56 protein-coding genes, 1 pseudogene and 1 other annotated feature (2 of these 58 cut by a window edge) are annotated in these 57,671 nt (G+C 34.2%); of the genes and pseudogenes, 53 read left to right on the top strand and 4 right to left on the bottom strand.

The features are described 5' to 3' along the window. From sigG to COI44_RS05485, 33 genes are all read left to right on the top strand, one after another. On the top strand, positions 1-172 hold the final stretch of the coding sequence (sigG, locus tag COI44_RS05640; protein ID WP_056471070.1) for an RNA polymerase sporulation sigma factor SigG. 608 nt of this gene lie to the left of the window's left edge; only the last 172 of its 780 coding nucleotides appear in the window; the start codon falls outside the window, past its left edge; it ends in the stop codon at positions 170-172. 604 nt (positions 173-776) lie between these two features. Next, positions 777-1,058, top strand: a complete 282-nt coding sequence (locus COI44_RS05635) for a YlmC/YmxH family sporulation protein (RefSeq protein WP_098427042.1) — start codon at positions 777-779, stop codon at positions 1,056-1,058. Positions 1,059-1,315: 257 nt separating this feature from the next. Then, a complete protein-coding gene (pgeF, locus tag COI44_RS05630; RefSeq protein WP_098427041.1) occupies positions 1,316-2,140 on the top strand; it encodes a peptidoglycan editing factor PgeF in 825 nt (274 codons plus the stop codon). A 4-nt stretch (positions 2,141-2,144) separates the two neighbouring features. Next, positions 2,145-2,819, top strand: a complete 675-nt coding sequence (locus tag COI44_RS05625) for a YggS family pyridoxal phosphate-dependent enzyme (protein ID WP_098427040.1) — start codon at positions 2,145-2,147, stop codon at positions 2,817-2,819. A 5-nt stretch (positions 2,820-2,824) separates the two neighbouring features. Beyond that, a complete protein-coding gene (locus tag COI44_RS05620) occupies positions 2,825-3,322 on the top strand; it encodes a cell division protein SepF (RefSeq protein WP_098427039.1) in 498 nt (165 codons plus the stop codon). A 4-nt stretch (positions 3,323-3,326) separates the two neighbouring features. Then, positions 3,327-3,587 carry a YggT family protein gene (locus COI44_RS05615; protein ID WP_098427038.1) on the top strand — a complete coding sequence of 87 codons (261 nt, stop codon included), beginning with the start codon at positions 3,327-3,329 and terminating at the stop codon, positions 3,585-3,587. A 68-nt stretch (positions 3,588-3,655) separates the two neighbouring features. Continuing rightward, a complete protein-coding gene (locus COI44_RS05610; RefSeq protein WP_098427037.1) occupies positions 3,656-4,429 on the top strand; it encodes a YlmH family RNA-binding protein in 774 nt (257 codons plus the stop codon). An 89-nt stretch (positions 4,430-4,518) separates the two neighbouring features. Next, positions 4,519-5,007, top strand: coding sequence for a DivIVA domain-containing protein (locus COI44_RS05605; RefSeq protein ID WP_069035609.1), 489 nt, complete (start codon positions 4,519-4,521; stop codon positions 5,005-5,007). A gap of 498 nt (positions 5,008-5,505) precedes the next feature. Further along, positions 5,506-5,729, top strand: a binding site (T-box leader). 201 nt (positions 5,730-5,930) lie between these two features. Beyond that, positions 5,931-8,687: an isoleucine--tRNA ligase gene (gene ileS, locus COI44_RS05600; RefSeq protein WP_098427036.1), complete on the top strand. Its 2,757-nt coding sequence runs from the start codon at positions 5,931-5,933 to the stop codon at positions 8,685-8,687. A gap of 162 nt (positions 8,688-8,849) precedes the next feature. Beyond that, on the top strand, positions 8,850-9,215 hold the full coding sequence (locus tag COI44_RS05595; protein WP_098427035.1) for a hypothetical protein: 366 nt from the start codon (positions 8,850-8,852) through the stop codon (positions 9,213-9,215). 115 nt (positions 9,216-9,330) lie between these two features. Beyond that, positions 9,331-10,011 (top strand): CAP domain-containing protein, encoded by a 681-nt coding sequence (locus COI44_RS05590; protein WP_098427034.1) that lies wholly within the window; start codon positions 9,331-9,333, stop codon positions 10,009-10,011. Between the two features lie 257 nt (positions 10,012-10,268). Next, the gene (locus COI44_RS05585; RefSeq protein WP_098427033.1) at positions 10,269-10,592 is read left to right on the top strand and encodes a TraR/DksA family transcriptional regulator; all 324 of its coding nucleotides are present in this window, start codon (positions 10,269-10,271) and stop codon (positions 10,590-10,592) included. Positions 10,593-10,663: 71 nt separating this feature from the next. Beyond that, the gene (lspA, locus tag COI44_RS05580) at positions 10,664-11,122 is read left to right on the top strand and encodes a signal peptidase II (protein ID WP_069035614.1); all 459 of its coding nucleotides are present in this window, start codon (positions 10,664-10,666) and stop codon (positions 11,120-11,122) included. After that, positions 11,119-12,027: an RluA family pseudouridine synthase gene (locus COI44_RS05575; RefSeq protein WP_098427032.1), complete on the top strand. Its 909-nt coding sequence runs from the start codon at positions 11,119-11,121 to the stop codon at positions 12,025-12,027. Before lspA ends, COI44_RS05575 begins: the two co-directional genes overlap by 4 nt. A gap of 186 nt (positions 12,028-12,213) precedes the next feature. Next, positions 12,214-12,756, top strand: coding sequence for a bifunctional pyr operon transcriptional regulator/uracil phosphoribosyltransferase PyrR (gene pyrR / locus COI44_RS05570; RefSeq protein ID WP_098427031.1), 543 nt, complete (start codon positions 12,214-12,216; stop codon positions 12,754-12,756). A 138-nt stretch (positions 12,757-12,894) separates the two neighbouring features. Continuing rightward, positions 12,895-14,193, top strand: a complete 1,299-nt coding sequence (locus COI44_RS05565) for a solute carrier family 23 protein (RefSeq protein WP_179887025.1) — start codon at positions 12,895-12,897, stop codon at positions 14,191-14,193. 79 nt (positions 14,194-14,272) lie between these two features. After that, positions 14,273-15,184, top strand: coding sequence for an aspartate carbamoyltransferase catalytic subunit (locus COI44_RS05560; protein ID WP_098427029.1), 912 nt, complete (start codon positions 14,273-14,275; stop codon positions 15,182-15,184). Continuing rightward, entirely contained in the window at positions 15,168-16,454 is a 1,287-nt protein-coding gene (locus COI44_RS05555; RefSeq protein ID WP_098427028.1) for a dihydroorotase, read from the top strand. The genes COI44_RS05560 and COI44_RS05555 overlap by 17 nt, the downstream gene beginning before the upstream one ends. Beyond that, positions 16,451-17,551 (top strand): carbamoyl phosphate synthase small subunit, encoded by a 1,101-nt coding sequence (locus tag COI44_RS05550; protein WP_098427027.1) that lies wholly within the window; start codon positions 16,451-16,453, stop codon positions 17,549-17,551. Before COI44_RS05555 ends, COI44_RS05550 begins: the two co-directional genes overlap by 4 nt. Next, complete coding sequence (gene carB / locus COI44_RS05545) at positions 17,536-20,748, top strand: carbamoyl-phosphate synthase large subunit (RefSeq protein WP_098427026.1); 3,213 nt, start codon at positions 17,536-17,538, stop codon at positions 20,746-20,748. Before COI44_RS05550 ends, carB begins: the two co-directional genes overlap by 16 nt. Then, positions 20,745-21,515: a dihydroorotate dehydrogenase electron transfer subunit gene (locus COI44_RS05540; protein WP_056471012.1), complete on the top strand. Its 771-nt coding sequence runs from the start codon at positions 20,745-20,747 to the stop codon at positions 21,513-21,515. The genes carB and COI44_RS05540 overlap by 4 nt, the downstream gene beginning before the upstream one ends. After that, positions 21,512-22,453 (top strand): dihydroorotate dehydrogenase, encoded by a 942-nt coding sequence (locus COI44_RS05535; RefSeq protein ID WP_098427025.1) that lies wholly within the window; start codon positions 21,512-21,514, stop codon positions 22,451-22,453. The genes COI44_RS05540 and COI44_RS05535 overlap by 4 nt, the downstream gene beginning before the upstream one ends. After that, a complete protein-coding gene (gene pyrF, locus COI44_RS05530) occupies positions 22,425-23,138 on the top strand; it encodes an orotidine-5'-phosphate decarboxylase (protein ID WP_098427024.1) in 714 nt (237 codons plus the stop codon). Before COI44_RS05535 ends, pyrF begins: the two co-directional genes overlap by 29 nt. Continuing rightward, complete coding sequence (pyrE, locus tag COI44_RS05525; RefSeq protein ID WP_088013014.1) at positions 23,135-23,773, top strand: orotate phosphoribosyltransferase; 639 nt, start codon at positions 23,135-23,137, stop codon at positions 23,771-23,773. Before pyrF ends, pyrE begins: the two co-directional genes overlap by 4 nt. A gap of 94 nt (positions 23,774-23,867) precedes the next feature. Continuing rightward, positions 23,868-24,131, top strand: a complete 264-nt coding sequence (locus tag COI44_RS05520; protein ID WP_142329230.1) for a hypothetical protein — start codon at positions 23,868-23,870, stop codon at positions 24,129-24,131. Positions 24,132-24,624: 493 nt separating this feature from the next. Further along, a complete protein-coding gene (locus COI44_RS05515; protein ID WP_098427022.1) occupies positions 24,625-25,170 on the top strand; it encodes a DUF1572 family protein in 546 nt (181 codons plus the stop codon). A gap of 386 nt (positions 25,171-25,556) precedes the next feature. Further along, positions 25,557-25,862, top strand: coding sequence for a hypothetical protein (locus COI44_RS24510; protein ID WP_286163780.1), 306 nt, complete (start codon positions 25,557-25,559; stop codon positions 25,860-25,862). Continuing rightward, entirely contained in the window at positions 25,811-26,281 is a 471-nt protein-coding gene (locus COI44_RS24505; RefSeq protein WP_286163778.1) for a YiiX/YebB-like N1pC/P60 family cysteine hydrolase, read from the top strand. Before COI44_RS24510 ends, COI44_RS24505 begins: the two co-directional genes overlap by 52 nt. A gap of 65 nt (positions 26,282-26,346) precedes the next feature. Then, entirely contained in the window at positions 26,347-26,529 is a 183-nt protein-coding gene (locus COI44_RS05505) for a hypothetical protein (protein WP_098427021.1), read from the top strand. After that, positions 26,526-26,891, top strand: a complete 366-nt coding sequence (locus COI44_RS05500; protein WP_098427020.1) for a hypothetical protein — start codon at positions 26,526-26,528, stop codon at positions 26,889-26,891. Before COI44_RS05505 ends, COI44_RS05500 begins: the two co-directional genes overlap by 4 nt. Before the next feature lie 338 nt (positions 26,892-27,229). Then, positions 27,230-28,969, top strand: coding sequence for an ABC transporter ATP-binding protein (locus COI44_RS05495; protein WP_098427019.1), 1,740 nt, complete (start codon positions 27,230-27,232; stop codon positions 28,967-28,969). Further along, complete coding sequence (locus tag COI44_RS05490) at positions 28,966-30,741, top strand: ABC transporter ATP-binding protein (protein ID WP_098427018.1); 1,776 nt, start codon at positions 28,966-28,968, stop codon at positions 30,739-30,741. The genes COI44_RS05495 and COI44_RS05490 overlap by 4 nt, the downstream gene beginning before the upstream one ends. Positions 30,742-30,764: 23 nt before the next feature. Then, entirely contained in the window at positions 30,765-31,199 is a 435-nt protein-coding gene (locus COI44_RS05485) for a GNAT family N-acetyltransferase (protein WP_098427017.1), read from the top strand. A 113-nt stretch (positions 31,200-31,312) separates the two neighbouring features. Here COI44_RS05485 and COI44_RS05480 read toward each other — a convergent pair whose 3' ends face one another. Then, a complete protein-coding gene (locus COI44_RS05480; RefSeq protein WP_098427016.1) occupies positions 31,313-31,945 on the bottom strand; it encodes an NUDIX hydrolase in 633 nt (210 codons plus the stop codon). A gap of 182 nt (positions 31,946-32,127) precedes the next feature. Then, positions 32,128-32,409, bottom strand: a pseudogene (locus tag COI44_RS05475) (MFS transporter); the annotation flags it as partial. Between the two features lie 257 nt (positions 32,410-32,666). Here COI44_RS05475 and murI point away from each other — a divergent pair. Further along, positions 32,667-33,440 (top strand): glutamate racemase, encoded by a 774-nt coding sequence (gene murI / locus COI44_RS05470; protein WP_098427015.1) that lies wholly within the window; start codon positions 32,667-32,669, stop codon positions 33,438-33,440. A 437-nt stretch (positions 33,441-33,877) separates the two neighbouring features. Here murI and COI44_RS05465 read toward each other — a convergent pair whose 3' ends face one another. After that, positions 33,878-35,578 (bottom strand): Rqc2 family fibronectin-binding protein, encoded by a 1,701-nt coding sequence (locus COI44_RS05465; RefSeq protein ID WP_098427014.1) that lies wholly within the window; start codon positions 35,576-35,578, stop codon positions 33,878-33,880. 701 nt (positions 35,579-36,279) lie between these two features. Between COI44_RS05465 and COI44_RS05460 the strand changes: the two genes are divergently transcribed. From COI44_RS05460 to spoVM, 16 genes are all read left to right on the top strand, one after another. Continuing rightward, on the top strand, positions 36,280-38,952 hold the full coding sequence (locus COI44_RS05460; RefSeq protein WP_098427013.1) for a calcium-translocating P-type ATPase, SERCA-type: 2,673 nt from the start codon (positions 36,280-36,282) through the stop codon (positions 38,950-38,952). 147 nt (positions 38,953-39,099) lie between these two features. Further along, on the top strand, positions 39,100-39,969 hold the full coding sequence (locus COI44_RS05455; RefSeq protein ID WP_098427012.1) for a YicC/YloC family endoribonuclease: 870 nt from the start codon (positions 39,100-39,102) through the stop codon (positions 39,967-39,969). Between the two features lie 155 nt (positions 39,970-40,124). Next, positions 40,125-40,742, top strand: a complete 618-nt coding sequence (gene gmk / locus COI44_RS05450; protein ID WP_069034530.1) for a guanylate kinase — start codon at positions 40,125-40,127, stop codon at positions 40,740-40,742. 3 nt (positions 40,743-40,745) lie between these two features. Next, positions 40,746-40,958, top strand: a complete 213-nt coding sequence (gene rpoZ / locus COI44_RS05445) for a DNA-directed RNA polymerase subunit omega (protein WP_098427011.1) — start codon at positions 40,746-40,748, stop codon at positions 40,956-40,958. 361 nt (positions 40,959-41,319) lie between these two features. After that, positions 41,320-42,525 carry a bifunctional phosphopantothenoylcysteine decarboxylase/phosphopantothenate--cysteine ligase CoaBC gene (coaBC, locus tag COI44_RS05440; protein ID WP_098427010.1) on the top strand — a complete coding sequence of 402 codons (1,206 nt, stop codon included), beginning with the start codon at positions 41,320-41,322 and terminating at the stop codon, positions 42,523-42,525. After that, positions 42,522-44,921, top strand: coding sequence for a primosomal protein N' (gene priA / locus COI44_RS05435; RefSeq protein WP_098427009.1), 2,400 nt, complete (start codon positions 42,522-42,524; stop codon positions 44,919-44,921). The genes coaBC and priA overlap by 4 nt, the downstream gene beginning before the upstream one ends. A 289-nt stretch (positions 44,922-45,210) precedes the next feature. Next, the gene (def, locus tag COI44_RS05430; protein WP_098427008.1) at positions 45,211-45,684 is read left to right on the top strand and encodes a peptide deformylase; all 474 of its coding nucleotides are present in this window, start codon (positions 45,211-45,213) and stop codon (positions 45,682-45,684) included. Positions 45,685-45,692: 8 nt separating this feature from the next. Next, positions 45,693-46,646, top strand: coding sequence for a methionyl-tRNA formyltransferase (gene fmt, locus COI44_RS05425; protein ID WP_098427007.1), 954 nt, complete (start codon positions 45,693-45,695; stop codon positions 46,644-46,646). Next, positions 46,639-47,985: a 16S rRNA (cytosine(967)-C(5))-methyltransferase RsmB gene (gene rsmB / locus COI44_RS05420; RefSeq protein WP_098427006.1), complete on the top strand. Its 1,347-nt coding sequence runs from the start codon at positions 46,639-46,641 to the stop codon at positions 47,983-47,985. Before fmt ends, rsmB begins: the two co-directional genes overlap by 8 nt. Positions 47,986-47,987: 2 nt before the next feature. Beyond that, positions 47,988-49,079 (top strand): dual-specificity RNA methyltransferase RlmN, encoded by a 1,092-nt coding sequence (gene rlmN / locus COI44_RS05415; RefSeq protein ID WP_176522508.1) that lies wholly within the window; start codon positions 47,988-47,990, stop codon positions 49,077-49,079. A gap of 4 nt (positions 49,080-49,083) precedes the next feature. Further along, positions 49,084-49,836 carry a Stp1/IreP family PP2C-type Ser/Thr phosphatase gene (locus COI44_RS05410; protein WP_098427005.1) on the top strand — a complete coding sequence of 251 codons (753 nt, stop codon included), beginning with the start codon at positions 49,084-49,086 and terminating at the stop codon, positions 49,834-49,836. An 8-nt stretch (positions 49,837-49,844) separates the two neighbouring features. Further along, a complete protein-coding gene (gene pknB, locus COI44_RS05405; protein WP_098427114.1) occupies positions 49,845-51,839 on the top strand; it encodes a Stk1 family PASTA domain-containing Ser/Thr kinase in 1,995 nt (664 codons plus the stop codon). Positions 51,840-51,859: 20 nt separating this feature from the next. After that, positions 51,860-52,741 (top strand): ribosome small subunit-dependent GTPase A, encoded by an 882-nt coding sequence (rsgA, locus tag COI44_RS05400; RefSeq protein ID WP_098427004.1) that lies wholly within the window; start codon positions 51,860-51,862, stop codon positions 52,739-52,741. A gap of 2 nt (positions 52,742-52,743) precedes the next feature. Then, positions 52,744-53,388, top strand: a complete 645-nt coding sequence (rpe, locus tag COI44_RS05395) for a ribulose-phosphate 3-epimerase (RefSeq protein WP_098427003.1) — start codon at positions 52,744-52,746, stop codon at positions 53,386-53,388. 92 nt (positions 53,389-53,480) lie between these two features. After that, positions 53,481-54,122 carry a thiamine diphosphokinase gene (locus COI44_RS05390; protein ID WP_179887019.1) on the top strand — a complete coding sequence of 214 codons (642 nt, stop codon included), beginning with the start codon at positions 53,481-53,483 and terminating at the stop codon, positions 54,120-54,122. 94 nt (positions 54,123-54,216) lie between these two features. After that, entirely contained in the window at positions 54,217-54,300 is an 84-nt protein-coding gene (gene spoVM, locus COI44_RS05385) for a stage V sporulation protein SpoVM (protein WP_056470930.1), read from the top strand. A gap of 97 nt (positions 54,301-54,397) precedes the next feature. On the opposite strand, the gene rpmB is transcribed toward spoVM, so the two are convergent. After that, the gene (rpmB, locus tag COI44_RS05380) at positions 54,398-54,586 is read right to left on the bottom strand and encodes a 50S ribosomal protein L28 (RefSeq protein ID WP_025568947.1); all 189 of its coding nucleotides are present in this window, start codon (positions 54,584-54,586) and stop codon (positions 54,398-54,400) included. A gap of 345 nt (positions 54,587-54,931) precedes the next feature. On the opposite strand from rpmB, the gene COI44_RS05375 reads away from it, so the two are divergent. The 3 genes from COI44_RS05375 to sdaAB all read left to right on the top strand — a co-directional run. Further along, on the top strand, positions 54,932-55,294 hold the full coding sequence (locus tag COI44_RS05375) for an Asp23/Gls24 family envelope stress response protein (RefSeq protein ID WP_088012978.1): 363 nt from the start codon (positions 54,932-54,934) through the stop codon (positions 55,292-55,294). 23 nt (positions 55,295-55,317) lie between these two features. Beyond that, on the top strand, positions 55,318-57,006 hold the full coding sequence (locus COI44_RS05370; RefSeq protein ID WP_098427001.1) for a DAK2 domain-containing protein: 1,689 nt from the start codon (positions 55,318-55,320) through the stop codon (positions 57,004-57,006). Between the two features lie 228 nt (positions 57,007-57,234). Next, positions 57,235-57,671: the 5' portion of an L-serine ammonia-lyase, iron-sulfur-dependent subunit beta gene (sdaAB, locus tag COI44_RS05365; RefSeq protein WP_098427000.1), read on the top strand. 226 nt of this gene lie beyond the right edge of the window; only the first 437 of its 663 coding nucleotides appear in the window; the start codon lies at positions 57,235-57,237; its stop codon lies off the right edge, out of view.

Below are 57,671 nucleotides of genomic sequence, written 5' to 3'. Positions count from 1 at the left end.
ACGTGAAGGAATGAAACGACTAAACGATCGAGAAAAAATGATCATAAGCAAAAGATTTTTCCAAGGAAAAACACAAATGGAAGTCGCCGAAGAAATCGGAATCTCCCAAGCACAAGTATCCAGACTAGAAAAATCAGCAATAAAACAAATGAATAAAAATATACAGGGATAACGAAAAGCGGAGGCGACTGTTCAGCTCCGACAAGCATAAGACGAAGACCGAGGAAAGTTGCTTTTTACTTTCATCGGGCTTCGTCTTATGACCTCGAGGAGCTAGGAGCCGGAGCTAGCCATCATACAATTCTTTCCCTGAATAAAGAGTAACTACTCAAAAGGAAGGTTGCTTTTTAACCTTTAGCGGAAATTGGCTTATGACCTCGAGGAGCTAGGAGCCGGAGCAAGACATGATACAATTCTTTCCCTGAATAAAGAGCAATTACCCAAAAGGAAGGTTGCTTTTTAACCTTTAGCGGAAATTGGCTTATGACCTTGAGGGGCTAGAAATCGTATAGGGAGCCTGACTTCTATCAAGCTTCAATTCCTGTATACTGAATTGCTTATTATAATGAATAAAATAAAAAAACAAACAATTATATAAACTAAATAATCCAATAACTACTACATAGTTAGTTAAACTGGAAGAATGAACATACGATATTAATGTGTTAGACAATGGATGAGCATCGAACAACCTTGTCTAACACATTTTTATTTGAATTTTATCATGATGTTTGGCCCTTACTTCATATATTTTATAAAAAGGATGGTGAAGTTAAATGGCCAGAATTTCAGATTTTCAAGTTAAAGATGTTGTAAATGTTGCCGATGGAAAGAAATTAGGTAATATTGTTGATTTAGATATTGATCAATCAAATGGAAAAATCACTTCGATTATTTTAACAAAGCCAGGGAAAGGCTTAAATTTTTTTAGTAAAGAAGAGGAAATGACGATTTATTGGAATGATATTGTGAAAATAGGTGAAGATGTTATTTTGGTAAAATATCGTTCATCTGTGGATTTGGATGAAAACCAAGCAAGCTCAGTTAAATACACATAAAAAAACTCGTTGACTGACGCGTTTCTAGGCGATGAATGGGGCGCAGTTGCACTTTTAGTTTATTCTTAAAATTGGTTACCACGTCGAATACGATTCCTAGTAGCTAATTTTATTTTTGAAAGTGAAAAAAATAAGTGTGTTTTGTCAAAAATAATCAAAAATGTGAAATCTATGGTAAAATATAGGAAACCATCAACTGGTTTACATATATTTACTAAATTAGTTTACTAAATTAGTTTCTGTGAGGTCTTATAAATATGAAAGAGAGCTTCATTCAATCGACTGAAAGTACTTTTATGATTCAACCTTGGGAAGACTCATACAAACATTTAGTTGCAGGATTTACAACAAAAAATGATGGAGTTAGCCAAGGTTGTTTCACTTCTTTTAATCTTGGATTACATGTAAATGACTCGAAGGATATTGTCGTAGAAAATAGAGAACTTCTTGCGAGTAAATTAGAGTTTTCAAAGACGAAATGGGTTTGTTCAGAACAAGTTCATGGGAATAATGTCGTGAAAGTAACAAAAAAAGATTGTGGCAAAGGTGTTACAGATTACGAAACTAGCATCGAGACAACAGATGGTTTTTATACGAATGAGGAAAATATATTATTAACTTCTTGTTATGCAGATTGTGTTCCATTGTATTTCCTTGAACCAACGAGTAAATTTATTGGTTTAGCTCATGCAGGTTGGAAAGGTACTGTTCAAAACATTGGCGGACGTTTAATCGAAAAATTGATTAAAGAAGAAAACTTACAACTAAAAAATATCCAAGTTGCAATCGGGCCATCAATTGGCGATTGTTGTTATGAAGTGGATGATTTTGTGATGAATAAGCTAAATGATGCTTTTGAACACAAGATTCCTAAAAATATTTTAACCACTTTACAAAACGGGAAATTCAAATTGAATTTAAAAGAAGCAAACAAACAATTACTCATTAGATCGGGAATTAGTGAAGAAAATATAATAATGACAAATTATTGTACAAGTTGTAACCCGAGCATATTTTTTTCTCACCGTAGAGATGGTGGGAAAACAGGTAGAATGATGAGTTTTATTGGTTGGAGGAATTAGCATCATGACAGTAAAACAAAATTATGAACGTATTAGTGAACAAATTAATGCAGCCAAAGTCAGAGCAAATCGAAATGATGAAGTAACTTTAATAGCAGTAACTAAACAAGTATCTACAGAAGTGGCTAAAGAAGTTTTAGCTGAAGGTATACTTCAATTAGGCGAAAACCGTTTTGAAGGTTTAAAGGAAAAACAAGATCATATAAAAAGTGATGTTGTTTGGCATTTTATTGGTTCACTTCAAACTAGAAAAGTAAAAGACGTCATACATAGAATAGATTACTTACATTCTTTAGATCGACTATCCTTAGCAGATGAGATACAAAAAAGAGCAGCAGAACCATTAAAATGTTTCCTACAGGTCAATGTATCTGGAGAAGACTCAAAGCATGGCATACATCCAAATGATGTAATTGAATTTGCTAGACAGCTTTCAGAATTTGATAAAGTACAAGTTGTTGGGTTAATGACAATGGCACCCTTCACGGAGGATGTAACGATCATACGAAATAGTTTCAAAGGATTAAAGGAACTACAAGAAAAAGTAAAAGATCTACAGATTGCAAATATTCCATGTTCTGAATTATCAATGGGTATGTCTAATGATTTTGAGATCGCAATAGAAGAAGGTGCTACATTCATAAGAATTGGTACTGAATTAGTAGGAAAGGGAAGGTAGAGAAGATGAGTATTATTGGGAAAGTAAGAAACTTTTTTGCAATGGAAGATGAGTATGAAGATGATTATGAATACGAAGAGCAACAACAGCAACAACATCAGCAACAAAAACAATATCAACAACAGCAACAACAATTTTCTAAACATGTAAATGAAGAAATTAACCATGAGCGAAATGCATCAAAGCAAAAATTAGTAAGTATACCAGGAGGAGCTTCTTTGTCGTCAAAAGTTGTATTAGCGCAGCCGCGTGAATATGCAGAAGCACAGGATGTTGCAGACCATTTAAAATCAAAAAAAGCAGTTGTAATCAATTTACAACAAATGCAAATCGATCAAGCTAAACGCTTTGTTGATTTCTTAAGTGGTACAGTTTATGCAATAAGTGGAGATATAAAAAAAATTGGTACAAATACGTTTATTTGTACACCTGATAATATTGATATTTCTGGAACGATTACAGATATGTTATTTGAGGAAGACAATTCCATTAAAAGGTGGTAATTAAATGGATATACTTTTTTTAATTTTATACAAATTAATCCAGTACTATAGATACGTTATCGTAATTCATATCATTTTATCTTGGTTCCCTCAAATTAGACAATCAGGCTTCGGTCGCTTAATTGGTAGGCTATCAGAACCATATTTAGAGCCGTTCCGTCGAATTGTTCCATCAATTGGTATGTTTGATTTTTCACCAATTATTGCATTATTTGCTTTAGAATTTGCTGGATATGGAATAGCAAGTCTTTCTCATTACTTTTAAAAAGAGAATCTAACCGGTTCTCTTTTTTAATTAATATTGATAGTTTGATGAAAAAGAGGATTACATCAATGAGTATTTATGATCATTTTCGAAAAGAAGAGCATGTTTTCGTAGACAAGGTTATTAGTTGGAAGGAACAAGCAATTGAACGCTATTCTATAAAGTTGACGGATTTTCTTGATTTAAGAGAACAAATGATTATGCAATCAATTATCGGTAATCAAGGGGAGTGTTTTGTCGCTTTCTTTGGTGGTCGTGAGGATTGTGAACGAAAGCGTGCAATTATTTATCCAAGTTTTTATACACCAGTTGAAGAGGACTATTCCTTGGTTGCATTTGACTTAGTTTATGCAACTAAATTTCACACTTTATCTCATCGGCAAGTATTGGGAACATTAATGTCTTTAGGAATCACAAGAGGAAAATTTGGTGATATTCTACTTAAAAATGATATGATCCAAGTAATTGTTGCTGATGAAATAGCAAGTTTTGTAGAAAGTAACTTTAATTCTGTAGGAAAATCGCCAATTAAATTAAAGAGAATTTCGTTTAAAGAATTGATTGAATCAGATGATGTTTGGCAAACTAATAATGGGACTGTATCATCACTAAGATTAGATGTCTTATTGAGTGAATTCTATAATATATCGAGACAAAAAGCTCAAAGCTTAATTAAAGCTGAACACGTTAAGGTAAATCAGCGAGTTATTGATGCTACTTCGTTTTTATGTGAAGAAGGAGATTTATTCTCTGTCAAAGGTTTTGGAAGAGGAATGTTAATGTCAATTGATGGCTTATCAAAGAAAGAAAAATGGCGGATAAACTACGGTGTTAAAAAATAGTCAGAAATTGTAGAAGGAAAAACGTAGAAACTGTCGAAAATTTAGTATAACCTATTAATAAAGAACATACATACATGGAGGTGGCTTAATTGCCTTTAACACCACTTGATATTCATAATAAAGAATTTGGTAAAAGTTTTCGTGGCTATGACGAAGATGATGTTAATGAGTTTTTAGATCAAGTCATTAAAGATTATGAATTAGTTATTCGTGAGAAGAAACAATTAGAAGAACAAATTCTTGATATGAAAGAAAGATTAAAGCATTTTTCTACTATAGAAGAAACTTTAAATAAGTCAATTTTAATTGCGCAAGAAGCTGCTGAAGATGTAAAAGGTAGTGCCCAAAAAGAAGCTAAATTGATCATTAAAGAAGCGGAGAAAAATGCTGATCGAATTATTAATGAAGCTTTAATTAAATCTAGAAAAGTTACAATGGAATTCGAAGAGCTTAAGAAGCAATCAAAAGTTTTCCGAACTCGTTTAAGAATGGCTATTGAAACACAATTAGAAATGTTAGGTCATGAAGATTGGGATCATATTTTAGATGATAAAGAAACAGAAGAAATCGCAAACTAGTCGTATAAGCCTTGACGATTTGTAAAGTTTTACATATAATTTATCATTATCCGACAGAAGACACCTTCCTAAGGTTACGTGAAGGTGTGATAACACCAGTAATAGGTGGGAGATGAATGACGGTTGGCGTTAGCCAAAATGCTTTCTTTTTTTGCTACTATTCTGTACAATAGATAATGTAAATACCGTAGAAAAAGAATGAATTCAAGTGTAGTGCTTGTTGCGTAAATAGAACTCGTCTGGTGGTTGTCATTCGCCTATACCATTCAAGAGTCGCAAAATAGAACAACTGTAATACCCCTCAGTAAAAATCAGGCTGAGTACGTTTCACCTAGCGTTAGGTGAAACCAAACCGTAGGAACTACGGGGTTAGCTTGGTAAATAAAAGTAACCTCTGCTGGTAAAGAATCACTAGTAAGTATGCTTTGTTCCCAAGAATCTCCTACTTCAAACAACCTGTAAGGGTGTTAAGTGGTGAGTAGTTCAATAGATATTAATAGTAAATCGGTGACAGGGAAGAGTACTTCTATAAAACTAGGTAGCGAGTCAAGGATAGTGTAAGCTTGATATAGAAAATAGAAGGAAAATCACCCTAGAGTGCTTTTCTGAAAATGAGTAAGAAAAGACGTTTCATTCACGTTATGAATGCTAAGTGGACAATGATTTAATGAAATTTTTTGTCAATTAGGGTGGTACCACGGGAAACCTTTCTCGTCCCTTTTTTGGGATGAGGAAGGTTTTTTGCGTCTTATACGATTTATTTATTATACATAATAGACAACTCCACTAATAAAAGGCTTGTAAGATGGATACAATGCGTTAATGTGGAATTTAAAAAATGTAAAGTAAGCTAGGATAGAGTAGTTGACTTGCCTAAAACGGCTAGCTTTAGATCAATTAAGTTTAATAATGGAGGAAAGCAAATGGAGTACAAAGATACGTTACTTATGCCAAAAACTGAATTTCCAATGAGAGGGAATTTACCTCAACGTGAGCCACAAATTCAAGAAGAGTGGAACAAAAAAGATATTTATGCAACTGTTCAAAAACATAACGAAGGAAAACCGTCATTTATCTTACATGATGGACCACCTTATGCAAATGGTGACCTTCATATGGGACATGCACTTAATAAAGTATTAAAGGATTTCATTGTACGTTTTTATAATATGAATGGATACCGTTCTCCTTACGTTCCAGGTTGGGATACTCACGGTTTACCGATTGAACAAGCATTAGCAAATAAAAAAGTAAATCGTAAAGAAATGTCAGTAGCAGAATTCCGTAAACTATGTGAAGAATATGCTTACGAGCAAGTAGAGCGTCAAAAAGAACAATTTAAACGTTTAGGAATTTTAGGTGATTGGGACCGACCATATATCACACTTGAAAAAGAATATGAAGCTGAACAAATTAAAGTATTCGGTAAAATGGCTACTAAGGGATTAATTTATAAAGGTCTTAAACCAGTATATTGGTCTCCATCAAGTGAATCTGCACTTGCAGAAGCGGAAATCGAATACCAAGATAAGCGTTCAGCTTCAATCTATGTTGCATTTGCAGTAGAAAATGGGAAAAATGTTCTTAACGGTGGAGAGAAATTCATTATTTGGACGACTACTCCATGGACGATCCCAGCGAACCTTGCTGTATGTTTACATCCTGACTTAAGCTATGATGTTGTATCTGTAAATGGTGACAAGTTCGTAGTTGCTAGTGAGTTAAGAGAATCTGTAGCAACAGAACTAGGTTGGGAAGAAGCAGTAGTTGAAAAGACTTTTAATGGTTCTGAACTTGAAGGAATCATTTGTAAGCATCCATTATATGATCGCCAGTCAGTCGTTATTTTAGGTGATCATGTAACAACTGATGCGGGTACAGGTTGTGTTCATACTGCACCAGGTCATGGTGAAGATGACTTCCGTGTAGGTCAACAATATGGTTTAGAAGTACTTTGTCCAGTTGATGAAAAAGGTGTTCTAACGAAAGAAGCTCCTGGATTTGAAGGTTTATTCTATGATGAAGCTAATAAAGAAATTACTAAAGCATTAGAAGAAAAAGGTGCTTTATTAAAACTTCAATTTATTACACACTCTTATCCACATGACTGGAGAACGAAAAAGCCAATTATCTTCCGAGCAACTGCACAATGGTTTGCTTCAATTGAAGCAATTCGTGAGCAATTAATGCAAGCTGTTCAAGATACTAATTGGTTCCCAGCTTGGGGTGAAACTCGTCTATTTAACATGGTTCGTGATCGTGGAGATTGGTGTATTTCTCGTCAACGTGTATGGGGAGTTCCGATCCCAGTATTTTATGCTGAAGACGGAGAAGCAATTATTACTGAAGAAACAATTGAACATGTTTCGAACTTATTTAAAGAGCATGGTTCAAATATTTGGTTTGAAAAAGAAGCGAAAGAATTATTACCAGAAGGCTTTACACATCCAGGTTCACCAAATGGTAACTTCACTAAAGAGAAAGATATCATGGATGTATGGTTTGATAGTGGTTCATCACATCAAGCAGTATTAAACACTCGTGAGGAATTATCTTTCCCAGCTGATATTTACTTAGAAGGCTCTGACCAATATCGTGGTTGGTTTAACTCTTCATTAAGTACAAGCGTTGCTGTAACAGGTCAAGCTCCTTATAAAGCTGTAGTAAGCCATGGTTTCGTTTTAGATGGTGAAGGTCGCAAGATGAGTAAATCAATCGGAAACATCGTCCTACCATCAAAAATTATGAATCAGTATGGTTCAGATATTTTACGTCTATGGGTAGCTTCTGTAGATTATCAATCAGATGTTCGTATTTCTGACGCATTAATGAAACAAGTTGCCGAAGTATACCGTAAAATCCGTAATACGTTCCGTTTCTTACTAGGAAACTTAGATGGATTTAACGCAGAACAAGATGCTTTAAAATATGAAGAGCTACGCGAATTAGATCAATACATGCTAGTTAAATTAAACAATGTGGTTAAAACTGTTCGTGAATCATACGAGAAATATGAATTTGCAAATGTTTACCACACAATTCAAAACTTCTGTACTACTGAATTAAGTTCTTTCTATTTTGATTTATCAAAAGATGTTTTATATATCGAGCCAAAAACGAATAAAGATCGTTTAGCAATTCAAACAGTATTACATGAGTCATTACAAGCACTAACTCGTTTAGTTGCTCCAATTTTACCTCATACAGCTGAAGAAGTTTGGTCACATATGGCAGGAACTTCAGTTGATAGTATTTTCTTAACTGAAATGCCAGCTGTTAAAGACTTCGGCGATACTCAGAGCTTAGAAGCTAAGTGGGAAAAATTCATGGATTTACGTGATGACGTATTAAAAGCACTTGAGGTTGCACGTAATGCAAAAGTAATCGGTAAATCTCTAACTGCATCAGTGAAAATCTATCCTAATGCAGAAGTAGCAGAGCTATTAAATTCGATTAATGAAGACTTCAAACAATTATTAATTGTTTCTCAAGTAGAAATTACAAATAGCGACGAACAAGCTCCTGAAACAGCTCAAAAATTTGATACATTAAGTATTGAAGTAAATCCTGCGACAGGTGAAACTTGTGAACGATGCTGGGTAGTTACTGAAGAAGTTGGAAAAGATGAAGAGCACCCTACACTTTGCTTACGTTGTGCAAGTGTTGTAAAAGGTATCTAATCAATAAGTGGTTAAACACTGAATAAAAGAGTGGAAAGTTAAACTTTCCACTCTTTAATTTTAGATTTGTTTTAATATTTTTCAAAAATTGTAAAAAAGTATGTATTGGTGTATGTTATGTATAACAGTACTAAAAATAAGATATAAGGAGTTTCTTAAGTAATGAATTATGAAAATAATCCAAATTGGGATAAATTAACTGATTTAATGAAGAAGAGAGTGGATTTAAGGGAAAAGGGATACAGTTACCAAGAAATAGCTGACTTAGAAAAGAAAAGCCGTTCAAGTATCCAACAAAGTATCAAGCGCTCATATTATCTTTTAGGAATAAAGGAACCAGATATTAAAGGAATCCTAAAAAAAGAAATCGATCAGTCTGTTCATATTGAAGGAATTAGGAATGAAATACTTGAGGAAATGAAAAAACAAGGAATTAGGGAATTTGTAAAAGAGTTTATAAAAAGAGATGATGTAAGAGAGATACTAAAAGAAGAATATAGAAAAGAATTCGAAGATGAAAAAGGATGATCGTTAGTAAAATCTTCCTTTTTTTATTTTTGGGTTGTATGTATGTATGTGTTGGTGTAAGATTGTTCTTGTAAGCGATAACAACAACTAAAAACAAACATTGGGGGAATACAATTTGAATAAAAACATCAAAAAAGTAACTCAAACAGTTTTAGGAATTGCGATCGCAGCACCAATGGTTTTAGGATTAGGATCATATGCTGGAGCAACTTCAGGTGCGGTAACTGCTACTAAAGTAGCTGTAAAAGACAGAGCAAGCAATAGCGCTAAAACTGTTGGATATCTAGCTAAAAATCAAAAAATTAACTACTCAGGTTACAATAGTTTTTATGTAAAGGTTAGCTATAAAGGTAAGACAAGATATATTCTGAAAAAATACGTAAAATATGTTCCGCCAACTAAACCAACAACAACACCATCAAATCCAACAACACCATCAAATCCGACTACACCAGCTAGCTCAAATGCCTCGATTCAACAACAAATTTTAGACTTAGTAAATGTTGAGCGTGGTAAAAGCGGATTAAAGCCATTAACATTATCTAGCTATTTAAACGGAACAGCTCAAGCTTGGTCACAAACAATGAGTAATGCGAACAATATGTATCATTCAACTTTAAGCTTTAATGGTGGATACAAAGGTGAAAACATCGCACATGGTCAAATAACTGCAAATGAAGTAATGACTGATTGGGTGAATTCACCGGGTCATAGAGCGAACATTATGAGCCCTAACTTTAAACAACTTGGAGTAGGTAAAGTGGGAACTTATTGGACGCAACAATTTACAGACTAATAATACTACAAAATGTTATTGGAATTTTTGGAAAACCCGTAGCCTACGCGGGTTTTCTTTTTTTGTGAGATTTAAGCTATGATTTATATTCTTTTTTATAAAAAGAATCTTTCCTTGAGAGCAATAAATACGAATACACCACAATTATGAATGGAAATATCTTTAGCCATTTCCTTTAAAGGAAAAAGTTTCACCTATTATCGACTTCAGTTTGAGGGAAAAGTATTGTTACATAAAAAAATTGGGAGTGAAGAAAGATGAGGAGCAATGAAATTTTCTATATTAAACAAGAGCTCGAACTAATTAAAAATGAATTGCTACATCGTTTATTTTCTGAACCAATAAGTTCTTCTGATATTGAGCAGCATCATTCAATTTTTGAGGATACAAATAAACATCAGATTCTCGTTGAAGACATGCAAAATGATTTATATGATATTGAGATTGCCTTGCAAAAAATTGACCATGGAATATTTGGTTATTGTGAAGTAACAGGGCAAGCTATTCCAATTGAAAAATTAAAAGTGCTTCCAACAGGTCGAACGTTAGAGGATTTTAGTTTTGTAAGAAATCATTACTAATACTATTCATTGTATAAACGTTTCCCCTATGCTAAAATTTGATGAGATATCTAATAAGGTAGGGGATAAATATGGCATATATTATTGCGGTAATTGTCATTTTAATTGATCAACTGACAAAACTTGCAGTATTAAAAAAGATGTATTTAGGAGAAAATATTGAAATTATTAAAAATATTTTTTACATAACATCACATCGCAATCAAGGAGCGGCTTGGGGAATGCTTCAAGGCAAAATGGGCTTCTTTTATTTAATTACATTAGTCTTTGTAGTAGCTGTGATTTACTTCATTCAAAAGCACGCAAAAGGAGATCGCTTCCTTGGTTTATCCTTAGGATTGGTTTTAGGTGGTGCAATAGGTAATTTTATTGATCGATTCTTCCGTAAAGAAGTAGTTGATTTTATTCATGTTTATATTTTTAATTATGATTTCCCTGTGTTTAATATCGCAGATTCAGCACTTTGTGTAGGCGTTATTTTATTATTTATTATTACTTTATTGGAAGATAAAAGAGGAGTTAAGAAATGACAGTTTTTGCTTTTACAGTTCAAGAGGATCAACATTTAGAAAGAATCGATACGTTTATTGCAACTCAAAATGATGAGTGGTCAAGGTCTCAAGTACAAACATGGTTAAAAGAAGATTTTGTATTAGTGAACGGTGAAAAAATTAAACGTAATTATAAAGTAAAACAGGGCGATGAAATATCAGTTTCAGTACCTGATCCAAAGCCATTAGAAGTTAAGCCTGAGAATATTCCACTGGATGTTTATTATGAGGATGCAGATGTTATTGTCGTAAATAAACCACGTGGAATGGTAGTTCACCCTGCATTAGGTCATGAAACGGGTACTTTAGTGAACGCTTTAATGTATCATTGTAAAGATTTATCTGGCATTAATGGTGTATTAAGACCTGGTATTGTACATCGAATCGATAAGGATACTTCAGGTTTATTAATGGTTGCAAAAAATGATGTAGCTCATGAGAAGCTTGCAGAGCAATTACGTCTAAAAACCACTGTACGTAAGTATATTGCAATTGTACATGGGGTAATTCCGCATGAGGAAGGCACAATTGATGCGCCAATCGGACGTGATAAAAGTGATCGTCAAAGTATGACGGTTACTGAAGAAAATAGTAAAGAAGCAGTTACTCATTTTAGAGTATTAGACCGTTTTGATGAGTTTACTTTAGTTGAATGTCAGCTTGAAACAGGCCGTACTCACCAAATTCGTGTTCATATGAAATACATAGGATACCCGTTAGCTGGTGATCCTAAGTATGGACCACGTAAAACATTAGATATAGATGGTCAAGCACTACATGCAGCTGTATTAGGATTTAATCATCCAAGAACAAATGAGTATATAGAGTTTTCAGCACCTGTACCAGAAGTACTAGAAAATATTATTGAACAATTACGCAGATAACTGTTGACAATGATTGTAACATAGGTCATAATGAGGACAGTTGAATGAACCTTTAACACAACCCCGTGAGGTTGAGAAGGAAGCGGAAAAATGAAAAGGGATAATTGTATCCTTTTGAGCTACCCTCTTGTCCATCGGGCAAGAGGGTTTTTTGCTTCTACACGATAAAAGTAGGAGGTAAGGTAAATGACTGAAAAAGCAATCATCTTAGACGAACTAGCGATCAGACGTGGTTTAACAAGAATTGCACATGAAATGTTAGAAAATAACAAAGGTATTGAAAATGTTGTTTTAGTTGGCATTAAAACAAGGGGTGTTTATCTAGCAAAACGTATTGCTGAAAGAATTAAACAGATTGAAGGTAAAGAGGTAATCATGGGAGATTTAGATATTACTCTTTATCGAGATGATTTATCGACAAAAACAGAAAACAAAGAACCATTAGTGAAGGGTTCAAATGTTCCTGTTGACCTAACAAACAAAAAAGTAATTTTAGTTGATGATGTGCTTTACACAGGTAGAACAGTTCGTGCCGCAATGGACGCTGTTATGGACCTAGGTAGACCGGCACAAATACAATTAGCAGTTTTAGTAGATCGAGGACATCGTGAGCTTCCAGTAAGAGCAGACTATGTTGGTAAAAATATTCCAACTTCGAGTAATGAAAAAGTAGTCGTAGCATTAAAGGAAACAGATGACCACGATAGAGTAAGTATATTTGAAAAATAGAAGTCCCTTTTAAATTTGGTCCAGAGAGGCTAACAAAGGGTCTAGTTAGTTGCTGCCTTATTTGAAGCAACGCACTTGGACTCTTTGTGTACAATCACAAAGAGTTTTTTTATTGGGAAAATTGGAGGAAACAACATGATAAAACAAAAACCTGTCCTAGAGATAAATGAAAAACCGAATATAGGTCAATGGATTTTCCTAAGTTTACAACACTTATTCGCAATGTTTGGATCGACAGTATTAGCTCCAATCTTAATCGGTATAAACCCTTCGATCGCATTAATTTCAAGTGGGATTGGAACCATCGTGTTCATACTAATCACTAGAGGTAAAGTACCATCTTACCTTGGATCATCATTCGCCTTCATCGCTCCGATGATCTACGCGAAAACAAATTTAGAACCTGGTGCAGCGTTCGTTGGAGTTTTCATCACAGGAATTATTTATGCGGTAATCGCACTAATCATTAACAAAGTAGGCGTGAAATGGTTATTCAGGGTATTACCACCAATCGTAGTTGGGCCGGTAATTATCGTAATCGGATTAAGCTTATCAACTGTAGCGGTTGGAATGGCAATGAATGGACCAGACGGCAAATACAGTTCCACATCAATCGCAATCGCATTAATTACACTAGCAATCACAATCATAACAGCATTATTTACAAGAGGTTTCTTATCAGTCATACCAATCTTAGTAGGAATTATCGGTGGATATATTACGTCAATCTTCTTTGGAGTAGTAAATTTTACAGAAATTAAAAAAATAGATTGGATAGCACCACCTGATTTCTCAGTCCCATTTGTTCACTACACACCACATGTCACATTCCAATTGCTAATCATCTTTGTACCTGTAGCAATCGTGACAATCTCAGAACATATCGGACACCAAGTTGTACTAGGAAGTGTCGTAGAGAAAGATTTAATAAAAGATCCTGGATTAGATAAGTCATTATTCGGAGATGCAGTTTCAACAATGATAGCAGGCTTAATTGGTGGACCTACAACAACAACATACGGTGAAAACATCGGTGTTCTAGCAATCACAAGAGCTTATAGCGTATACGTATTCATAGGTGCTGCAATTTTGGCTATATCATTCGGATTCATCGGAAAAATTTCAGCGGTGATTAGCTCAATCCCGACACCTGTAATGGGTGGTATCTCAATCCTACTATTCGGAATCATCGCTTCAAGCGGATTACGAGTACTAGTAGAAAACAAGACTGATTTTGCTAAACAACGTAACTTGGTTATCGCTTCAGTCATTCTAGTACTAGGAATTGGTGGAGCAGCAGTACACATTGGTAAACAATTCGCATTAGAAGGAATGGCTTTATCAGCTTTAATCGGAGTTGTACTAAATTTAGTCCTACCAGAAAACATTGGTGGCGATCGTACAACTGAAAATAAGGACGAGAGCTTAGCTTCATAATTGAAATTTAAATGGGGCATTCTTACATTGATGAGACTCCAAAAATAAAACAGATGAAATTCATTTAGGAGGATGACGGATGAATCATTTATTAACCATGTCTGATTTAACAATCGAAGAAATTCAAGATTTGCTAGAACAAGCACAAAGCTTTGCAAATGGAGAAATAAGTAGCCTAAAACGTCAGACATTTGTTGCAAATTTGTTTTTTGAGAATAGTACGAGAACTCGCTTTAGCTTTGAGGTTGCTCAAAAGAAACTTGGACTTGAAGTTATAAACCTAGCTGTTGAAAGCTCAAGCATTCAAAAAGGTGAAACTTTATATGATACAGTTAAAACCCTTCAAGCAATTGGTGTTGAAGCAGTCGTAATCCGTCATACACAAGACGAGTATTTTCAAGAAATAAAAGATGCAGGAATGCCAATCCTGAATGCCGGCGATGGATGTGGAAATCACCCAACTCAATGCCTACTTGACATACTAACGATCAAACAAGAATTTGGAAGCTTTGAAGGATTAAAAGTAGCAATTGTTGGAGATTTAAGACACTCAAGAGTTGCACGCTCTAATGCTGAAGCACTAACTAGATTAGGTGCAGAAGTATACTTCGCAAGTCCTGATGAATGGAAAGATGATAAAAATACTTATGGAACATATAAAAAATTAGATGAATTAGTCGAAGAAGTTGATGTCATGATGCTATTAAGAGTTCAGCATGAAAGACATGACGAAGAGACAAATCACATAATGGAAAATTACTTACAAAAGCATGGCCTAACAGTCGAAAGAGCAGCAAAAATGAAATCTACAAGCATTATCATGCATCCAGCACCATTTAATCGAGATGTTGAAATTGCAAGTGAATTAGTTGAATGTAAGCAATCAAGAATCTTCAAGCAAATGGAAAACGGAGTATTTGTACGAATGGCTGTGTTAAAAAGAGCCTTACCAACAGTATGGGGAGAGATGAAAAATGAAGTACTTGTTTAAAAACGGTGTCATCTTACAAGAAAATGGTGAACTTCTAAATCGAGACGTATTAGTAGTTAATGGAAAAATCTCAGTAATCGCTGCAACAATCGTTGATGAAGATGCAAAGCAAATTGAATTAGACGGCAAACTGCTTTCACCAGGTTTAATTGATGTTCACGTACATCTTCGTGAGCCGGGCGGTGAACATAAAGAGACAATCGAAACAGGTACGAAGGCAGCGGCAAGAGGAGGATTTACCACAATTGCTGCAATGCCAAATACTCGACCAGTCCCAGATACAATCGAGCACCTAAGCGCATTAAACAAAAAAATAGAAGAAACAGCAGTCGTAAACGTATTACCCTATGCATCAATTACAATCCGACAAGCTGGTGAAGAGCAAACAGACTTTGAAGGCTTAAAAGAAAATGGAGCTTTTGCTTTCACAGATGATGGTGTAGGAGTTCAATCAGCTGAAATGATGTACAAAGCAATGCAAAAAGCAGCTGAACTAAATGTATCAATCGTTGCACACTGTGAAGAAAACACGCTGATTCAAAAAGGTTGTGTCCACGAAGGTAAGTTTTCAAAAGAAAATGGTTTAAATGGAATTCCTTCAATTTGTGAAAGTGTTCAAATTGCTCGAGATGTACTATTAGCTGAAGCTACAGGTTGTCACTATCATGTTTGCCATATCAGTACAAAAGAATCAGTAAGAGTGGTACGCGATGCAAAACGTGCTGGGATTAATGTAACGGCTGAGGTTTCTCCACACCATTTAATTCTTTGTGAAGATGATATCCCAGGCTTAGACACAAATTTCAAAATGAATCCTCCATTAAGAAGTGCAGTCGATCGTGAAGCATTAATCGAAGGATTACTTGATGGAACAATCGACATGATTGCAACAGATCATGCACCTCATACAGAAGAGGAAAAAGCTCAGGGAATGCAATTAGCACCGTTTGGAATTGTAGGGTTAGAAACTGCTTTTCCATTATTAAACACTCATTTTGTCCAAACAGGTAAAATGACTTTACAACAAGTAATAAACTTTTTAACAACTAAACCTGCTGAAGTTTTTAACTTAAACAGAGGGAAAATTGAAATTGGAGCGGTAGCAGACTTAACTGTAATCGACTTAGATTTAGAAGAGGAAATCGATTCAACAACATTCCTTTCAAAAGGTAAAAACACTCCATTTAATGGTTGGAACTGTAAAGGTTGGCCAGTAATGACAATGGTAAATGGCAAATTAGTATATGAAAGAGAGGAACTAACAGTATGATGCGTCAATTAATATTAGAGGACGGAACAGTTTTTGTAGGAGAAGGATTTGGTAGCGAAGTTGAAACAACAGGAGAAATCGTATTTACAACAGGTATGACAGGATATCAAGAGGTATTAACTGACCCATCTTACTGTGGACAAATCGTAACATTCACTTTCCCATTAGTAGGGAACTATGGTATCAACTTAGAGGATTTTGAAAGCATCGTACCAGCAGTACATGGATTAATTGTAAAAGAATATGCTGAGCATCCATCAAATTTCCGAAACAAAATGAGCTTGGATCAATATTGCAAAGATAAAGGAATTCCAGGTTTAGCAGGAATCGATACACGTATGTTAGTGAAAAAGCTTCGTGAAGTTGGGACGATGAAAGGTAAATTCTGCAGCATGGAAGCAAATGTTGATGAAGTAGTTGCAGAACTAACAAATACACCACTATTCACAAACCATGTTGAACGAGTTTCAACACAAAAACCTTATAGAAGTCCAGGGAGAGGACACCGAGTAGTATTAGTAGATTTCGGAATGAAGCACGGTATCTTAAGAGAATTAACAAACCGTAAATGTGACGTTACAGTCGTACCATATAATATTTCAGCAAAAGAAATTTTCTTACTTGCTCCAGATGGAATTATGTTAAGTAATGGACCTGGAGATCCAAAGGATGTTCAAGTAGCAATCGAAATGATTAAAGAAGTAGTAGGCAAAGTACCATTATTCGGAATTTGTTTAGGACACCAATTATTTGCTCTAGCAAATGGTGGAAATACTTCAAAACTAAAATTCGGTCACCGTGGTGCGAATCATCCAGTTAAACACTTAGAAACAGGAAAAGTAGCAATCACTTCACAAAACCATGGATATGCAGTAGAAATGGATTCGATTGAAGGTACTGAATTAGAAGTAACACATGTTGCACTAAATGATGGAACTGTAGAAGGACTTAAACATAAGACATACCCAGCATTCACAGTACAATATCACCCAGAAGCTTCACCTGGACCAGAAGATGCAAACTATTTATTTGACGAATTTATGAGCATGATGGAAGCACAGAAACGAGAGGGGAACTTACAATGCCAAAACGCGTAGACATTAAAACAATCTTAGTAATCGGATCAGGACCAATCGTAATCGGTCAAGCAGCAGAATTTGACTATGCTGGAACACAGGCTTGTCAGGCATTGAAAGAAGAAGGATACAAAGTAATTCTTGTAAACTCAAACCCTGCAACAATTATGACGGATGTACAAACAGCAGATAAAGTATACATCGAACCACTAACAGTAGATTTCGTTAGTCGCATCATTCGTAAAGAACGCCCAGATGCACTTCTACCAACACTAGGAGGTCAAACAGGACTTAACCTAGCGGTAGCATTAGATAACTCTGGTGTATTAAAAGAGTGTGGAGTAAAAATTTTAGGAACAACTTTAGAAGCGATTAACCGTGCAGAAGATCGCGACCTATTCAGAACATTAATGAACGACTTAAGCGAGCCAGTACCAGAAAGTGAAATCATTCATACTTTAGAAGAAGCATACGACTTCGTAGAAGAAATTGGCTACCCAGTTATCGTAAGACCTGCCTTTACTCTTGGAGGAACAGGCGGAGGAATTTGTAATAATGAAGAAGATTTAAAAGAAATCGTAGCAAGCGGATTAAAAAATAGCCCAGTAACACAATGTCTATTAGAGAAAAGTATTGCTGGTTTTAAAGAAATCGAGTATGAAGTAATGCGTGATGCAAATGACCATGCGATTGTAGTATGTAACATGGAAAACATCGATCCAGTTGGTGTTCATACAGGAGATTCAATCGTAATCGCTCCTTCTCAAACGTTAAGCGATCGCGAATATCAAATGCTACGAAATGTATCATTAAAAATCATCCGTGCTTTAGGAATTGAAGGTGGATGTAACGTACAGCTTGCACTAGATCCAGATAGCTTCCAATACTATGTAATCGAAGTAAATCCACGTGTATCACGTTCAAGTGCGCTTGCTTCAAAAGCAACAGGCTATCCGATTGCAAAATTAGCGGCAAAAATCGCAGTAGGCTTAACATTGGATGAAATGATTAACCCAGTTACAAAGAAAACTTATGCTTGCTTCGAGCCAGCATTAGACTATATCGTATCAAAAATTCCACGCTGGCCATTTGATAAATTTGAAACAGCAAACCGTCAGTTAGGAACTCAAATGAAAGCAACTGGAGAAGTAATGGCAATCGGTAGAACTCTTGAAGAGTCATTATTAAAAGCAGTGCGCTCTCTAGAATTAGGAATTAGTCACATCGAGCTTAACGCAGTAAAAGAACTTTCTAAAGACGAAATGATTACTCGCATGGCAAAAGCTGACGATGAAAGACTATACATTGTCGCTGAAGCAATGAGAACAGGTATGACATTAGAAGAAATACACGATATTACTAAAATTGATTTCTTCTTCCTACACAAAATTGAAAATATCATAAAAATGGAAAAACAAATTAAAGAAAACCATTTTGAACTAGATGTACTTTTAAAAGCTAAGAAAATGGGCTTCAGTGATGATTACATGGCATCACAATGGAATGCAACAAATAGAGAAATATACGAATTTAGAAAACAAAATCAAATCATTCCAGTATATAAAATGGTTGATACATGTGCAGCTGAATTTGAATCTTCAACACCATACTTCTATGGAACATATGAAATCGAAAATGAATCAATTGTAACGGATAAGAAGAGTGTAGTAGTACTTGGATCTGGTCCAATTCGAATCGGTCAAGGGATTGAGTTTGACTATGCAACAGTACACTGTGTAAGAGCAATTAAAGAGGCAGGATACGAAGCGATCATTATAAACAACAACCCAGAAACAGTTTCAACTGATTTCAGTATCTCAGACAAACTATATTTCGAGCCATTAACAATCGAAGACGTAATGCACATTATCGATTTAGAAAAACCGATGGGAGTAGTTGTTCAATTCGGTGGTCAAACAGCAATCAACCTAGCAGGCAAATTAGTAGAACGTGGTGTGAAAATTCTTGGAACTTCACTAGAGGATTTAGATCGTGCTGAAGACAGAGACAAGTTTGAAGAAGCACTTCAACAATTAGGAGTACCACAACCTCTAGGTAAAACTGCAATGACACCTGAAGAAGCAGCAAATATCGCTGATGAAATTGGTTATCCGGTATTAGTAAGACCATCATATGTACTTGGTGGACGTGCAATGGAGATTGTATACCACCGTGAAGAAATTCTTCACTACATGCAAAATGCAGTTAAAATCAATCCAGAACATCCAGTATTAGTCGACCGCTACTTAACTGGTAAAGAAATTGAAGTAGATGCAATCTCTGACGGAATCGATGTATACATCCCTGGTATTATGGAACATATCGAACGTGCTGGAGTTCACTCAGGAGATTCAATCGCAGTATACCCTACACAAAATGTATCAGCAGCTGCGAAGGAAAAATTAATCGACTATACAATTAAACTTGCAAAAGGCTTAAATATCAAAGGATTACTTAACATCCAGTTTGTTGTAACAGATAAAGATGAAGTATTCGTACTAGAAGTAAACCCAAGATCAAGCCGTACAGTACCATTCTTAAGTAAAATTACAAATGTACCAATGGCAAATATCGCAACAAAAGTTATCTTAGGTCAAACATTAGCTTCATTCGGATATGCAACAGGCTACCATCCAGAAGAAAATGAAGTATATGTAAAAGCACCAGTGTTCTCATTCGCTAAACTACGCTCAGTAGATATAACATTAGGCCCAGAAATGAAATCAACTGGAGAAGTAATGGGTAAAGATGTAAGTCTTCAAAAAGCATTATACAAAGCACTAATTGCTGCGGGAATGCAAATCCCAACACACGGTTCAGTAATCATTACAGTAGCTGATAAAGATAAAGAAGAAGTAGTAAATATCGCAAAACGCTTCCATGAAATTGGATTTACAGTATTCGGTACAGAAGGAACTAAAAATCATTTAGAAAACCACGGTGTACCTGTAAAAGCGGTAAACAAAATTAACGAGCATGAAGACAATATGCTAGATATGATCAAGCGTGGAGATGCACAGTTTGTTATCAATACGTTAACAAAAGGTAAAAAACCAGCTCGTGATGGATTCAGAATTCGTCGTGAATCAGTTGAAAACGGAGTAGTTTGCTTAACTTCACTAGATACAGCAACTGCAATATTATCAGTAATTGAAAGCTTAACATTCTCAACTTCTGCACTACCAAACAAAGAAATGAAGGCTGGCGTATTAGTATGATAAAAAAAGAACTCATGACAATTGTCTCAAACAGAGAAATTGCCCATCAAATTGTCGAAATGACATTAAAAGGTGAACTAGTTCAGGAGATGCACTCTCCTGGGCAGTTCGTCCATATAAAAGTGACTGGTGGACTAACGCCACTATTAAGAAGACCAATCAGTATATGTTCGATCGACAAAGAGAAAAGTGAGTTCACGATGATATTCCGCGCAGAAGGTGAAGGAACGAAGCTTTTAAAAGAAGCAAGCGTTGGACAACAAGTTGATGTATTAGGTCCTCTAGGTCAAGGTTATGATGTTGAAACTCTTTCAGAAGGAGATACAGCACTACTAGTTGGTGGTGGAATTGGAGTACCTCCGATGTATGAACTTTCGAAGCAATTTAAAGCTCGCGGTGTAAATGTAATTCATGTATTAGGATTTGCATCAAGTAACGTAGCTTTTTATGAAAAAGAATTTTCGGAATTAGGACCAACCTTTATGGCAACAGTAGATGGAACTCTAGGTACGAAAGGATTCGTAACAGATGTAATTCGTGAAAAAGAGCTTCAATTTGATCAATACTTTGCATGTGGTCCAACTGTAATGTTAAAAGCTTTACAACAGCAATATAAGGGTATGAAGGATGGCTATATATCACTTGAAGAACGAATGGGCTGTGGAATCGGAGCTTGTTTCGCATGTGTATGCCATACTGAAGACGGGTCATATCGTAAAATTTGTAGCGATGGACCAGTATTTCAAGCTGAGGAGGTAGTATTATGATTTCATTACAAACAAAACTTCCTGGCTTAGATTTGAAAAATCCTATTATGCCAGCTTCTGGTTGCTTCGGATTTGGTAGAGAGTTTGCAAATCTTTACGATCTAAGTATTCTTGGAGCTATTATGATAAAAGCAACAACTGTTGAAACACGATACGGAAATGAAACACCTCGTGTAGCTGAAACAGGGGCGGGGATGTTAAATGCGATTGGACTTCAAAATCCTGGTTTAGAAAAAGTAATTAACGGTGAATTAAAATGGTTATCAAATTATGATGTACCAATCGTTGCAAATATTGCTGGATCAACTATCGAAGACTATGTAACAGTCGCAAAAGAAATTTCAAAAGTAAGTAATGTAAAAGCACTAGAATTAAACATTTCTTGTCCAAACGTAAAATGTGGTGGGATTGCATTTGGAACGGATGCTGCAACAGCGGCTGAAGTAACTAAGAAAGTTAAAGAAGTAAGCGAAGTTCCGCTATACGTAAAATTATCGCCGAATGTAACGAATATTGTTGAAATCGCAACAGCAATTGAAAATGCAGGAGCAGATGGTTTAACAATGATCAATACATTACTAGGGATGAGACTAGATTTAAGAACTGGTAAACCAATTCTAGCTAATAAAACTGGTGGATTATCAGGTCCTGCAATAAAACCAGTAGCCATTCGTATGATTCATGATGTGAGCCAAGTAGTAAACATTCCAATCATCGGAATGGGCGGGGTTATGAATGCAGAAGATGCACTAGAATTTTTCCTAGCAGGAGCAAGTGCAATCGGTGTAGGTACGGCAAACTTCGTTGATCCATTTGCTTGTCCAACAATCATCGATGAACTGCCTGAAGTGCTACACAAATATGGTTATCAGTCAATTGAAGAATGTATTGGAAGGAGCTGGAAACAACATGTCATCACAAGTGGTCATCGCGCTTGATTTTTCATCAAAAGATGAAGTAATGAATTTTGTAAAAAAATTTCAAAAGTCTCTATATGTAAAGGTAGGGATGGAACTATTTTACAAAGAGGGTCCAGCGATCATAAAGGAATTAAAAGAATTAGGACATCAAATCTTCCTAGATTTGAAACTTCATGATATTCCAAATACAGTAAAACATGCAATGAAAAATATCGCATCTCTAGAAGTAGACATGGTTAATGTTCATGCAGCTGGTGGAACGAAAATGATGAAGGCAGCATTAGAAGGGCTAGAAGAAGGCACTCCAGCTGGTAAAAAAAGACCTTTACTAATTGCAGTAACTCAACTGACAAGCACTTCAGAAGAACAAGTAATCAATGAACAAGGAATTTCTTCTTTACAGGATTCGATTAAACTATATGCTGCTATAACAGAAGAAAGCGGTCTTGACGGTGTAGTTTGCTCTCCACTTGATGTAGAGTTAGTTCAAGCAGCAGTTGAAGGTGAGAACTTCCTTACTGTAACACCTGGTATTCGCCTAGCAGATAATAGTGTAGATGATCAAGTACGTGTAACAACTCCAGCGAAAGCTAGACAATTTGGAAGTAGCTATATTGTAGTAGGACGCAGTATTACAAAAAGCGAAAATCCAGTAGAAGCATATGAAGAAGTAATTGCACAATGGGAGGGCGTAACAATATGAAAAAGAATATCGCAGCAAACTTATTAAGCATTGGGGCAGTAAGCCTTCAACCTGAAACTCCATTTACTTGGGCATCAGGAATCAAATCTCCAATCTATTGTGATAATCGCCTAACTCTTGGCTATCCAGAAATTCGTAAAAACATTGCAAAAGGCTTAGTAGAACTAATCCAAACTAAATTTGGTAACGTAGATGTAATCGCTGGAACTGCAACTGCTGGAATTCCACACGCAGCATGGACAAGTGATTTAATGGAATTACCAATGGTTTATGTACGTAGCTCTGCAAAAGGCCACGGCAAAGGAAACCAAATCGAAGGTCCAATTAAAACTGGACAAAAAGTAGTAGTAGTAGAAGATCTAATCTCAACTGGCGGCAGCGTAATTACATGCGTTGAAGCTTTACGCGAAGCGGGCTGCGAAGTACTAGGAGTAGTCTCAATCTTCACATACAATCTTCCAGCAGCAGTAGAGAAATTCGATGCAAACGACGTAACTTACTATTCTCTAACTGACTATGACACACTAGTTGAAGTAGCAAAAGAACAAGGCTCAATCGAAGCAGAACATGTAGCAAAACTAACGGCATGGAGAAAAAATCCACAAGATGCTAGTTGGATGACTGTTGAAGTTTAATACTTAGAATAGGAAAGATGACTTTTTGGAGTCATCTTTTTTTTGTGGGGTGAGTTACTGCAAATAAATCGTCCGAAAGTGCAAATAAAAAAAGATGACTGCAATTAAATCGATCTGGAGTGCAAATAAAAAGATGACTGCAAATAAATCGTCCGAAAGTGCAAATAAAAAAAAGATGACTGCAAATAAATCGATCTGGAGTGCAAATAAAAAGTGGACTGCAAATAAATCGTCCGATATTACAAATAAAATCGTCGAAACTACAATTAAAATAGCCAGAAGTGCAAATAAAAAAAGTGAACTGCAAATAAAAAAGCCAAATGTGCAATTAAAAATATCAATTCTGCAAATAAAATAATCAAAACAGCAATTAAAAAATTCAAAAGTTCAAATAAGTCTTAGAATTAATTTGATTTAAAAGAAAGTGAGAGGGAAAATAAGTAAATCCCAACAAAACAATGAGGTAATGACATGAAAAAAGAGGATCGCAAATAAAATTTGATAATAGCAATTAAAAAACGGAAATCGCAATTAAAAATAGAGAACAGCAATTAAATTTAAGTAATCACAATTAAAAATAGTAAAATCGCAAAAAACCATAAAAGTCACACTCAACCGACTGCTCCACAATAGAAAATTCAAATAAAATAAGCTTCCAAGCGTTAAATCACCTAAAATGATCAGGATTCACGTAAAAAATCATCAAAATGAAAAACTTTCACCTGAAAATCTTACTAATTTAGTGTTCTTTCACACCCTAAACCGAAACAAATTATTTAATAAATAATTAATAAGTTTTTAAACTATTCATAAAATTGATTGAAAGAAACTTTAAAATTGGAGGGTCAAGTATGTCAATCGCAAAACAATTTCTTTCGAATAGTTTAAAGGAATTCAAAGGGATAAAAAATCTTGGTGATCGTTCGATGGATCAGCTAAATAATGAGGAGTTGCACTTACAACCATCTAGTGAATCAAATAGTATTTCCATAATTGTAAAGCATTTAAGTGGTAATATGATTTCTAGATGGACGGATTTTCTTACGACGGATGGTGAAAAATCATGGCGAAATCGTGATGTTGAGTTTGAGGGGATTTACCAATCCAAAGATAAGTTATTAGCTGATTGGAATAAAGGATGGAATGTTGTTTTTAACACACTAGAGAGTCTACAAGAAGAAGATGTACTAAAAACAATTAAAATTCGTGGTGAAGATCATACTGTTTTACAAGCAATACATAGACAAATTAGTCATTACGGAAATCATATTGGTCAAATTGTTTATATAGCTAAATTAATAAAAAATGAGGAATTTAAGAGTTTGAGTATCCCAAAAGGAAAATCTCAAGAATTCTTAGAATACAAACTGAATGAAACAAATAAATCTACGACTTAGGTTGTAGATTTTTTTACGCATAAAGAAAGTTAAAATTTGCAGCGGTGAAGCAAGCTCCGCGAAGTAGCCAATTTTAGTAAAATTATAATTGCAACTACACCCTCTGTCTTTGCCTAAAAACTCTCAAATTCGCGAGTTTTCTTTAAAAATTACTAGCTTTATCTTTCACTTCACTCTGTACTATGACGGATTGAAGTATGTTTATCCAAATTTCAAGAAGTTAAAAAGTGTCACAAAAGAGACTAAAATTTAGTAAATATTAGTAAATTTTTCCTTATTTAATATTCTTGTATAGAATTGTGATGAATGATTCGACAGTAAAAATAAACAACACATATCACTCTCTATTTCAAATACAGAAAATATTTGTAAAAGGAGATGTTTAAATGAAAAAATTAATCGGAGTAAGTGTCTTATCTGCAAGTTTAGTCTTAACTGCAACCCCTATTAGCTATGCTGGTACAAACGATTTACCTTATGTAAAAGAAATTTTAGTATTACAACCGAATGTTTCAGAAAAAGAATTATTAAAGGATGTAGAATCCATTTCTAAAAACACTGGTGATACGAAAGAAGCTATATTAAAACAACTTTTTAGTGAACTGAAACAAGACGAAGCTCAGGGATTGTCAGAAAAAAATTGCAAGCTAGAGGTGGTGGTGGTGATACTGTTCCTGTTGGTACAGGAGTAAAAGGCCAGATTTACTATACGGCATCAGAAACTGCTTACTTAAATCATGGACATGTAGGAATGTATTATAATGCTGAAACTGTAGTCGAATCTGTTCCAAAAAAGGGAGTTCGTACATTAGATTACGAAAATAGAAAAGTAGACAAAGGTGATGCACAAGTCAGATCCGTTAACACTACAACTGCAAAACGTAATGCAGCTGCCGATTGGGCACGCAGTCGAGTAGGTAAAGATGACTACTCTTACAATTTTGCAACTAACCGTAAAACAGATCATACTGGTGATAAAAACTGTGCAAAGTTAGTCTGGTCTGCCTATAAGTTAAAATCAGGCTTAGATTTAGATATAGACAAAGGATCAGGTGTATATCCGAGGGATATTCGTGATGCAAAAGATACAACGCTAGTTCGTAAAATATAAATTTTATAAGGCGATAAGTTGCACAGTTTGACTTATTGCCTTTTATTATAGCCTAGGAGAAAAAAATGAAAAAAAAGAATAAATATATCATACTATTTCTAACTTGCTTACTAGTTATTTATAGTTGTTATTTTGTTGTTAATAAGATTAGAGTTTCTCCATTTATTGTAAAAGAGGAGACCATTCGAAAGAGTAACTTTTTAGATGATAAACAAGTAGTCTTATATTATTCTTCTACTGCGGATTGACCGCAAAAATCCCATACAGCCCTGATCATTCGATCTATATTTATGGTAAGGAGCTTTTCTTCACAAATGGATTAGGTGAGGTTTACACAGTGGACACTACTAGTAATCTAGTCAAAAAGAAATTTACAATTGAAAATCCACGAAAAGGTCCGTATCGCTATGGAGAACAAACATATTTCAAAAATGATTCAATGTATGTTGTAAGGTATGATTCAAAAAAGAAAGTTAAATATTATATTGAACAATATTCTTTAGAAACTGGCAAAAAAACAAAGGTAGTTCAAATGGAAGGTGTAGAGGAAATTTTGTCATCAATAAAAGGGAAATCAGTTCATTCATACGATTTTAAAATATTGAAATAGAAAAAGAAAATAAATAAAAAATCTTAAAATCTACGCCTTAAGTTGTAGATTTTTTTTATGCACCTTAAGACTAATAGTGTACCAATGTTCAATCAATCTAATGAAGAAATAGATTAATTGAAAGAGTAGAATGTATTTGAGACCAGATAAAAGGATTAACGAAGAGGGTAGAAAAGTAGTTCTGAGTTCTGGGAGAGACGTTTTAAACAACATAAGAATACAAAAATATCTCTCCAGATCCATTTAGAAATGCATTACTTTAATCCTATTAAAAATTTTAATAGTGAAAATAGTTAGAAAATATTGTAAAATGTTACAGGTTAGGGGGATGGCAATAGATGAAAATTTTAATCGAAACAGTTAATCATTTTAAACCGTATTGGAAAGTATTTCTAATTGCTTTTGTATGTTCATTAATTGCTGGCGCATTTGCGATTATTCCGCCGATTTTGACTGGTAAATTGGTCGATGAGATTGTTGGTGGTCCTGATTCAAAAATTATCTTTTATTTAATTTTAGGGATTATGCTTTCATTCTTATTTAAGGTCGGTTTTGAATCATTACAAGAATTTATTCAAGTAAAAATTGGTCTAGATGTAATTACAGATATGCAATTACGTGCATTTACAAAGCTTCAAAAAGCACCAATGACGTTTTTTTCGACAACACCACGAGGGGATATGTTATATAGGTTAACGCATGATGTAGAGTCTGTTCAAAACTTGAATAATACAGTTATACCACGTTTTATTCAACAAGTAATTGCGGCAATTGCAGCATTTATAGCGGTGTTTCCATTATATTGGCCAGCGGCTGTGGTCATGCTCATTGTATTTGCAATTTATTTAGTTCCTTCATTTATGATTGGTAAAAAAGTAAGGAAAATGGGGGCTATAGCCCGTGATATGAGTGCTGATTTATATAATCACACGCAAGAAAGTATTGAATCTGTTCGTCTAGTGCGAACATTTCAAACACAGGATAAAGAAAATAAAAAATTAGAAGATAAGTTGTCTGTTTGGAAAAGATTTGCTATTCGGTTGGCTTTAATCGGGAAGGTTAATTGGCGTTTAGGAAATGTGTTTAATAATGGTGCACCAGGGGTCATTATGTTAATTGGTGGATATTCGATCTGGCAGCATGAAATTACAGTTGGTACATTAATTGCTGTTCTAGGTTTTATCCCAACAATGTTTATGCCTGTCCGCTCGTTAGCTGAAAATGCATTAACAATTCAACAAGCAATTCCAGCACTTCAAAGAATATATGAGTACTTCGACCTACCTGCAGAACAACCTGATGATTTACCAAAATTTGGAGAAGTGAAAGGTGATATAGAAGTTAAAAATATTCGATTTACTTATCCGAATTCAACTGAAGAAGTTCTAAAAGATGTTTCATTCTCAATTAGAGCAGGTCAACATATTGGGATTGTTGGTTCAAGCGGTGGAGGAAAAAGTACATTAATTCAGTTATTACTCGGATTATACCAGCCTTCTTCAGGATCGATTTCAGTTGATCATAAAGATTTATCTTCTCATGATTATCAATCATTACGCCAAAATATTGGTGTCGTTTCACAAGAAACATTTCTTTTAAATAGTACATTAAAGCAAAATTTACTATATGCCAAACCTAATGCAACTGATGAAGAACTTGGGCTTGCTGTTCAAGCAGCGGACTTATCTGATTTAGTTGAGTCACTACAGGAAGGTTTTGAGACGATTGTTGGTGAAAGAGGGCTAAAATTATCTGGTGGTCAAAGACAACGAGTAGCTCTTGCAAGAGCAATATTACGTCATCCTCCAGTATTAATTTTCGATGAGGCTACATCATCATTAGATGGAGAAACAGAGGAAAAGGTACAATCTTCACTTGAAAAGTTAATCCCAGGTCGTACAACAATTACAATTGCACATCGACTAGTAACAGTAAAGGATGCGGATTGTATTTTATTATTAGATAAAGGACGTATTGCTGAACAAGGTACACATGAAGAATTATTATCATTAAAAGGTCAGTACTATCAATTATATATGGCACAATACAGTGAACTAGAAAAGGAGAGTGCTGTATGATGCTGAAAAATACAAAAAAAATAGGCGATGGGAAAAGAGTCATAAACTTTCTCAAGCCCCATAAAAAATGGGTATTTGCAGATTCATTTGTCATTGCTTTAAGTCAAGTTTGTGCAGCATTAATACCAACTCTAGGAACGGGTTGGTTAATTGATCATATACTTCCAAATCATGACAATGCATTACTATGGGGATTAATGTGGTTGCTTGTTATTGCTGCAATTCTTGATTTAATTTTAATGGTCATTGATGAGTATTTTTGTCATCATATTGCTAAATCTGTTACAAACTGGCAAAAACTACGCTTATTTAAGCACTTGCAAATTTTACCTTATTCATATTTTCATCAGTCTAAATCTGGTGAATTATTAGCACGAGTTTCTGATGACCCAGATACACTGCATAACTTTTTAGCATGGGAAGGCTCTACTTTTATGGCTTCTGTTCAAGGAGTATTTATATATAGTATTGTCTTACTTTGGATTAATCCTTATTTAATGATTACAAGTGTTGTTTTAGGTGTTTTATTTTACTGGACATCTAATAAAGTCGGAGCCCGTACCAGAATTGCTTCGGCTAAAGCTAGAACTGAAGCGTCACGTTATTTAGAAAGATTACGAGAATCAGTAACAGGGATCCAACTTTCAAGAATTCTTGGTGCAACGGATTATGAAATTCAAAGTGTTGCCGATATCCGTAAATCATTTATTAAGGAATCAATTATCGAATTAAAAGCAAGAATGCAATCAATAGTCGTAATTGGTAGCTATAATGGTTTTGCTTTAGCTGCTGTCTATTTTATTAGTGTTTTACTAATTTCAAATGATCAAATCACAACGGGACAAATGTATACGGCAGGGGGACTTGTGACCATTGCCGCTAATGAGATTCAAAGAATGCTAAGAAACTGGCTCTCAGTACGTAGAACTGGTCCAGCATTAGATCGTTCTGAAAAATTGTTAGCTGAAGAAGTTTCAGAATTTGAAGTGCAAGAGGGTGAAAAATTAAATTCAGTTAATGGGTTAATTGAATTTAAAGATGTAAAATTTGCCTATCCAACGAAGGAAGAATTTGTGTTAAATGGATTGTCATTTCATGTGAAACCAGGGGAAGCAGTGGCCGTAGTAGGACCAAGTGGTGCTGGAAAATCAACAATTGTAGATTTATTATTAGGTTTCTATCCGTTAAATCAGGGAACAATTGAAGTAGATGGTTTACCAATTGAAAAAGCGAATGCAAAGTGGATTAGAGATGCAATCTCGTTTGTTTCGCAAGATGTACAGCTAAGAAATGGTAGTTTAGCGGATAATATTCGTATAGGAAATGAATTGGTGACAGATGATGAAATGATTAAAGCTCTAAAAGATAGTGGATTATCAGACTATCTAAATTCATTACCAGATGGTCTAGAATCATCAATTGGTGAACGAGGGGCACTATTATCTGGTGGTCAAAAACAAAGATTATCATTAGCAAGAGCTTTAGTTAAAAACTCTCCTATCCTTATTTTAGATGAAGCAAGTTCGGCTTTAGATCCAATTACAGAGTTACAAATTAATGAAGCGATTCAACAGCGAAAATCAAAGCAATCTGTCATCGTAATTTCACATCGATTATCTACCGTATTAACAGCGGACAGAATCGTTGTACTAGAAAATGGGAAAGTAGTCGAAGAAGGTACGCATCATTCCTTATTAGAAAAAGATGGCGTTTATTCAAGATTATTTAAAAGAGAAGCTGAAACTGGTGAAAATGTAATTAGTGTATCGTAAAAAGATTAAAAAGGAGTGTTAGAATGACTAATATTTCAGTAAAACTTTACGAAACAAAAGAAGAGCTAAGAAAAGGCTTTGAAGTATTAAAACAACTTCGTACACACTTAAATGAAGAATCATTCTTTAATTTGTACGAAGAAATGCAAAAACAAGGGTATCAATTATTTGGGTTGGAAGATCAAGGAGTGACGGTTGCAGTCGCTGGAGTTAGTATTTTAACAAATTTCTATAATGGTAGACATGTATTTGTTTACGATTTAGTGACGGATGAAAGTAAACGATCAAATGGATACGGCAAGAAATTACTAGATTTTATTTCTGATTTTGGAAAAAGAAATGGCTGTCAATTAGTAACACTACAATCCGGTGTCCAAAGAATTAATGCGCATCGTTTTTATGAACATAAAATGGAGTATAAAAAACTATCTTATTCTTTTAGTAAAGATATTGAATGAACTAAAAAACCCTAATAATTTAGGGTTTTTTCATGCGGTTGAAAAACAACCTTGCAATTAAATTATCAAATTTTCAATAATTAAGAGCCCTTAGAAATAAAGGGCTCTTAAAATTAGAATTCATTATGTATATGTTTTTTTATTAATTCAACAACATCTAAAAGATAATTACTTTCGTGAGATACAAACTGATTTTTATCTACTGATTTTTGAATTGGAATTTTTTCATTTGTTTCAGTAATTTGAAAACCATCAACTTCTACTGTATCTCTTAATCCATGTGCGAATTGATAAAATTGATTAAAATCAGCTTTCACTATGCCTGAAACTTCTTCTTTTTGTAGGTTGAAATCAGTAAATGATTTATCGCTTTTTAGTAAAAAAACATGACTCAATTCTTGATCATTAATCGTTTCTAAAATGATCGAATTTTTAATGATGCCAAGAGGGATTACATCTTCCATTTTTACTTCTATTCCAAGTTCTTCTTTTACTTCTCTTAATCCATCTTGAACTGTTTCAGTAGATAATAAATGACCAGCAGCAGTAATATCAAATAAATTCGGATAATCCTTTTTTAGATGACTACGGATTTGAAAATAGATTGAAGTTTGGTCTTCTACTATACTAAGTAACCAGCAATGAAATGTTTCGTGCCATAATCCCTTTTTATGTACTTCACTTCGAGTGGCTTCTCCTATATGATTACCAGATTCATCAAAAATGTTAAGTAATTCTTCTTTCATTTAACTAACCACCTTGTTTTTGAGCTATGAACCATGTACTTCATTATAAAATAAATTTTGTCGGATTGAAGTATATTTTTGATTGATCAAGATATTTTACAATTCCACATCATTAGAAATAGAATAAGGCGGTCCCCCTAAGACCGCCATTTACTAAAGATGATGTTAGAAGTATTCACTCTTTATCTATATATAAGTCTGCCTTTATTCAATACTAATGCTGCTAGTGCTATAAAGATCATACCCATAATAGCGGGTGCGGCATGACCAAGTGATACGTAGATTTGACCTCCTATAATCGGTCCAATTATTCTTGCTAAAACCTGAATAGATTGGCTACCTCCTTGAATTCTGCATTGTTCACTAGGATCAACAGTCTTGGAGACCATCCCATTAAATGAAGGTCCGAAGATTGAATCGCCAAATCCAAATATAAACATACCAACAATAAGTAGAGGGTAATAAAATCATTATTTTAAGAATCGGTAACAGGAAGACTAATGTATAAGGAATAGTGTGAAATATAGGTTTAGCAAGCTTGACATGCATTTTGAATTACCCTGCTCGAGTTAACTATTTTCTGAAAAGTTTACATTCATCCATAATTAGGTTAATTTAGTATTATATATTTGTAAAAGTTTGTCTTTAGTTGAGTAATGTTATGATTTGTAGACACTTTCACAAATGACTTCATTAAATTTAAATTATTAGGTGAATTGAAATGAGAATAGCTTTTTTTGACTCAGGAATTGGTGGGTTAACTGTCTTAAATGAGGCACTGAAAAAATTACCAAATGAAGATTTTTTATATTTTGCTGATACTCTCCACGTTCCTTATGGTACAAAGACGAAGGAAGAAGTAAGTGCATTTGTAAAAAAGTCTGTTGAAATGATTATTAAAGAAGATGTAAAAGCACTTGTAATTGCATGTAATACGGCGACTAGTATTGCAGTGAATGAATTGAGAGAAATGTATGATTTTCCGATTATCGGTATGGAACCGGCTGTAAAACCAGCTGTTGAAATGAACCGAACAACTGGTAAGAGAGTATTAGTTTTTGCGACTCCACTTACGTTAAAGCAAACAAAGTATAATGAGCTTATTTCTAGAGTGGACGATCTAAGTATTGTTGATTCATTACCTTTACCAGAGCTTGTTCATTATTGTGAGGAATTAAATTTTGATGAAAATTTTATGATTGATTATTTTAAAAGTAAACTTTCATTATTTAATATTGAGCAATATGGAACAATTGTTTTAGGTTGTACTCATTATCCATTTTATAAAAACATCTTACAAAAGATTTTACCTGAAGATGTTCAAATTGTTGATGGAAGTAATGGTACTGTAAAAAGATTAATCCAGCTTCTTGGAGAAAATGGCCAATTATATGAAACTGGTCAAACAAATGTCAAATTTATGTGTTCGAATAATGACATAGAATATATTGAGAAGACAAAGCAGGCGTTAAACTACTTACAAAATGAGAGATAAGAGATAAGCTAAATTTTCAGCTTATCTTTTTTATTAGGTTTAATATAGGACTATAGCTGTTTATTCTAGAATAGGTGTTAAAGGCAATCTTTTTGAAAACTAATTAATAGGGAAGGTTGTGATTAATTGGTAAAAATAAAGGATGTTTTAAAGTATTTCGGCGTCATTACGATGCTATTTTTTGCTACTTATTTAATTATTAAATAGATAAGAGAATATGAGATTTACACGAATTTAATTTTTGGATTTTGCGTAGGACTTGTACTATTTTTGGGATCATTACTAAGTAGTAATAATGAAAAAGTAAAATAGTTTTAGCTTAGAGGTTATAAAAGTAGAGTAAATGGTGCTATATTAAGCTTAATAGAACTATACTTGTTTTGCCATATACTAAGGTAGATAAGTAAAAATGGTGCCCTTTATAGGCACCATTTTTTTTATTTCTTCAATTTTAAAACGAGTTCTTCATCAGGTGTTACATAAACTGTATTGTTTTGTTCGTATATGACAAAACCTGGTTTGGAACCATTGGGTTTTTTAACATGGCGAATTTCCGTGTAATCAACTGGGACCGAACTTGATTGACGTGCTTTACTAAAATATGCAGCGATAATAGCTGCTTCTTTAATCGCAGTTTCACTTGGATCCTTAGCACGAATAACAACATGGGAGCCCGGGATATCTTTTGTATGAAACCAAAGTTCGTCTCTACTTGCAAGTTTATTTGTTAAATAATCATTTTGTTTATTATTTTTGCCGACTAATAATGGTTCACCAGTAGTAGAGATATATTCATCTAATGTAACTTTTTGTTTGTTAGACTTTTGGGCTTTTTTCGATTTTTTCTTTCTTATATAACCAGTCTCCACTAGTTCTTCTCTAATTTCTTCTAAATCTCGTGGTGAAGCAGACTCGATTTGCTGAATAACTGTCTCTAAATAATCATTTTCTTCTTTTGTTAATTTAATTTGTTCTTGTATATGTGCGACAGAATTTTTAAGCTTAGTATATTTGGTGAAATAAGCTTGTGCATTTTCTGAGGGTGTTTTTAATGGCGATAAAGGAATGACCATTGTGGCACCATTTTCGTCATAGTAATTAATTACTTCAATTTCTTTCATACCTTTTTGTAGTGCAAACATATTTGCAGTAAGCAATTCACCTTGTAACTGAATTTTATCTGCTTTATCAGTATCTTCAAGACTTTTGTGTAACTTTTTAATTTTTTTCTTATTTTTTGTCAGTTCATTTTGTAACAGTTTTTCTAAATCTCCGCTTTGTTGTTTTACACGGTCACGTTCGGCTTTACCAAAGTAATAAACATCTAACAACTCGCTTAAGCTGTCGAAAACAGTTTGTTCGGCTTGTAAGTGAGTTAAATTTATGAAATAAAACATTTCTCTCGATTCTAAGCGGAAAAGTGAAGGGGTAAACTTTTTTAATTGTATTTCATTCATGATTGTTTTAAATGAATTATACACATCTTCTTTTCCATTATAGACAATTTCATTTGCGAGTAATGGAGAGATTCCGGAGAAATGTTGAACAATTGCTTCGGATGGTGATTGATCACTTTGAATAATAAATTGATTAAACTCCTCTTTGGAAGTGATCTGAAATGGATCATGCTTTTCTTGATTAGGAGGAGAAATATAAGTAGCACCGGGTTGTACTATTCGATGGCGATTAACAGCCATTGGTACATGCTTTATACTATCTAATATTACTTGTCTTTCTTCATCAATTAAAAGGATATTACTATGTCTACCCATTAGTTCAATGATCAATGTTCGGTATTGTTCATCACCAATTTCATTTCTACTACGGACTTTAATGTTAACGATTCGCTCATGTTCTAATTGTGTAATGCTTTCAATGAACCCACCATTTAAATGTTTTCTTAAAAGCATTGTAAACATTGATGGTTCTGATGGGGTATCGTAGTTTTGATTTGTAAAATGGAATCTTGCGTAACTAGGGTGTGCGCTTATTAGTAGTTTGAAGTTGGCACCATTTGCTCTCACAGTAAGTAGTACTTCATAGTTACTTGGTTGTACAATTTTTGATATTCTTCCGGTTGTTAGTTTAGAAGCTACTTCGTTTGTCATAGCTCCTGTAAAAAGTCCGTCAAAAGACATATGTATCACGTCCTACTCTTTAAAACACTATTTTTTAAAAAATTTAACTTTTAATCATTCTATAAAATGATGAGGTTATTAAATGCGACTTAAGATCAATTTAAATAAGGATGTTGATTTCCACTGCAGGATGCTCGCTTTCCATGTGACGAGATTCTTGAGCCTCTCCGTCGCATATGCTCCTGTAGGATTTCACCTTTCCCGCATATCCCATAGGAGTCGAGCATCCTTTTAGCTCCAATCACTTCTCTAATTGTAATCAATTCTAAGTGCAATAAAATGATTAGGGTTCAAACTAAGTGACTTAATAATCTCAAAAAAGTACGTTGATTTCTACTCTAGAATGGACGAGTTATATGGAAACGAAAAGATTTTAAATTATAAACTTTAAAAGACCATACAAACGTATTTTTAAGGTTTTTCCCCTAATAAACGATCCTAAAGTTTCAATTAACTTATTCATTATATTTCTCAATTCAACATAATTCTTAAACTGGCTCATATCCATTAAATAAACAATCAAGAAATTTCTCATGGAATTCAATCATACAATATCTTGATTGGTCTTGTCACAGTTCTAGTTGGTTAAAAGCTAGATTTATTTTCATCATTATATCATTTATTTGGACGAGTCTGAATATGCTTTTATGAGAGGTAAGGGGGACAACTTACCTAATGTTTAATTAGGGGTGAACGCGGGTATGAATTTTTATCGGATGAGAGCGGAAGAAGTCGTGCAAGTAACGAATACAAATGTTTCCTCCGGTTTAACTGATGAGGAGGTAAAGAAAAGGCGAGCAACTTTTGGGGCAAATGAATTAAAGGAATCAGAGAAAACTTCCAAACTCGTTTTATTTTTAAATCAGTTTAATGATTTTATGGTATTTGTTCTATTAGGCGCAACGATTATATCAATCTTTTTAAAGGAAGTAGTAGATGCAGTTGCGATTATGGCAATTGTTTTAATTAACGGGATTTTAGGATATTTTCAAGAAGCTAAGGCAGAGAGATCATTAGAAGCTTTGAAAGAATTGGCTGCTCCACAAGTAAATGTTTTGCGTGATGGGCAGTTTGTTAAGCTACCTTCAAGAGATTTAGTAGTTGGGGATATTATTAAGTTTTCAAGTGGCGATCGGATTGGTGCTGATATTCGCATAATCGAAGCATCAAGTTTATACATAGAAGAATCAGCGCTAACAGGTGAATCTGTACCGGTTCAAAAAAGATTTGAATCAATTCAGTCAGATGATATTGGTATTGGTGATCAAGATAATATGGGCTTTATGGGAACACTCGTTACGCGTGGTAATGGTAAAGGCGTTGTAGTTTCGACAGGAATGAAAACAGCGATGGGGCAAATTGCGAATTTACTTCAAAATACAGAAACCATTGTTACACCTTTACAAAGACGATTAGAACAATTAGGTAAAATATTGATTATTTTAGCATTATTTTTAACAGCTTTAGTTGTATTTATCGGTGTTTATCAAGGGAATGAATTATATCATATGTTTTTAGCGGGTGTGTCACTTGCAGTTGCTGCGATTCCGGAAGGTTTGCCAGCAATTGTAACGGTTGCTTTATCACTTGGTGTGCAACGGATGATTAAAAAGAAAGCAATCGTTCGAAAGCTTCAAGCGGTTGAAACATTAGGGTGTGCTTCAGTCATTTGTTCAGATAAAACAGGGACTATGACAGAAAATAAAATGACTGTTACAAATATTTGGTCGGGCGGATCTAGTTTTGAAGTATCTGGAAACGGATATGCAATAGATGGAGAATTTACGAATAAAGAGAGAACGATTAATCCGACTTTAAATAAACAATTATTTCAAACTCTTGTATTCGGATCTATTTGTAGTGATGCAGAATTAATTCAAAAGAAAAAAGAAATCGTACTAGATGGTGATCCTACTGAAGGTGCAATTGTTGTTGCAGGTTATAAAGCTGGTATTGACCGTGAATACGTAAATTCAAATTTTACTAGAATACATGAGCTTCCTTTTGATAGTACACGGAAAATGATGTCGGTCGTTGTAAAAAATCGATCAGGTGAACAATTTGTGATTACAAAGGGTGCACCAGACGTCTTACTTTCAAAATGTAATACAATTTTATGGCATGAAAGAGAAGAACAATTAAATACGTTTAGACAAAATTCAGTTGAAAGTACAATCGAAACATATGCAAATAATGCACTTCGTACGATTGCGATTGCTTTTAAACCATTAAATCCAAATTCGATCATTGATGAAAGGGATCTCGAAAGCAATTTAACTTTTATTGGTTTACAGGGGATGATTGACCCACCAAGAGCAGAAGTTGCACAAGCTGTTCAAGAATGTAAAGAAGCTGGTATAAGAACGGTTATGATTACTGGGGATCATAAGTTAACAGCTTCTAGTATTGCTAGAAAACTAGGAATCTTAAGAGATAACGGTAGAGTTGTAGAAGGAAAAGAATTAGATGCACTTTCTGTAGAGCAGATCCAGGAATTTGTTGAAGATGCTGCTGTATTTGCCCGAGTTTCACCTGAGCATAAATTGAAAATTGTAAAAGCACTTCAAGCGAATGGCCATATTGTAGCAATGACTGGTGATGGCGTAAATGATGCACCAGCCATTAAAGCAGCGGATATTGGAATTTCAATGGGTATTACTGGTACGGATGTAGCAAAGGAAGCTTCAGCATTAGTTTTACTTGATGATAATTTTGCGACAATCAAATCTGCAATTAAAGAAGGTCGCAATATTTATAGTAATATTCGTAAATTTATTCGTTATTTATTAGCTTCAAATGTAGGTGAAATTTTAGTTATGTTGTTTGCAATGTTATTAGCTTTACCGCTACCTCTTGTTCCAGTACAAATTTTATGGGTAAATCTAGTGACTGATGGTTTACCTGCAATGGCATTAGGTGTGGATTCAGCTGAAGATGATGTAATGAAAAGAAGTCCTCGTTCATTATCAGAAGGGATTTTTGCAAGAGGTTTAGGATGGAAAATTATTTCAAGAGGGTTTTTAATTGGATTTGTCACACTATTAGCATTCATTATTTCCTATAATCAACATCCGAATCAACTAGAATACGCACAAACGGTAGCATTCTCTACTTTAGTATTAGCTCAATTAATTCATGTTTTTGATTGTAGGAGTGAACGTTCTATTTTCCATCGAAATGTATTTGGAAATTTATATTTAATTGGTGCTGTAATCGTTTCAATGCTATTAATGCTAGTTGTTATTTACTACCCACCATTACAACCAATATTCAAAACGATTCCAATCGTGCCTAGAGATTGGTTCTTAATTGGAGGGCTTTCATCAATTCCAACTTTTATGCTTGCAGGTGCATTATTTTCTAAGAAAAAATAATTTGCGAACAAAATGGATAACCAACCTAAAATATGTTATAATTCCTAAAGGTAGTAGAGGTATGCTCTATTACCTTTTCTCTTTTACATATTGAATGAAATTTGGGAAATAAATTAGAGAGAAAATTAGTGTATTGGAAGTGGAACAATGGTCGTAAGTATGACAGGGTATGGTAAAGCCATTTTGTCAAATGAACAGTACAAATTACATATTGAAATGAAAGCAGTGAATCATCGATACTTAGAGACAATCGTTCGAATGCCGAGGCAATTATTAGCTTATGAAGATGCAATTAAGAAAATTGTAGCTGAGTATACTAGTCGAGGTCGAGTTGAGGTTTTTGTTACAATTGAGGGCTTATTAAAACGTACATTACAAATAGATGAAGGCTTAATTCAACAATATAAAAAAGCGATTGAACATCTTTCAGGTGAAGAGCAAAATAAATCTTTTTATAATCCAATCGATTTATTAAAGCTACCTGAAGTTACTACAGTAAGTGAAGTAGAACAAATCAATGATAATTTTGAAGAATTATTATTAACGACTACTGAAAATGCATGTCAACAATTTTTTGATGTTAAGTGCAAAGAAGGTGGACAACTTAAAAAAGATTTAATAGAAAGATTAACAGCAATTGAAGAATGTAAAAAACAGATTATTGTTCACTCTCCTCTTGTTATGAAATCATATCGTGAAAAACTTCAATCTAAATTAGCGGAAGTTGAATTAACAGCGGTTGATGAGCAAAGATTATTAACAGAAATTATGCTCTTTGCAGATCGATGTGACATATCTGAAGAATTAGTTCGACTAACTAGTCATTTAGAATTGTTTAATGAAACTTTACAAATAAAAGAATCAATTGGGCGAAAATTAGATTTCATCGTACAAGAAATGAATCGAGAAGTGAATACGATTGGTTCTAAAGCAAATTCATTAGATATTTCTAAACAAGTTGTTGAAATTAAAAATAATCTTGAAAAAATTAGAGAGCAAGTTCAAAATATTGAATAATGTAAAAGATTTGTTTATAGTTGCAAAGGTCCGGTAACAATGTGAAGTAGAAGACTAATTAATTTTTTATTAATTGACTCTGACACAACAGGAAGTAACAGTAGATTGACCTTTAATAAATTAAACTGTCTAGAATTAGAAGGGTAGGGTCATAAATGAGGCATGAAAGAGGCTTATTAATCGTACTTTCTGGTCCATCAGGAGTAGGTAAGGGTACGGTGCGTAAAGCTATTTTTGATAATAAGGACTTAGATCTGCAATATAGTATTTCGATGACGACAAGAAATCCTCGTGAAGGTGAAGTACATGGAGTAGATTATTTCTTTACATCAAAAGAAGATTTCAAACAGAAAATAAATGAAGATAAGTTTCTTGAGTGGGCAGAGTTTGTAGGTAATTACTATGGAACGCCAATTGATTATGTTGAAAAAACATTAAGTGAAGGAAAAGACATTTTCCTAGAAATTGAAGTTCAAGGTGCCCTGCAAGTAAAAAAAGCTTTTCCTGAAGGGATTTTTATTTTCTTAGCCCCTCCGAGTATGAGAGAATTACAAAATAGAATTGTAACAAGAGGTACAGAAACTGAAGATGTGATTATGAATCGTATGAATGCAGCAAAAGAAGAAATTGAAATGATGGATGCATACGATTATGTAGTTGAAAATGATCAAGTTGACTTAGCTTGTGACCGTATTAAAGCAATTATTTTAAGTGAACATTTAAAACGTGAACGAGTTGCAAATTATTATAAAAGAATGATGGAGGCCGAATAAACTATGTTATATCCTTCGATTGACCGTTTATTAACAAAATTAGACTCAAAATATACGCTAGTAACAGTTGCTTCAAAGCGTGCTCGTGAAATGCAAGTAAATAAAGATACTCGTGTTGAAAAACCAGTATCTTATAAATTTGTAGGAAAAGCATTAGAAGAAATTAATGCTGGTTTATTATCTTATAGAAAACTTGAAGAAGTTAAAGAAGATTAATATTTAACTGTGTGATGAGGCTGTCCCAAAACATTTGCTAATTTTCCATATGACTAAAAAGGACAACGTGGTGTTTAACACCTCTCCTAAAAGTTTCGTGGTGATTAGAAATGGGGGGCAGTCTTATTTTTGTGATAAAATGGCCGAGTAGTTTAATCGACGAAAAGTCCTGACTTTAGTAAATAGGATAAGTACAACTAAGCTTATGACTTTGACGATCAGCTCATTGGCGAGCTTTTTTTAGATGAGCCTAAAACAGTTATTTCAATCATATTTGTGGTATCTTAGACATAGAACGTCCAAAAGACCTATTTTTTGACATATTACATAGAAAGAATAAAATTTGAAAGGGTGAAGGTGAGTGGAACAAAAAAAGATTCTCCTATGTGTTACAGGTGGAATTGCAGTCTATAAAGCAGCAGCACTTACAAGTAAACTAGTACAAGCAGGATATGACGTTAAAGTTATGATGAGCTTATCCGCTACAAAATTTGTGACACCTTTAACGTTTCAAGCTTTATCAAGAAATGATGTTTATATAGATACTTTTGATGAAAAAGATAGTTCAAAAATTGCTCATATCGATTTAGGTGATTGGCCTGATTTAATCATTGTTGCTCCAGCAACTGCTAATACAATTGGAAAATTAGCAAATGGTCTTGGAGATGAAATGATTCAGGCAACATTACTGGCGGCAACAAAACCAGTTTGGATCGCACCAGCTATGAATGTTAATATGTATAACCATCCAATTGTTCAAAAGAATATGAACACATTGAAAGAGATTGGTCATCGATTTATTGAGCCAAATGAAGGATATTTAGCATGTGGCTATGTTGGAAAAGGTAGATTAGCAGAGCCGGAAGAAATCGTTCAATTCGTGAATGAACATTTCCAAAGAGAAGAAGGTTTATTAAAAGGTAAAAAAATTATTATTTCTGCTGGCCCAACCGTTGAAAAAATTGATCCAGTTCGCTTTGTTTCAAATCATTCAACGGGTAAGATGGGTTATAGTATCGCAGAAGTTGCAGTTTCTTTAGGAGCAGAGGTAATTCTCGTTTCTGGACCAACTACTTTAACACCACCTAAAGGGTGTCAATTTATCCAAACCGAGTCTGCTGAGGAAATGTTTGAAGCGATTTGGTCTTATTATAATGAAGCGGATGTTGTAATAAAAACAGCAGCAGTTGCTGATTACACACCTTCAATTACTTATGATCAGAAAGTGAAAAAAGCTGATGGTGATCTTTCAATTGCTTTTAAACGTACGAAAGATATTCTTCTTACTTTAGGTCAACATAAAACACATCAAATTTTAGTAGGGTTTGCTGCAGAAACTGATCAAGTAGATGAGTATGCAAAAAGTAAACTTTTAAAGAAAAATGCAGATATGATCGTTGCTAATGATGTAACAAGAGCAGGGGCTGGTTTTGGATCTGATACGAATATTGTAACCATTTTTAAGCGTAATGGTGAAGTTAAGCCACTTCCTATAATGAGTAAAAAAGAAGTAGCAAAAGAAATACTACTTGAAGTTCATCACTTATTAAATGAGGTAGAAAGATGACATACGCATCAGTTTTAGTTGATGTATCAGTCAGACAAACTGACCGTCCTTTTGATTATAAAGTACCAACTAGGTGGCAGGATGCAATACAACCTGGAATGCGAGTAATTGTTCCATTTGGGCCAAGGAAAGTTCAAGGATTCGTATTGTCTATAAAAGAAACAACTAATTTAGAGAAGGTTAAAGAAATCGAAGAAGTACTTGATGTCATGCCTGTTTTAACAGAAGAACTTCTTCTTTTAGGTTCTTATCTATCTCAAAAAACACTTTGTTTTTTCATTTCTGCCTATCAAGCAATGCTTCCGACTGCTATTAAAGCTGTATATAAAAAACATGTTCAAGTAACATCTGAAGAAGCTTTAGATCAATTAGTTCCTGAATTAGCAAATCTATTTTCGATCGTAAAAAGAAGAGAATGGACTGAAATAGAAAGTCTTGTTAGCAAAATTTCATTAGTTCAACGAGCAATTAAAGAAGGATTGCTTGAAATTGAATATGAAGTAAAAAATAAAGCGAATAAAAAAACAGAACGTGTAGTTTCTCTATTAAAGGTATTAGACGAAGAATTATCGATAATCAAATCACCACAGCAAAAAGACATTATTGAATACTTACGTATGAATGGTCAAACAAGTGTGAAGGAGTTAAAAGAATGTCTTGGTATCACTGATTCACCTATAAAGACATTGGAGAAAAACGAGGTAATTTCAATTAAAACAGTTGAAGTTTATCGTGATCCTTATGAAGGTAGGGAAATTGAACGATCTAAGCCTTTACCACTAATAGAAGAACAACAGATTGCATTTGAGCAAATCGTTTCTTCATTTCATGAACGAAAGAATAAGATCCATCTTTTACATGGCGTAACAGGTAGTGGAAAGACAGAAGTTTATTTGCAAGCCATTCAAGAGGTCCTATCTGAAGGGAAAGAAGCAATCGTATTAGTACCAGAAATTTCACTTACCCCACAGATTGTAGGTCGTTTTAAAAGTAGATTTGGAAATGATGTTGCAGTTCTACATAGTGGTCTATCTATTGGTGAGAAATATGATGAATGGAGAAAGATTCAGAGAAAAGAAGTTAAAGTAGTAGTGGGTGCCCGTTCAGCAATATTTGCACCATTTGAAAACATTGGAATGATCATCATTGATGAAGAACATGAGACCACTTATAAACAAGATGAACATCCAAGATATCATGCAAGAGATATTGCAATTTGGAGAGGAGAATATCATCATTGTCCAATCGTTTTAGGAAGTGCGACTCCTACACTAGAATCATTTGCTAGAGCTAGTAAAGGTGTTTATGAGCTAAATACAATGTCAAAAAGGGTTAATCAAGGCCCTTTACCCGCAGTGGAAATAGTCGATATGAGAGAGCAGTTAAGAATCGGTAATCGTACGATGTTTTCTACAGCTTTACATGAAAAAATAATAGATCGATTAGAGAAGAAGGAACAAATCATCTTATTTTTAAACCGTCGAGGCTATTCTTCATTTGTAATGTGTAGAGATTGTGGTTACACAATTCAGTGCCCACATTGCGAGGTTTCCTTAACTTATCATAAACATAACCATCATCTAAAATGTCATTATTGCGGATATGAAACCTATATGCCAAAACAATGCCCATCTTGCCAAAGTGAACATATTCGATTTTTTGGAACTGGAACGCAAAAGGTAGAGGAAGCTATTACAAAAACCTACCCAGAAGCACGAGTCATTAGAATGGATAATGATACGACTAGTCGTAAAGGTGCCCACGAAAAAATGCTTAAGCAATTTGGTAACGGTGAAGCTGATATTTTACTAGGTACACAGATGATTGCAAAAGGACTTGATTTTCCAAATGTTACATTGGTTGGTGTTTTAGCAGCAGATAGCTCACTTCATTTACCTGATTTCAGAGCAAGTGAGCGAACATTTAGCTTATTGACACAAGTAAGTGGAAGAGCTGGTCGTCATGAAAAACCAGGTGAAGTAGTTATACAAACATATTCACCAGAGCATTATAGTATTGAATTAGCTAAAACACAGGACTATGTTGCGTTTTATGAAGAAGAAATGAAAATAAGACGCTCATTTCGATATCCACCTTTTTATTATTTAGTTTTAATATCAATAGCACATAATGATTTGATAAAAACAGTAAAAGTAAGTGAACAAATTGCAGGGTATTTAAGAGAGTACTTATCAGCAGGATCAATTGTACTCGGCCCAGTAGCATCACCAATCGCAAAAATAAAAGACCATTTTCGTTATCAATGTGTGATAAAATACAAATCTGAACCTGCACTCTATGACGTACTAAACCGAATCCAACAATACTACCAAGACGAAACGGACAAAGGCAAACTACAATTAACAATCGACTTTCAACCTACTATGTTTATGTAACGAAATGTGGAGGCGACTGGTCAGACCCGACAAGCATAAGACAAGGGCCGAAAAAGGTTGGTTTTTACCTTTATCGGACCTTGGCTTATGACCTCGAGGGGCTAGGAGCCGGAACTAGACAGTACGAAAAGCGGAAGGCGTTTGCTTATCCCCGATACCTCGAGGGGATAACGCCTGGAACTAGACAGAACGAAAAGTGGAGGGGACTGGTCAGCCCCCAACAAGCATAAGACGAAGGTCGTTTTTAGAAATTAAATTTTAACGTACAATCAAGATAGGAGTTGTGAAATTGGCTTTATTAAAAATAGTAGAATATCCAAATGAAGTTCTTCAAACACCTTGTGAAAAAGTGACGACATTTGATAAAAATTTAGTAAAACTTTTAAATAATATGTATGAGACAATGCTGGCAGCAGATGGTGTTGGTTTAGCAGCTCCACAAGTTGGTATACTGCAGCAAGTAGCTGTTGTTGATGTTGAAGATGAGAATGGAAGAATTGATTTAATTAATCCGATCGTAATGGAAACAAAAGGCGAGCAGACTGATGTTGAAGGTTGTTTAAGTTTCCCTAACTTATATGGTGATGTAACAAGACCTAACTATGCAAAAATCAAAGCACAAAATAAACGTGGAAAATATTTTATTATAGAAGCTCGTGGATTTTTAGCTCGTGCACTTTTACATGAAATTGATCATTTAAATGGAGTTTTATTCACTTCTAAAGTCTCGAAATTCTATGAAGAAAGTGAATTAGAAGGGTAGGCAAAAAAATGACAAAGATTGTTTTTATGGGGACGCCAGATTTTTCTGTTCCTGTTTTAAGAAGATTAATCGAAGAAGGATATGATGTAGTAGGTGTAGTAACTCAGCCAGATCGCCCTGTTGGTCGAAAAAGAGTGCTAACTCCACCTCCTGTTAAAGTAGAGGCTTTAAAACATAATATCCCAGTTTTACAACCTGAAAAAATTAGACTTCCAGAAGAAACAGAAAAAGTATTAGCATTAAAGCCAGATTTAATTGTAACTGCAGCTTTTGGACAAATTCTTCCTACAGATATTCTTGAAGCTCCTAAATTTGGTTGTATAAATGTACATGCTTCATTGTTACCAGAATTACGAGGTGGGGCTCCAATTCACTATTCGATCATTCAAGGAAAGAGTGAAACTGGTGTAACAATTATGTATATGGTAGAAAAGCTAGATGCTGGTGATATGTTAGCCAAAGTCGTTGTTCCGATTGAAGAAAAAGATCACGTTGGAACGCTTCACAATAAATTAAGTATTGCTGGTTCAAATTTACTTTCAGAAACAATTCCACCATTATTAAAGGGTGAAATTAATGCAGTGAAGCAAGATGAAAGTAAAGTTAGCTTTGCAAAAAATATTAAGCGTGAGGAAGAACAAATAAATTGGTCAAAAACTGGTGAAGAGATTTATAATCACGTAAGAGGTTTACACCCTTGGCCAGTAGCTTATACTACATTAAACGGAGAAGTTTTAAAAGTTTGGTGGGGTGAAAAAGTAAATAAGAATCAAAATTCTACACCAGGTGAAATAATTGATGTTTTAAACGATGGCATATTAGTAGCAACAGGTAATCATACTGCTATCAAAATTACTGATTTACAGCCTGCTGGTAAAAAGCGTATGGAAGCAAAGCAATATATTAATGGTGCAGGTTCTTTTATTGAACGTGGAATGAAGTTAGGAGAAAAACATGAGTAAAAATGTACGAGAGATTGCCTTGGAGGCTCTTCTTTCAGTTTATAAAAATCAATCGTATAGTAATTTGTTAGTAAATAACTATATTCAAAAGAATGATTTATCTTCGGCTGATTCGGGACTATTAACAGAATTAATCTATGGAACAATCCAAAGAGATCAATTATTGGATTTTTATTTAGAACCATTCATTAAAAATCAGAAGAAATTAGAAGAATGGGTTTATATATTAATAAAACTTTCATTATATCAATTGCATTTTTTAGATCGTATACCTCCTCACGCAATTTTAAATGAGGCTGTAAATATTGCTAAAAAGCGCGGACATAAAGGAATTGCTTCTTTAGTAAATGGGGTATTAAGAAATATTCAAAGAAATGGTTTACGATCAATCGATGAAATAAAGGACCCGATCGAAAAGCTTTCAATTGAAACAAATCATCCAAAGTGGTTAATTGAACAATGGGTAAAAGAATTCGGAGAAGAAGAAACGAGAAAAATTTGTGAAGAGAACATACTTCCACCGTTTCAAACTGCAAGAGTCAATACAATGAAAGCAACAAGAGAAGAAGTACTTAAAATGCTTGAAGATGAAGGAGTCCAGGTTAAGGAAGGAAAACTGTCTCCATTTGCAATAGAAATCCAAAAAGGAAATGTTGCTCATACGAATGCATTTAAAGAAGGTTTCCTTTCAATTCAAGATGAAAGCTCGATGTTAGTTGCACAAGCACTTGGAGTTGAAAAAGGTGAAGATATATTAGACACATGTGCAGCACCTGGAGGGAAATCAACACATATTGCTGAGTTGTTAGGCGGTACTGGATCAGTTACTTCATTAGATTTACACAAGCATAAAGTAAAGTTAATAAAAGAACAAGCTAATCGTTTAGGGTTAGATAATATAGAAACAAAAGCGCTAGATGCAAGAAAAGCACCTGAAGAGTTTGAAGGAAGATTATTTGACAAAGTATTAGTAGATGCTCCGTGTTCTGGTTTAGGGGTTATTCGTCGTAAACCAGATATTTTATTAAAAAAGAATGCTACTGATGTAACGAATTTACAAAGAGTTCAGAAGTCTATTTTAGACGAAGCTTCAAAGTTAGTTAAGCCAGGTGGAACTTTAGTATATAGCACTTGTACAGTTGGACATGAAGAAAATATTGATGTGGTCGAAGCTTTTTTAGATGAGCATCATGATTATGAACTAGATCATTCATTAATTGATCATGTTCCGGAAAAATTAAATGAAAATAAATCGGTTCAAAAAGGGTATGTACAGCTACTACCACATTATTTTGGAACGGATGGATTTTTTATTGCAAGATTAAGGAAGAAGGTGTAACGTTGAAATTAGAAAATACTACAAATTCAGTCAAAATAGAAAAAACTCATAAACCCTCAATTTACTCGTTAAAAGTAAGTGATATAGAGGATTGGTTAAAGGCGCAAAAGCAGCAGGCTTTCCGTGCAAAGCAAATTTATAATTGGCTATACGTTCAGCGAGTTGAAAGCTTTGAAGAAATGCAAAATATTCCAAAAGAGCTACGTATGTTACTTGAAGAGAATTTTACAATAACGACATTAAAAACATTAGTTAAACAAACCTCTTCAGATGGTACGATGAAATTTTTATTTGAATTACATGATGGATATTCGATTGAAACTGTTTTAATGAGACATAATTATGGCAATTCTGTATGTGTAACGACACAAGTAGGTTGTCGAATTGGATGTACTTTTTGTGCATCGACTCTTGGTGGTTTAAAACGAAATCTTGAAGCAGGTGAAATCGTTGCACAAGTATTAGAAGTACAACGTGCTATTGATGAAGTTGAAGAAAGAGTTAGCTCAATCGTAGTTATGGGTATAGGCGAACCATTTGATAACTATAATGGTTTAATGGATTTCTTAAGAATTGTTAATTCTGAAAAAGGTCTTAACATTGGTGCAAGACATATTACAGTATCAACAAGTGGAATCATTCCAAAAATCTATAACTTTGCTGATGAGGGACTTCAAATTAATTTCGCGATTTCATTACATGCTCCTAACAGTGAGTTGCGTTCTAAATTAATGCCAATTAATCGTGCATACAAATTACCGGATTTAATGGACGCTGTTCGTTACTATGTTGAAAAAACAGGTAGACGTGTAACGTTTGAATATGGTTTATTCGGTGGTGAAAATGACCAAGTTGAGCATGCTGAAGAACTTTCTAAGTTACTTAAAGGAGTTAAATGTCATGTTAATTTAATTCCAGTTAACTATGTACCTGAAAGAGATTACGTAAGAACACCTAAGGAACAAATTTTTGCATTTGAAAAAGTACTTAAAAATAATGGAGTTAATGTTACAATTCGTCGTGAACAAGGTCATGATATAGATGCAGCTTGTGGACAGTTGCGTGCAAAGGAGCGTAAAGAGGAGACGAGGTGAAACAATGCAAACTTTTTTTCAAACTGATACGGGGAAAGTTCGAGAGCATAATGAAGATAGCGTAGGTATATTTACGAACGATTCAGGAATCGTATTAGCTGTAGTTGCTGACGGTATGGGTGGCCATTTAGCTGGTGAGGTTGCAAGTATGATGGCGATCAATTTCCTTGAAGCAGAGTGGAAAAATACTAGTAATTTTGAAACACCGGTAGAAGCCGAATCATGGCTAAAAAATATTGTAGCGCAATTAAATACAAACTTATTAATTCATTCTGAGCAAAATGAAGAGTGCAAGGGTATGGGGACAACCCTTGAAGCGATTATTTGTACTCCTTTATTTTTTACGATTGCACATATAGGTGATAGTAGAAGTTATTTGAGAAATGATGAAGGGTTTAAGCAAATAACAGAAGATCATACTTTTGTTGCTGAACTTGTTAAATTTGGGCAAATTTCTATGGAGGATGCAGAAATTCATCCTCGTAAAAATGTTATAACGCGAGCACTTGGTACTGAGGAAACAGTTGATGTTGATATTAAAACTTTAACTTGGGAAGAAGATGATTTAATCATTTTATGTTCAGATGGTTTATCGAATAAAATATCAAATGAACTTTTTAATGAAAAATTAAATGAGAATCTACCAATCGATCTTCTCGGTAACCAGTTGATTTCAATCGCAAATGATCTTGGTGGAGAAGATAACATCACGCTTGCCATTATTAAGTTTGAGCCTAGAAATATAGAGAAAGGGTGATGATGAGCGTGATGATTGGTAGACGCCTAAACGACCGATATAAGATTTTAAAATTAATTGGTGTTGGCGGTATGGCAAACGTTTATTTAGCCCGTGATATGATATTAGATCGAGATGTAGCTGTAAAAATGTTAAAAGCTGATTTTTCAAACGACCCAGACTTCTTAAGAAGATTTCAACGTGAAGCATATTCAGTTACTTCGCTATCTCATCCAAATATCGTAAGCTCATATGACGTTGGGGAAGAAGATGGATTACAGTACATCGTCATGGAATACGTTGAAGGTGAGACTTTAAAGGAGTATATTCAGCATCATACACCTATAAAGCCAAAAGAAGTATTGAGGATTATGGAACAATTAGCCTCAGCATTAGCTCATGCGCATCATTTTCAAATCGTTCATAGAGATGTTAAACCGCAAAATATTTTAATCAATAAAGAAGGAAATGTAAAAATTACTGATTTTGGTATTGCAACAGCTTCAACAGCTGCAACAATTACACAAACAAATTCAGTACTTGGTTCTGTTCATTACCTTTCACCTGAACAAGCAAGAGGTGGAGTTGCGAATAAAAAGTCAGATATTTATTCTTTAGGAATTGTAATGTTTGAGCTTTTAACTGGAAAACTACCATTTTCTGGTGAGAGTGCAGTAGCGATCGCATTAAAACATTTGCAAAGTGAAGTTCCACCACCAACAAAATTTAATCCAGAAATACCACAAAGCCTTGAAAATATTGTTTTAAAGGCTACTGCTAAAGATATCTTTTATCGATATGATACTGCAGATGAGATGAAGCTAGATTTACAAACTGCTTTAGATAGTGATCGTTTGAATGAAAAACCTTTTGTGATTCCTACAAATGATGATGAAACGAAAGTAATTCCGATTATAAAGGATATTCCTGTATTAACTAATGATGATACTGTTGTCGTACCAACAAAGAAAAAAGCAAATAAAGAAAAAGAACCTATCAAAAAAGAAGCTGTCAAAAAAGAACCTGTCAAAAACGAAGCTGATAAATTAAAACGGAAGAAGAAAAATTCTTTTGCAAAGTTTATTATAGGTACTTTTATTGCACTTTTAATTGGTGGTTTATTAGCGATAACATTGATTCCTGCATTATTTTTGCCTGAAGACGTAGAAATTCCTGATGTTAAGGATATGACATACGAAAGTGCGGTTACGTTGCTTGCTTCAAAAGGGTTAAAGATAAGCGATCCTAAAGAAATTTTTGATGATGAAGTTGATGAAGGGAAAGTAGTTAAAACTTCTCCTAATATTGGGGAAACTGTTAAAGAAAATTCATCGATAACGATTTATAAATCAAAAGGTAAAAAAAGTAACGAGATGGAAGACCTTAAAGGGTTCCAATACAACACGATAAAATCTCGATTACAAGACGATTATCGCTCTGTTACAACGCATTTTATCGAAAGTGATGAATCAGAAGGTGAAATAATCGACCAATCTCCGAACGTTGGGGCTGAAGTCGTTCCATCAGAAACGGATTTAAATGTATGGATTAGTAAAGGGACATCTACGATCACTCTTCGTGACCTAAAAGGATGGTCTAGAAAAGATGTTGAAACCTATGCAGGTGATAATAACCTAAAGCTTAACGTAACGAAAGAAGATTCAGGAACAGTTGCTGAAAATCGTGTTATTTCTCAATCTCCATCTGCTAACGTTGCAGTAAAAGAAGGGGATACATTAAATGTCGTTATTTCTTCTGGAAAACAAAAAGAAAAGACGAAAAAAGTAACAATCAATATACAAGTACCATATACCCCAACCAATCCTAGTGCACCTCAGCTAATTGAGGTATATATTAGAGATAAAAATAATAATGGTGAAAAACCTGCAATTTCAAAATCGATCACCGAAACAACTACTATACCAGTAGAAGTGACAATTGATCCTGGACAAACTGCTTCCTATAAAATTGTTAAAGATGGTCAAGTTATTGCAGAAAGAGATGTACCTTATCCATCGAATTAAATAGCTGTAGGAGTGAGTATATGCCAGAAGGCAAAATCATAAAAGCATTGAGTGGATTCTATTATGTCGAAACAGATGAGACAGTTGTTGCTTGTCGTGGTAGAGGAAATTTTCGTAATAAGAAAATAACACCTTTAGTTGGAGATGAGGTAGAATATCATATCGAAAAAAGTGGAGAAGGTTATCTACTTGAAATTAAAGAGCGAAAGAATGAACTTGTTCGACCTCCAATTGCAAATGTTGATCAAGCAATTTTAGTTTTTTCAGCAGTAGAGCCCGATTTTTCTCCAATATTATTAGATCGATTCCTTGTATTAATTGAGTTTAATGAAATTAAACCTTTAATTGTCATTACAAAGATTGATTTGTGTTCAGAAGCACAATTAAAATTAGTGTATGAATACGTTTCTTATTATCGCCAAATTGGATATGAAGTATGTTTAACTTCTTCAAAAACTGAGGAAGGATTAGAAAAAGTACTTCCACATATGTCAAATAAAATATCTGTATTTGCAGGACAATCTGGCGTTGGTAAGTCAACTTTACTAAATGCAATTAATCCAGAGCTAGATTTAAAGACGGGAATTATTTCCTCTCATTTAGGTCGAGGAAAACATACAACTAGACATGTTGAATTAATAAAAATTGGACAGGGGCTGGTTGCAGATACTCCTGGTTTTAGTTCATTGGAATTTATGGGAATCGAATCTGAAGATTTATCATATTGTTTTGTAGAAATGAGAGAAAAAAGTCAAGAATGTAAATTTAGAGGTTGTACCCACTTAAAAGAACCAAAGTGTGCTGTAAAAGCTGCGGTTGAAAGTGGGGAAATTTCTCCTAAACGATATGATCATTATGTATCATTCATAGAAGAAATAAGAGATAGAAAGCCGAGGTATTAATCATGGTTAAAATTGCACCATCAATCCTTTCAGCGAATTTTGCTAAACTTGGGGAAGAAATTTTAGATGTAGAACGTGGAGGAGCAGATTATATTCACGTCGATGTAATGGATGGTCATTTTGTACCAAATATTACAATTGGACCACTAATTGTAGAAGCAATTAGACCAGTGACGAAGCTTTCACTTGATGTACATTTAATGATTGAAAAACCTGATCAATACATAGAACAATTTGTAAAAGCTGGAGCGGACATTATTACGGTTCATGTTGAAGCTTGTACACATTTGCACCGCACGATCCAAACAATTAAATCATTTGGTATTAAAGCAGGTGTAGTTCTTAATCCAGCTACTCCAGTTTCAACAATAGAACAGATTATTGATGATGTCGACATGGTCCTTTTAATGACAGTAAATCCTGGCTTTGGCGGACAGAAATTCATTCATTCAGTTGTTCCTAAAATTAAACAAGTTGCTAATTTGATTAAAGAACGCAATTTATCAGTTGAAATCGAAATAGACGGTGGCGTTGACGAGCATACGGCTAAAATTTGTATAGAAGCAGGTGCTACCGTACTAGTAGCTGGTTCAGCAGTTTATAATAAGGAAGACAGAAAAGAAGCTATAGCGAAAATTAGAGGATAATGTAATCATCTAAAATTGCATGTAAAATCTAATTATGAAACAAAAAATGCAATCGACATTCGATTGCATTTTTTTTAAAGGTGGAAAAAAAGTTGATTATACATATTGTAGGTGCAGGGCCGAAATCGAATACAATTACTGAAATTACTCAGAAGGACGATAACCAGTTACTGATTGGCGTAGATAATGGAGCTCATTACTTAATTGAAGAAGGATTAATTCCAGAAGCAATATTCGGTGATTTTGACTCTTTAAGCGATGAGAATTTAGAAAAGATAAAAAGGCTTGTTCCAAATGTTTTTATTTACCCTCCTGAAAAAGATGAAACAGATTTAGAACTTGCTATTCAATGGGCAATTAAACAAAAACCAGAAAAGATTTTTATCCATTGTGTAACCGGAAAACGTTTAGATCATGAATTTGGCAGTATGTCATTATTAATAAAATTTATGAATTCTGGTGTTACAATAAAAATCGTGGATGAATATAACGAAATATATGTCATTCAGGAAGGTACCCATTTCATTAGTAAAATGCAGCATTTTAAATACGTATCCTTTTTTTCATTAGGTGCTAAAGTAGAAAATTTAACGTTAAAGGGCTTTAAATATCCACTAACTAATCATTTATTGGAGATTGGATCATCACTATGTGTAAGCAATGAACTGCTAGAGAGTGAAGGGTCTATTTCATTTAGCGAAGGCATAGCATTAGTAGTAAGGAGCAAAGATTAACAATTTCATGTCATAGTTTTCGCTCATCGCAAGTAGAATGTAATAGGATTAATCTTTTCCTTAAAAATGCTAGAAAGCTTGTAGGAGGGAAAGCATGAGATTTTATACGATTAAATTACCTAAATTTCTTGGCGGACTTGTTCGCGCCATGCTGAGTACATTTAAAAAAGACGCTTAGCTTAATTGGAGTAGAGTTTTTTGGTTAGAGGCAACAGGCATCATAAAAAAAGTAAAAAAGCATAGCGGATCGCTATGCTTTTTAGTACGTTAATAAATTAAACGCGCTCAATTTTACCTGATTTTAATGCTCTCGCTGAAACGTAAACACGCTTTGGTTTACCGTTTACTAAAATACGAACTTTTTGAAGGTTAGCACCCCAAGTACGTTTTGAAGCATTCATAGCGTGAGAGCGACTGTTACCAGAACGAGACTTTCTTCCTGTGATTACACAAACACGAGCCATCTATTTCCCTCCTAACAAAAAACGGAATAACATTTCAATGATTATTTTCATTCAAACACTACTATAATTTATCATACCGCTCTGCTTAATGCAACAGTTATTGGTAAGTTGTTCAAGAAAAAAACCTTGACATCGAAATGTATGTTATACTACATATAAAGAGGGATCTTTGACTTATTGAAAAGAAATTCATTAAAAATTGTATTTTCTATAATTAACCATGAATATTATTGAAATGCTAATAATAGTAGTGAGTCAATAGAATTATTTTGGAAAAAGGTATACAATAATAAGTAAGTAGTATAACTAACTATACTTGGATTATCCAATAAGGGGGACCAAATTATGTCATTAGAAATGAAAACTCAATATGGAACAATCGAGATTGGTACAGATGTGATCGCTACAATTGCTGGTGGAGCTGCCATTGATTGTTACGGTATTGTTGGAATGGCTTCTAAGAAACAAATTAAGGATGGTCTTACAGAAATCCTAAAAAAAGATAACTTTACAAAAGGTGTTATTGTTCGCCAAGTAGGTGAGGACGTTAATATCGATATGTACATAATTGTAAGCTATGGTACGAAGATTTCTGAAGTTGCTAATAACGTACAAAATAAAGTGAAGTATACTCTTGATCAAACATTAGGCTTGTCAGTTGACTCAGTTAATATTTTTGTTCAAGGTGTGAAAGTAGCTAACCTGTAAAGACGCATTAAGGAGGAGAATTTGTGTCGATAAAACGTATTGACGGTAAATTATTTGCAGATATGGTGATTCAAGGTGCAAATAACTTAACGAAAAATGTAAAATTTGTAGATTCATTAAATGTATTCCCGGTACCAGATGGTGATACTGGAACAAATATGAATCTTTCTATTACTTCTGGATCAAAGGAAGTAAAAGAAAAACCAAATAGTCATGTAGGTAAAGTTGGTCAAAGCTTTGCAAAGGGCTTATTGATGGGGGCGCGTGGAAATTCTGGTGTAATCCTTTCTCAATTATTTAGAGGTTTTTCTAAATCAATTGAATCAAAGGATACAATTTCAACAACTGATTTTGCTTTAGCATTGGAAGCAGGGGTAGAAACTGCTTATAAAGCTGTTATGAAGCCTATTGAAGGAACAATTTTAACAGTTGCACGAGAAACAGCAAAAAAAGCAGTTGTCATAGCAAAAACACATGAAGAATTTATTCCTTTTCTTGAGGAAACCATTATTGAAGCAAATGCATCATTAAACCGTACTCCAGACTTACTGCCTGTGTTAAAACAAGTTGGTGTAGTCGATAGCGGAGGTCAAGGTTTAGTACTAGTCTATGAAGGATTCTTAGCATCATTAAAAGGTGAAGAAATTTCCCTAGAAGGTGCTGAAGCGACTCTTTCACTTGAGGAACTTGTTGAAGCAGAACATCGAAATGTACAAAGTATGTTAAATACTGAAGACATTGTTTACGGATACTGTACTGAATTTATGGTGCGATTTGAAAAAGATAAATTAAATAAACATCCTTTTGACATAGACACTTTCCGTAAAGAGCTAAGTGCATGGGGTGATTCTTTATTAGTAGTTGCTGATGATGAAATTGTAAAAGTTCATATTCACGCTGAGTACCCTGGGGAAGTATTTAATTTAGGTCAACGATTTGGAAGCTTTTTAAAACTAAAAGCTGAAAATATGCGCGAACAACATACTAACTTACTACATGAAGAGGTTTCAAATGAATCTCCTTCTAAAAATGAGTCAACACAATCTACTGAAAAACAAGAATTTGGTATCGTTACGGTAGCTATGGGATCAGGGATTAAAGCATTATTTGAAAGTATTGGGGCAACTGTTGTAATTGAAGGCGGTCAAACAATGAATCCTAGTACAGAAGACATTGTAAAAGCGATTGAACAATGCAACGCAGAAAATGTTATTGTTCTTCCTAACAACGGAAATATCGTGATGGCTGCTGAGCAAGCTGCATCTGTTGCAGAATGTAATGTGGCAGTTGTAACGTCTAAAACAGTACCTCAAGGTATGTCAGCTTTATTATCATTTAATCCTACTGCATCATTAGATGAAAATAAATCAGGAATGCAAGATGCATTAAAGACAGTTAAAACAGGTCAAATAACTTATGCGGTTCGAGATACTGAAATTGATGGTGTAGAAATAACAAAAGATCATTTCATGGGAATCCTTGAAAGTAAAATTGTTACAACAGATGCAAATCAATTAGAGGCAGCAAAGAAATTATTACAAGATATGATTGATGAAGATTCTGAAATATTAACAATCTTATATGGCCAAGATGTATCAGATGAAGAAATTTCAAAATTAGTTGAATTTGCCGAAGAGAGCTTTGATCATTTAGAAGTTGAAGTTCATAACGGAAATCAGCCTTTATATTCATATATTTTTTCGATTGAATAAGAGAAAATATAGCAAGATAAAAGAGGAAGTGTGATCACTTCTTCTTTTTTTTTGTACTTTATTTAAAGACTAATGTAAAATAACGTAGAACTCTGTAGAATTTCGTATTACACTATAAGGTGGACATTGTTTTGTCCATAATACCAACTTTTTATATAAATGATTTGTTGTAACAAAACAAAAACTAAATAAAATACGCTTTTACAATAACGTATTGGGGGAAACGTAATGAAATATAAAAGTGTTTTTGACATAATTGGTCCAATTATGATTGGCCCTTCTAGTTCACATACAGCGGGAGCGGCTAAAATTGGTCGTGTAGCAAGAAATCTTTATGGAAAAGAACCAAAAAAGATTTTGATTTCATTATATGGTTCATTTGCTAAAACATATCGTGGACATGGTACAGATGTTGCGCTTATTGGTGGACTATTGGATTTTGATACGTTCGATGAGCGTATTCCAGAATCATTAAATATTGCACAATCAAAAGGGATGTCAATTGATTTCGTTGAAGAAGATGCAGTAACGGAGCATCCAAATACAGTGAAAATTTCAATTCTCGATGATGACCAACCATTTGAATTAGTGGGAATTTCAATCGGTGGTGGAAAGATTGAAATTATTGAATTGAATGGATTTGAACTTAAACTTTCGGGTAATTA

The sequence above is a fragment of the Bacillus sp. AFS088145 genome (assembly GCF_002564465.1).
GTDB lineage: Bacteria > Bacillota > Bacilli > Bacillales > Bacillaceae_G > Gottfriedia.
This window is presented reverse-complemented; position numbering and strand designations above follow the sequence as displayed.

Bases quoted from the DNA above. Each gene is read 5' to 3' on its own strand.
- carB (WP_098427026.1), top strand. From the start codon at position 17,536: ATGCCAAAACGCGTAGACATTAAAACAATCTTAGTAATCGGATCAGGA.
- COI44_RS05595 (WP_098427035.1), top strand. From the start codon at position 8,850: ATGAATTATGAAAATAATCCAAATTGGGATAAATTAACTGATTTAATG.
- pyrE (WP_088013014.1), top strand. From the start codon at position 23,135: ATGAAAAAGAATATCGCAGCAAACTTATTAAGCATTGGGGCAGTAAGC.
- spoVM (WP_056470930.1), top strand. From the start codon at position 54,217: ATGAGATTTTATACGATTAAATTACCTAAATTTCTTGGCGGACTTGTT.
- COI44_RS05625 (WP_098427040.1), top strand. From the start codon at position 2,145: ATGACAGTAAAACAAAATTATGAACGTATTAGTGAACAAATTAATGCA.
- rpmB (WP_025568947.1), bottom strand. From the start codon at position 54,586: ATGGCTCGTGTTTGTGTAATCACAGGAAGAAAGTCTCGTTCTGGTAAC.
- COI44_RS05560 (WP_098427029.1), top strand. From the start codon at position 14,273: ATGAATCATTTATTAACCATGTCTGATTTAACAATCGAAGAAATTCAA.
- pyrR (WP_098427031.1), top strand. From the start codon at position 12,214: ATGACTGAAAAAGCAATCATCTTAGACGAACTAGCGATCAGACGTGGT.
- COI44_RS05635 (WP_098427042.1), top strand. From the start codon at position 777: ATGGCCAGAATTTCAGATTTTCAAGTTAAAGATGTTGTAAATGTTGCC.
- COI44_RS05505 (WP_098427021.1), top strand. From the start codon at position 26,347: ATGAAAAAAAAGAATAAATATATCATACTATTTCTAACTTGCTTACTA.
- rpoZ (WP_098427011.1), top strand. From the start codon at position 40,746: ATGTTATATCCTTCGATTGACCGTTTATTAACAAAATTAGACTCAAAA.
- COI44_RS05480 (WP_098427016.1), bottom strand. From the start codon at position 31,945: ATGAAAGAAGAATTACTTAACATTTTTGATGAATCTGGTAATCATATA.
- COI44_RS05410 (WP_098427005.1), top strand. From the start codon at position 49,084: ATGCAAACTTTTTTTCAAACTGATACGGGGAAAGTTCGAGAGCATAAT.
- COI44_RS05610 (WP_098427037.1), top strand. From the start codon at position 3,656: ATGAGTATTTATGATCATTTTCGAAAAGAAGAGCATGTTTTCGTAGAC.
- COI44_RS05465 (WP_098427014.1), bottom strand. From the start codon at position 35,578: ATGTCTTTTGACGGACTTTTTACAGGAGCTATGACAAACGAAGTAGCT.
- COI44_RS05615 (WP_098427038.1), top strand. From the start codon at position 3,327: ATGGATATACTTTTTTTAATTTTATACAAATTAATCCAGTACTATAGA.
- COI44_RS05455 (WP_098427012.1), top strand. From the start codon at position 39,100: ATGGTCGTAAGTATGACAGGGTATGGTAAAGCCATTTTGTCAAATGAA.
- COI44_RS05460 (WP_098427013.1), top strand. From the start codon at position 36,280: ATGAATTTTTATCGGATGAGAGCGGAAGAAGTCGTGCAAGTAACGAAT.
- COI44_RS05575 (WP_098427032.1), top strand. From the start codon at position 11,119: ATGACAGTTTTTGCTTTTACAGTTCAAGAGGATCAACATTTAGAAAGA.
- murI (WP_098427015.1), top strand. From the start codon at position 32,667: ATGAGAATAGCTTTTTTTGACTCAGGAATTGGTGGGTTAACTGTCTTA.
- COI44_RS05375 (WP_088012978.1), top strand. From the start codon at position 54,932: ATGTCATTAGAAATGAAAACTCAATATGGAACAATCGAGATTGGTACA.
- COI44_RS05555 (WP_098427028.1), top strand. From the start codon at position 15,168: ATGAAGTACTTGTTTAAAAACGGTGTCATCTTACAAGAAAATGGTGAA.
- COI44_RS05540 (WP_056471012.1), top strand. From the start codon at position 20,745: ATGATAAAAAAAGAACTCATGACAATTGTCTCAAACAGAGAAATTGCC.
- COI44_RS05585 (WP_098427033.1), top strand. From the start codon at position 10,269: ATGAGGAGCAATGAAATTTTCTATATTAAACAAGAGCTCGAACTAATT.
- COI44_RS05550 (WP_098427027.1), top strand. From the start codon at position 16,451: ATGATGCGTCAATTAATATTAGAGGACGGAACAGTTTTTGTAGGAGAA.
- lspA (WP_069035614.1), top strand. From the start codon at position 10,664: ATGGCATATATTATTGCGGTAATTGTCATTTTAATTGATCAACTGACA.
- COI44_RS24510 (WP_286163780.1), top strand. From the start codon at position 25,557: ATGAAAAAATTAATCGGAGTAAGTGTCTTATCTGCAAGTTTAGTCTTA.
- COI44_RS05490 (WP_098427018.1), top strand. From the start codon at position 28,966: ATGATGCTGAAAAATACAAAAAAAATAGGCGATGGGAAAAGAGTCATA.
- gmk (WP_069034530.1), top strand. From the start codon at position 40,125: ATGAGGCATGAAAGAGGCTTATTAATCGTACTTTCTGGTCCATCAGGA.
- COI44_RS05620 (WP_098427039.1), top strand. From the start codon at position 2,825: ATGAGTATTATTGGGAAAGTAAGAAACTTTTTTGCAATGGAAGATGAG.
- COI44_RS05495 (WP_098427019.1), top strand. From the start codon at position 27,230: ATGAAAATTTTAATCGAAACAGTTAATCATTTTAAACCGTATTGGAAA.
- pyrF (WP_098427024.1), top strand. From the start codon at position 22,425: ATGTCATCACAAGTGGTCATCGCGCTTGATTTTTCATCAAAAGATGAA.
- COI44_RS05520 (WP_142329230.1), top strand. From the start codon at position 23,868: ATGACTGCAATTAAATCGATCTGGAGTGCAAATAAAAAGATGACTGCA.
- COI44_RS05515 (WP_098427022.1), top strand. From the start codon at position 24,625: ATGTCAATCGCAAAACAATTTCTTTCGAATAGTTTAAAGGAATTCAAA.
- COI44_RS05485 (WP_098427017.1), top strand. From the start codon at position 30,765: ATGACTAATATTTCAGTAAAACTTTACGAAACAAAAGAAGAGCTAAGA.
- rsgA (WP_098427004.1), top strand. From the start codon at position 51,860: ATGCCAGAAGGCAAAATCATAAAAGCATTGAGTGGATTCTATTATGTC.
- rpe (WP_098427003.1), top strand. From the start codon at position 52,744: ATGGTTAAAATTGCACCATCAATCCTTTCAGCGAATTTTGCTAAACTT.
- COI44_RS05535 (WP_098427025.1), top strand. From the start codon at position 21,512: ATGATTTCATTACAAACAAAACTTCCTGGCTTAGATTTGAAAAATCCT.
- pgeF (WP_098427041.1), top strand. From the start codon at position 1,316: ATGAAAGAGAGCTTCATTCAATCGACTGAAAGTACTTTTATGATTCAA.
- priA (WP_098427009.1), top strand. From the start codon at position 42,522: ATGACATACGCATCAGTTTTAGTTGATGTATCAGTCAGACAAACTGAC.
- rsmB (WP_098427006.1), top strand. From the start codon at position 46,639: ATGAGTAAAAATGTACGAGAGATTGCCTTGGAGGCTCTTCTTTCAGTT.
- fmt (WP_098427007.1), top strand. From the start codon at position 45,693: ATGACAAAGATTGTTTTTATGGGGACGCCAGATTTTTCTGTTCCTGTT.
- ileS (WP_098427036.1), top strand. From the start codon at position 5,931: ATGGAGTACAAAGATACGTTACTTATGCCAAAAACTGAATTTCCAATG.